51 protein-coding genes, 2 tRNA genes, 1 CRISPR repeat array and 1 riboswitch (2 of these 55 only partly in view) are annotated in these 57,160 nt (G+C 62.5%); of the genes, 33 read left to right on the plus strand and 20 right to left on the minus strand.

Annotation, left to right across the window (positions count from 1 at the left end; translation table 11 throughout):
* The 5 genes from J2R99_RS14060 to J2R99_RS14080 all read left to right on the plus strand — a co-directional run.
* On the plus strand, window positions 1–15 hold the final stretch of the coding sequence (locus J2R99_RS14060) for a DegQ family serine endoprotease (RefSeq protein ID WP_307155046.1). 1,434 nt of this gene lie to the left of the window's left edge; the window shows 15 of its 1,449 coding nt (coding positions 1,435–1,449); its start codon lies off the left edge, out of view; the stop codon is at window positions 13–15.
* 7 nt (window positions 16–22) lie between these two features.
* Window positions 23–1,348, plus strand: a complete 1,326-nt coding sequence (locus J2R99_RS14065; RefSeq protein ID WP_307155047.1) for a replication-associated recombination protein A — start codon at window positions 23–25, stop codon at window positions 1,346–1,348.
* Window positions 1,349–1,740: 392 nt separating this feature from the next.
* On the plus strand, window positions 1,741–3,375 hold the full coding sequence (locus J2R99_RS14070; RefSeq protein ID WP_307155048.1) for a BCCT family transporter: 1,635 nt from the start codon (window positions 1,741–1,743) through the stop codon (window positions 3,373–3,375).
* A gap of 242 nt (window positions 3,376–3,617) precedes the next feature.
* The gene (locus tag J2R99_RS14075) at window positions 3,618–4,613 is read left to right on the plus strand and encodes an RluA family pseudouridine synthase (RefSeq protein ID WP_307155049.1); all 996 of its coding nucleotides are present in this window, start codon (window positions 3,618–3,620) and stop codon (window positions 4,611–4,613) included.
* A 77-nt stretch (window positions 4,614–4,690) separates the two neighbouring features.
* Window positions 4,691–5,479, plus strand: a complete 789-nt coding sequence (locus J2R99_RS14080) for an ATP12 family chaperone protein (RefSeq protein WP_307155050.1) — start codon at window positions 4,691–4,693, stop codon at window positions 5,477–5,479.
* 30 nt (window positions 5,480–5,509) lie between these two features.
* Here J2R99_RS14080 and J2R99_RS14085 read toward each other — a convergent pair whose 3' ends face one another.
* Together J2R99_RS14085 and J2R99_RS14090 are read right to left on the minus strand one after the other, a co-directional pair.
* Entirely contained in the window at window positions 5,510–6,271 is a 762-nt protein-coding gene (locus tag J2R99_RS14085) for a molybdopterin-binding protein (protein ID WP_307155051.1), read from the minus strand.
* Entirely contained in the window at window positions 6,268–7,098 is an 831-nt protein-coding gene (locus tag J2R99_RS14090) for a cytochrome b/b6 domain-containing protein (protein ID WP_307155052.1), read from the minus strand. Before J2R99_RS14090 ends, J2R99_RS14085 begins: the two co-directional genes overlap by 4 nt.
* 203 nt (window positions 7,099–7,301) lie before the next feature.
* On the opposite strand from J2R99_RS14090, the gene J2R99_RS14095 reads away from it, so the two are divergent.
* Entirely contained in the window at window positions 7,302–8,834 is a 1,533-nt protein-coding gene (locus tag J2R99_RS14095; RefSeq protein ID WP_307155053.1) for an acyl-CoA carboxylase subunit beta, read from the plus strand.
* Between the two features lie 38 nt (window positions 8,835–8,872).
* Here the strand turns inward: J2R99_RS14095 and J2R99_RS14100 are convergent, their stop codons facing one another.
* A complete protein-coding gene (locus J2R99_RS14100; RefSeq protein WP_307155054.1) occupies window positions 8,873–9,826 on the minus strand; it encodes a DMT family transporter in 954 nt (317 codons plus the stop codon).
* A 115-nt stretch (window positions 9,827–9,941) separates the two neighbouring features.
* Window positions 9,942–10,877, minus strand: a complete 936-nt coding sequence (locus J2R99_RS14105) for an EamA family transporter (protein WP_307155055.1) — start codon at window positions 10,875–10,877, stop codon at window positions 9,942–9,944.
* Window positions 10,878–10,954: 77 nt separating this feature from the next.
* On the opposite strand from J2R99_RS14105, the gene J2R99_RS14110 reads away from it, so the two are divergent.
* From J2R99_RS14110 to J2R99_RS14120, 3 genes are all read left to right on the plus strand, one after another.
* A complete protein-coding gene (locus tag J2R99_RS14110; RefSeq protein WP_307155056.1) occupies window positions 10,955–12,358 on the plus strand; it encodes an aminotransferase-like domain-containing protein in 1,404 nt (467 codons plus the stop codon).
* 169 nt (window positions 12,359–12,527) lie between these two features.
* The gene (locus J2R99_RS14115; RefSeq protein ID WP_307155057.1) at window positions 12,528–13,529 is read left to right on the plus strand and encodes an autoinducer 2 ABC transporter substrate-binding protein; all 1,002 of its coding nucleotides are present in this window, start codon (window positions 12,528–12,530) and stop codon (window positions 13,527–13,529) included.
* 21 nt (window positions 13,530–13,550) lie between these two features.
* Window positions 13,551–15,041: a sugar ABC transporter ATP-binding protein gene (locus tag J2R99_RS14120; protein WP_307155058.1), complete on the plus strand. Its 1,491-nt coding sequence runs from the start codon at window positions 13,551–13,553 to the stop codon at window positions 15,039–15,041.
* A gap of 57 nt (window positions 15,042–15,098) precedes the next feature.
* Here the strand turns inward: J2R99_RS14120 and hxlB are convergent, their stop codons facing one another.
* From hxlB to J2R99_RS14135, 3 genes are read right to left on the minus strand one after another with little or no spacing between them, the layout of a single operon-like run.
* Window positions 15,099–15,659 (minus strand): 6-phospho-3-hexuloisomerase, encoded by a 561-nt coding sequence (gene hxlB / locus J2R99_RS14125; protein ID WP_307155059.1) that lies wholly within the window; start codon window positions 15,657–15,659, stop codon window positions 15,099–15,101.
* A 13-nt stretch (window positions 15,660–15,672) separates the two neighbouring features.
* Window positions 15,673–16,731, minus strand: coding sequence for an ABC transporter permease (locus J2R99_RS14130; protein WP_307155060.1), 1,059 nt, complete (start codon window positions 16,729–16,731; stop codon window positions 15,673–15,675).
* 8 nt (window positions 16,732–16,739) lie between these two features.
* Window positions 16,740–17,822: an ABC transporter permease gene (locus J2R99_RS14135; RefSeq protein WP_307155061.1), complete on the minus strand. Its 1,083-nt coding sequence runs from the start codon at window positions 17,820–17,822 to the stop codon at window positions 16,740–16,742.
* Between the two features lie 426 nt (window positions 17,823–18,248).
* Between J2R99_RS14135 and fabF the strand changes: the two genes are divergently transcribed.
* Both fabF and J2R99_RS14145 read left to right on the plus strand, forming a co-directional pair.
* Entirely contained in the window at window positions 18,249–19,520 is a 1,272-nt protein-coding gene (gene fabF / locus J2R99_RS14140) for a beta-ketoacyl-ACP synthase II (RefSeq protein WP_307155062.1), read from the plus strand.
* Window positions 19,521–19,832: 312 nt separating this feature from the next.
* Window positions 19,833–21,371: an acetolactate synthase large subunit gene (locus J2R99_RS14145; RefSeq protein WP_307155063.1), complete on the plus strand. Its 1,539-nt coding sequence runs from the start codon at window positions 19,833–19,835 to the stop codon at window positions 21,369–21,371.
* Between the two features lie 188 nt (window positions 21,372–21,559).
* Here the strand turns inward: J2R99_RS14145 and J2R99_RS14150 are convergent.
* Window positions 21,560–21,635 (minus strand) — tRNA-Glu (locus tag J2R99_RS14150).
* A gap of 137 nt (window positions 21,636–21,772) precedes the next feature.
* Window positions 21,773–22,213 (minus strand): lactoylglutathione lyase, encoded by a 441-nt coding sequence (gene gloA, locus J2R99_RS14155; protein WP_128294239.1) that lies wholly within the window; start codon window positions 22,211–22,213, stop codon window positions 21,773–21,775.
* Window positions 22,214–22,247: 34 nt separating this feature from the next.
* Between gloA and J2R99_RS14160 the strand changes: the two genes are divergently transcribed.
* From J2R99_RS14160 to J2R99_RS14170, 3 genes are all read left to right on the plus strand, one after another.
* Window positions 22,248–23,051 (plus strand): SIR2 family NAD-dependent protein deacylase, encoded by an 804-nt coding sequence (locus J2R99_RS14160; protein WP_307155064.1) that lies wholly within the window; start codon window positions 22,248–22,250, stop codon window positions 23,049–23,051.
* A gap of 125 nt (window positions 23,052–23,176) precedes the next feature.
* Window positions 23,177–23,752 carry a cold-shock protein gene (locus J2R99_RS14165; RefSeq protein ID WP_307155721.1) on the plus strand — a complete coding sequence of 192 codons (576 nt, stop codon included), beginning with the start codon at window positions 23,177–23,179 and terminating at the stop codon, window positions 23,750–23,752.
* Between the two features lie 61 nt (window positions 23,753–23,813).
* On the plus strand, window positions 23,814–24,263 hold the full coding sequence (locus J2R99_RS14170) for a DUF192 domain-containing protein (protein WP_307155065.1): 450 nt from the start codon (window positions 23,814–23,816) through the stop codon (window positions 24,261–24,263).
* Window positions 24,264–24,334: 71 nt separating this feature from the next.
* Here J2R99_RS14170 and J2R99_RS14175 read toward each other — a convergent pair whose 3' ends face one another.
* Window positions 24,335–24,700 carry a hypothetical protein gene (locus tag J2R99_RS14175; RefSeq protein WP_307155066.1) on the minus strand — a complete coding sequence of 122 codons (366 nt, stop codon included), beginning with the start codon at window positions 24,698–24,700 and terminating at the stop codon, window positions 24,335–24,337.
* Window positions 24,701–24,918: 218 nt separating this feature from the next.
* Between J2R99_RS14175 and J2R99_RS14180 the strand changes: the two genes are divergently transcribed.
* Window positions 24,919–24,995, plus strand: a tRNA-Pro gene (locus J2R99_RS14180).
* A gap of 124 nt (window positions 24,996–25,119) precedes the next feature.
* A CRISPR array of direct repeats spans window positions 25,120–25,614; the repeat unit is 32 nt; unit sequence GTTTCGATCCACGCCCCTGCGTGAGGGGCGAC.
* Window positions 25,615–25,828: 214 nt separating this feature from the next.
* On the opposite strand, the gene cas2 is transcribed toward J2R99_RS14180, so the two are convergent.
* The 9 genes from cas2 to J2R99_RS14225 all read right to left on the minus strand — a co-directional run bounded on the left by cas2 (window position 25,829) and on the right by J2R99_RS14225 (window position 37,130).
* On the minus strand, window positions 25,829–26,119 hold the full coding sequence (gene cas2, locus J2R99_RS14185) for a CRISPR-associated endonuclease Cas2 (protein ID WP_307155067.1): 291 nt from the start codon (window positions 26,117–26,119) through the stop codon (window positions 25,829–25,831).
* Window positions 26,120–26,122: 3 nt separating this feature from the next.
* Complete coding sequence (gene cas1c, locus J2R99_RS14190) at window positions 26,123–27,157, minus strand: type I-C CRISPR-associated endonuclease Cas1c (protein WP_307155068.1); 1,035 nt, start codon at window positions 27,155–27,157, stop codon at window positions 26,123–26,125.
* On the minus strand, window positions 27,154–27,843 hold the full coding sequence (gene cas4 / locus J2R99_RS14195; protein WP_307155722.1) for a CRISPR-associated protein Cas4: 690 nt from the start codon (window positions 27,841–27,843) through the stop codon (window positions 27,154–27,156). Before cas4 ends, cas1c begins: the two co-directional genes overlap by 4 nt.
* A gap of 5 nt (window positions 27,844–27,848) precedes the next feature.
* Window positions 27,849–28,802: a type I-C CRISPR-associated protein Cas7/Csd2 gene (gene cas7c / locus J2R99_RS14200; protein ID WP_307155069.1), complete on the minus strand. Its 954-nt coding sequence runs from the start codon at window positions 28,800–28,802 to the stop codon at window positions 27,849–27,851.
* On the minus strand, window positions 28,795–30,558 hold the full coding sequence (gene cas8c / locus J2R99_RS14205) for a type I-C CRISPR-associated protein Cas8c/Csd1 (protein WP_307155070.1): 1,764 nt from the start codon (window positions 30,556–30,558) through the stop codon (window positions 28,795–28,797). The genes cas7c and cas8c overlap by 8 nt, the downstream gene beginning before the upstream one ends.
* Window positions 30,555–31,253, minus strand: a complete 699-nt coding sequence (cas5c, locus tag J2R99_RS14210; RefSeq protein ID WP_307155071.1) for a type I-C CRISPR-associated protein Cas5c — start codon at window positions 31,251–31,253, stop codon at window positions 30,555–30,557. Before cas5c ends, cas8c begins: the two co-directional genes overlap by 4 nt.
* Window positions 31,254–31,390: 137 nt before the next feature.
* Window positions 31,391–33,640: a CRISPR-associated helicase Cas3' gene (cas3, locus tag J2R99_RS14215; protein WP_307155072.1), complete on the minus strand. Its 2,250-nt coding sequence runs from the start codon at window positions 33,638–33,640 to the stop codon at window positions 31,391–31,393.
* 1,523 nt (window positions 33,641–35,163) lie between these two features.
* Entirely contained in the window at window positions 35,164–36,099 is a 936-nt protein-coding gene (locus tag J2R99_RS14220; RefSeq protein WP_307155073.1) for a threonine ammonia-lyase, read from the minus strand.
* On the minus strand, window positions 36,096–37,130 hold the full coding sequence (locus J2R99_RS14225; protein WP_307155074.1) for a succinylglutamate desuccinylase/aspartoacylase family protein: 1,035 nt from the start codon (window positions 37,128–37,130) through the stop codon (window positions 36,096–36,098). The genes J2R99_RS14220 and J2R99_RS14225 overlap by 4 nt, the downstream gene beginning before the upstream one ends.
* Before the next feature lie 127 nt (window positions 37,131–37,257).
* Here J2R99_RS14225 and J2R99_RS14230 point away from each other — a divergent pair, with 127 nt between their 5' ends.
* The 8 genes from J2R99_RS14230 to J2R99_RS14265 all read left to right on the plus strand — a co-directional run bounded on the left by J2R99_RS14230 (window position 37,258) and on the right by J2R99_RS14265 (window position 44,022).
* Window positions 37,258–38,613, plus strand: coding sequence for an alanine racemase (locus tag J2R99_RS14230; protein WP_307155075.1), 1,356 nt, complete (start codon window positions 37,258–37,260; stop codon window positions 38,611–38,613).
* Between the two features lie 6 nt (window positions 38,614–38,619).
* Entirely contained in the window at window positions 38,620–39,288 is a 669-nt protein-coding gene (locus tag J2R99_RS14235; RefSeq protein WP_307155076.1) for an amino acid ABC transporter permease, read from the plus strand.
* A 22-nt stretch (window positions 39,289–39,310) separates the two neighbouring features.
* Entirely contained in the window at window positions 39,311–39,961 is a 651-nt protein-coding gene (locus J2R99_RS14240) for an amino acid ABC transporter permease (protein ID WP_307155077.1), read from the plus strand.
* On the plus strand, window positions 39,948–40,679 hold the full coding sequence (locus tag J2R99_RS14245; protein ID WP_307155078.1) for an amino acid ABC transporter ATP-binding protein: 732 nt from the start codon (window positions 39,948–39,950) through the stop codon (window positions 40,677–40,679). The genes J2R99_RS14240 and J2R99_RS14245 overlap by 14 nt, the downstream gene beginning before the upstream one ends.
* Window positions 40,680–40,691: 12 nt before the next feature.
* The gene (locus J2R99_RS14250; protein WP_128294230.1) at window positions 40,692–41,477 is read left to right on the plus strand and encodes a transporter substrate-binding domain-containing protein; all 786 of its coding nucleotides are present in this window, start codon (window positions 40,692–40,694) and stop codon (window positions 41,475–41,477) included.
* A gap of 27 nt (window positions 41,478–41,504) precedes the next feature.
* Window positions 41,505–41,852: a RidA family protein gene (locus tag J2R99_RS14255; RefSeq protein WP_234628209.1), complete on the plus strand. Its 348-nt coding sequence runs from the start codon at window positions 41,505–41,507 to the stop codon at window positions 41,850–41,852.
* A gap of 61 nt (window positions 41,853–41,913) precedes the next feature.
* Entirely contained in the window at window positions 41,914–42,921 is a 1,008-nt protein-coding gene (locus J2R99_RS14260) for a succinylglutamate desuccinylase/aspartoacylase family protein (RefSeq protein WP_307155079.1), read from the plus strand.
* Window positions 42,922–42,951: 30 nt separating this feature from the next.
* Window positions 42,952–44,022, plus strand: a complete 1,071-nt coding sequence (locus J2R99_RS14265) for a LacI family DNA-binding transcriptional regulator (RefSeq protein WP_307155080.1) — start codon at window positions 42,952–42,954, stop codon at window positions 44,020–44,022.
* Between the two features lie 24 nt (window positions 44,023–44,046).
* On the opposite strand, the gene J2R99_RS14270 is transcribed toward J2R99_RS14265, so the two are convergent.
* A complete protein-coding gene (locus tag J2R99_RS14270; RefSeq protein WP_307155081.1) occupies window positions 44,047–45,354 on the minus strand; it encodes a glycosyl hydrolase family 28-related protein in 1,308 nt (435 codons plus the stop codon).
* Window positions 45,355–45,592: 238 nt separating this feature from the next.
* On the opposite strand from J2R99_RS14270, the gene J2R99_RS14275 reads away from it, so the two are divergent.
* The 10 genes from J2R99_RS14275 to J2R99_RS14320 all read left to right on the plus strand — a co-directional run.
* On the plus strand, window positions 45,593–46,519 hold the full coding sequence (locus J2R99_RS14275) for a LysR family transcriptional regulator (protein WP_307155082.1): 927 nt from the start codon (window positions 45,593–45,595) through the stop codon (window positions 46,517–46,519).
* Between the two features lie 180 nt (window positions 46,520–46,699).
* Window positions 46,700–47,848, plus strand: a complete 1,149-nt coding sequence (locus J2R99_RS14280; protein WP_307155724.1) for an ABC transporter substrate-binding protein — start codon at window positions 46,700–46,702, stop codon at window positions 47,846–47,848.
* Window positions 47,849–47,931: 83 nt separating this feature from the next.
* On the plus strand, window positions 47,932–48,933 hold the full coding sequence (locus J2R99_RS14285) for an ABC transporter ATP-binding protein (RefSeq protein ID WP_307155083.1): 1,002 nt from the start codon (window positions 47,932–47,934) through the stop codon (window positions 48,931–48,933).
* Window positions 48,930–49,910 (plus strand): ABC transporter permease, encoded by a 981-nt coding sequence (locus J2R99_RS14290; protein ID WP_307155084.1) that lies wholly within the window; start codon window positions 48,930–48,932, stop codon window positions 49,908–49,910. The genes J2R99_RS14285 and J2R99_RS14290 overlap by 4 nt, the downstream gene beginning before the upstream one ends.
* On the plus strand, window positions 49,900–50,727 hold the full coding sequence (locus tag J2R99_RS14295) for an ABC transporter permease (RefSeq protein ID WP_307155085.1): 828 nt from the start codon (window positions 49,900–49,902) through the stop codon (window positions 50,725–50,727). The genes J2R99_RS14290 and J2R99_RS14295 overlap by 11 nt, the downstream gene beginning before the upstream one ends.
* 46 nt (window positions 50,728–50,773) lie before the next feature.
* The gene (locus J2R99_RS14300) at window positions 50,774–52,198 is read left to right on the plus strand and encodes a gamma-aminobutyraldehyde dehydrogenase (RefSeq protein WP_307155725.1); all 1,425 of its coding nucleotides are present in this window, start codon (window positions 50,774–50,776) and stop codon (window positions 52,196–52,198) included.
* Window positions 52,199–52,450: 252 nt separating this feature from the next.
* Window positions 52,451–53,968, plus strand: coding sequence for a class I adenylate-forming enzyme family protein (locus J2R99_RS14305; protein ID WP_307155086.1), 1,518 nt, complete (start codon window positions 52,451–52,453; stop codon window positions 53,966–53,968).
* A gap of 164 nt (window positions 53,969–54,132) precedes the next feature.
* Window positions 54,133–54,365: riboswitch (cobalamin riboswitch) on the plus strand.
* 130 nt (window positions 54,366–54,495) lie between these two features.
* Window positions 54,496–55,503 (plus strand): ABC transporter substrate-binding protein, encoded by a 1,008-nt coding sequence (locus J2R99_RS14310; protein ID WP_307155087.1) that lies wholly within the window; start codon window positions 54,496–54,498, stop codon window positions 55,501–55,503.
* 12 nt (window positions 55,504–55,515) lie between these two features.
* On the plus strand, window positions 55,516–56,565 hold the full coding sequence (locus tag J2R99_RS14315) for a FecCD family ABC transporter permease (protein ID WP_307155088.1): 1,050 nt from the start codon (window positions 55,516–55,518) through the stop codon (window positions 56,563–56,565).
* On the plus strand, window positions 56,562–57,160 hold the 5' portion of the coding sequence (locus tag J2R99_RS14320; RefSeq protein WP_307155089.1) for an ABC transporter ATP-binding protein. The gene runs 187 nt beyond the window's last position; 599 of the gene's 786 nt are visible here — the first part of the coding sequence; its start codon is at window positions 56,562–56,564; the stop codon falls past the right edge of the window. Before J2R99_RS14315 ends, J2R99_RS14320 begins: the two co-directional genes overlap by 4 nt.

The following is a 57,160-nucleotide window of genomic DNA, read 5'->3' on the forward strand; positions in this document are numbered from 1 at the left end:
GTTATCGGCGGATGAGGGTCGTTTGTCGGACAATCTCTTTACAGCAGCCGGATTGGAAAAAAGCGCGCCGCAGCCATTGCCCGATCGGCTGCGGCCCAAGAAGCTCGCCGATGTCGTGGGTCAGCCGCATCTGACGGGTGAAGACGGCACGCTCACGCGAATGCTCCGCACTCGTTCGCTCGGCTCTCTGGTCTTCTGGGGGCCGCCAGGTACGGGAAAGACCACGGTCGCGCGGCTTCTGGCTCGCGAAACGGACCTTTATTTCCAGCAGCTTTCAGCGATCTTTTCGGGCGTTGCCGACCTCAAGAAGCATTTCGAGGCGGCGCGAGCCCGCCGGCAGACGGGGCAGGGGACGCTCCTCTTCGTCGACGAAATTCACCGCTTCAATCGCGCCCAGCAGGACAGTTTTCTTCCCGTCATGGAGGACGGGACAGTCACGCTCGTCGGTGCGACCACCGAAAATCCGTCCTTTGAGCTCAATGCGGCGCTCCTCTCTCGGGCTGCTGTTCTGGTGTTTCGTCCGCTCGATGCGGCCGCGCTGGCCAAGCTGGTGGAGCGCGCAGAAAAAGAGGAAGGGCGGAAGTTGCCGCTCGACGAGGAGGCGCGCGGCGTTCTCCTGCGTATGGCCGACGGTGACGGACGGGCGGTCCTCGCGCTGGCGGAAGAGGTCTGGCGCGCAGCGGGAAAGGACGAAACGTTCGATGCAAAGCGCCTGCAGGAGGTTCTGCAGCGGCGGGCGCCGATCTACGACAAGAGCCAGGACGGCCATTACAATCTGATTTCGGCGCTGCATAAATCCGTGCGCGGTTCCGACCCGCAGGCGGCTCTCTACTATCTCGGGCGCATGCTCGATGCGGGCGAAGACCCGATGTATCTGGCCCGGCGCGTCATCCGCATGGCGGTGGAGGATATCGGCCTTGCCGATCCACAGGGGCTCGTGCAGGCGAACGCCGCGAAAGAGGCGTACCACATGCTGGGCACGCCGGAAGGCGAGCTCGCGCTTGCTCAGGCTGTCGTCTATCTGGCGACGGCGCCCAAATCGAATGCTCTCTACAAGGCCTATGGAGCTGCGCGCCGAACGGCCAAGGAGGCCGGCTCGCTTCCTCCTCCAAAGCACATCCTCAACGCCCCGACGAAGCTGATGCAGTCGGAAGGCTATGGGGCCGGCTACGCCTACGATCATGCTCAGGAAGAGGCGTTTTCGGGGCAGGATTATTTTCCCGACGAGCTTGATCGGCAGGAATTTTACGTGCCGACCGGACGGGGTTTCGAAGCGGAGCTCAAACGACGCCTCGATCATTGGGATCGCCTGCGCCGCGAGCGTGCCAAAGACCAAGACGAGACCTGATCGATCGACGGCGAGACGCCAAACGGCGTCGCTTTCGTACCCGAAGTGCTTTTTTTGGGTTTGGGTGGGCATTCGATCGAAGGAATCGACAGGATAATTCGAGAAGGCTGAGAGAGGCGCAGCCGCGCCCATCCGCAAACGCTGCCTCTCCCGTCAAGTGTCTGAGACTGCGAAGAGATCTGTCTGAAACATTGCGCTATCTCGGAGTGCCGTGACGGCAGGTCGGATGCGATTGTCACCAGAAAACGGTCCTGAGGTGGCAAAAATCTGACGTGCCCTTCCTTGACCCTGCGGTGCCGCTTTCTACCTGCTTTTGGGCTTCATAAAGATGTGCGACGGATCCCGCCTTAGAGCGGTGCTTTCGTTCGTCCAACAGACAAACGAGGAGCCATATGAGCGAACAGACGGTGGATCAAACAGGCGATGCGACCGAGGACATACCGACCGACTACGAGGTTGGTCAGGACAACATCCAGGTCTTCGGCCTCGATTTTCACAACCCCGTATTCATCGTGTCAGGGCTGACGATCATTCTGTTCGTTGCTCTCTCCCTTATCTTTCAGGAGGGGGCGGAGAGCTTCTTCACCTGGCTGCGCCCGTTCCTGACGTCGAACCTCGACTGGCTCTTTTTGATAGCCGGAAACGTCTTCGTCCTCTTTTCCCTGTTTTTGATCGTCTCGCCTTTCGGGAAAATTCGGCTGGGCGGTCCTGATGCCAGACCGGAGTACAATTACGCGGGCTGGTTCGCCATGCTCTTCGCTGCGGGCATGGGTATCGGCCTCATGTTCTACGGCGTTTCGGAGCCGCTGACCCATTATAACGCTTCCGTCGCAGCGGATGCCGCGCAAGCCGGGAGCGATGCGCCTTTGATGGGCGCGCCTGGCGATCCCGAAGGCGCGAGGCGGCTCGCGATGGCGGCCACGATCTTCCACTGGGGTCTGCATCCCTGGGCGATCTATGCCGTTGTCGCGCTTGCCCTTGCGCTTTTCAGCTACAACAAGGGCCTGCCTTTAACGATCCGCTCCGCCTTTTATCCGATCTTCGGTGAAGCCGTGTGGGGTTGGCTCGGCCATGTCATCGATACGCTCGCGGTCTTTGCGACGCTCTTCGGACTGGCGACATCGCTCGGTTTCGGTGCGGAACAGGCGCTTGCGGGTCTCAACCACATCTTCGGCATTCCGGACACAGATCCGTGGAAGGTGGGCCTGATCGTCGCCATCACCGGCTGCGCACTCACCTCGGTTGTGGCTGGTCTCGATGCGGGCGTGAAACGGCTGAGCGAGATCAATATGGTCCTCGCCTTCCTTCTCCTCGTTTTCGTGGTGGCCGTGGGTCCGACGCTTGCGATCGTCTCAGGCTTTTTTGAGAACATCGTCGCCTATGCGCGCGACATCATTCCGCTGTCGAACCCGATCGGCCGCAGCGATGACAGTTTCCGCAATGGCTGGACGACTTTCTACTGGGCCTGGTGGATTTCCTGGTCGCCCTTCGTCGGCATGTTCATTGCACGCGTTTCGTATGGGCGGACGGTGCGTGAGTTCATGATCTGCGTCCTCATCATCCCGACGGTCGTCAGCATCTTCTGGATGACGGCCTTTGGCGGAACCGCGATTTCGCAGCTGATGAATGGCTATGAAGGGGCCGTCAGCGCCGAGCTGCCTGTGAAGCTCTTCCTGATGCTGGAGCATCTGCCTCTCGCTTCGATCACGTCGTTCATCGGCATCGTTCTGGTGATTGTCTTCTTCGTGACGTCGTCGGATTCCGGCTCGCTGGTGATCGATACGATCACGGCTGGAGGCAAGGTCGATGCGCCGGTCGCCCAGCGTGTCTTCTGGGCGACCTTCGAGGGACTTGTCGCGATTGCGCTCCTTCTCGGGGGCGGGCTCAAGGCCTTGCAATCGGCAGCTGTCGCCACGGGTTTCCCCTTCGCGCTCATTCTGCTCCTCATGATCTGGTGCATTTATCAGGGATTGAAGGGCGAGCAGCGCGCGCTGATAGAAGCGGAGGAAGCTGAGGTGACGGCCTGACCGGGGAATTTCGAAGTTCCTGGAGAGGGCGCGGTGATCCCGCGCCCTTTTTTGTTGAGGTTCGGGACGCAAAAACGCGTGGTCACTGCGAGGCGGGCTTCATTCGGCCGGCAAAACGCTCTAAGCGCTGCGGTTATGAAGCAGATCCCTATTTCCGCCCGTGACCAGTATTTCGGCCTTCGCGTCAGGCCGACGGCCTTCGTGTCGCGTTCGTCAGGCGCCCCAGTTTTCGGGAGAATATCATGAGCGCGCCGGCTTCCGTCGTCATGCGCCGCGTCGACCGGGACGAATCCGGCATGCGCGTCGATCGTTGGTTCAAGGAGCATTATCCGGGCCTGGGTTTCGGCCATCTGCAGAAGCTTCTTCGCTCCGGCCAGGTGCGTGTGGATGGGGGCCGGGTGAAGACTTCGACCCGCCTGATCGCTGGTCAGGAGGTGCGTGTGCCTCCGCTTGCAACAGGCGATGTGCGCCCGCAGACGAAAGCGACCATCCGTGACCGGCGCGATGTCGATGTGCTCAACGAAGCGCTCCTTTACGAGGACAGTCAGGTCTACGTCTTCAACAAGCCCGCCGGGCTTGCGGTTCAGGGCGGATCTGGCGTCAATCGTCACGTCGACGGGATGCTGGAGGCGCTTCGCGATCGCCAAGGCCGCAAGCCGCGTCTCGTCCATCGTCTCGATCGCGATACGGCAGGCGTGCTTGTCGTGGCCCGCACGCGAAGTGCGGCGGCCTTTTTCGGCAAGGCCTTCAAGGAGCGCGAGAGCCGCAAGTTTTACTGGGCGCTGGTGAAGGGCGTTCCAAAGCCGCCGCAGGGCAAGATTTCGACGTTCCTCGTGCGCGGAGAGGGTGACGACGCTGAGCGTATGCGGGTCGCCCGTCACGGCGAGCGGGGCGCGGATCACGCGCTGTCGCACTATGCCGTTGCCGACCAGGCCGGTTCGCGTTTGTCATGGCTCGTCATGCGGCCGGTGACGGGACGCACGCATCAGCTGAGAGCCCATGCCGCTCATATCGGAAACCCGATTATCGGTGATTCGAAATATTTCGACGTGGAGAACTGGGAGTTGCCGGGCGGCATTCAAAACCGGCTGCATCTCCTTGCGCGGAGAATCATTTTGCCACATCCCACCGGCGGCACTCTCGACGTGACGGCGCCCCTGCCACCGCATATGGCGCAGAGCTGGGCCGTGCTCGGTTTCGACGAGACGGGCGCGGAGGCTGCGGCTGAGGCCGTTTGATTGCGTCGCCGGATTTCGTAGCCCGGATTCGTTCCGGGCACCTTTCATCTGAGGCAGGTTGCGACTATCTCCGCGGCATGAACGGTGATGAAAACTCTATTTTCCCTCTCTCGCGCGAGGGTGACGGCCCGGCCGATGCCCAGGCTAAGGCACGTCAGCACGCGGCAAGAAGCCTGCCAAAGAGATTCTATAAACAGGCCGAAGCTATTGAAACGGAATCAGGTTTTGAGCTTCGGCTAGATGGGCGCCCAGCCCGCACGCCGGGCAAGAAGCCGCTTGCCGTCGCACGCGCGGATCTTGGGCGAAGCCTCGCCGACGAGTGGGAGTCCCAGGGCGAATTCATCGATCCGTTGACGATGCCGCTCACCCGGCTTGCCAATGTGGCGATCGACGGTGTGGCCGACGAAATGCCTGCGGTGCGCGAAGAAGTGGCGGCTTATGCGGGCACCGACCTTCTCTTTTACCGCGCCGGCGAGCCGGAAGCCCTCGTGGCACGGCAGCGCGATGTCTGGGACCCGCTGCTTGCCTGGGCGGAAAGTCGCTTTTCGGTTCGCTTCCGTCTGGTCGAAGGGGTCATGCCGGTCGATCAACCGGAAGAGGGGCTTCAGGCGGTGCGCCAGGCTCTCGAGGCATTTGACGAGCCACTTTCGCTCGCGGCCTTGCACACGGCGACGACGCTGACCGGATCGGCACTCATTGCGCTCGCCCTGGCGGAAGGCGTGATCGACGCCGAGGCTGCCTGGGCGGCCGCGCATGTCGACGAGGATTTCAACATCTCGCAATGGGGTGAGGATTTCGAGGCGAAGGAGCGGCGTGAACGCCGCGGCTCGGAATTTTTCGTGGCTGCGACGGTGCTGCGCGCCTGAGCCGTTCTTCGGCTTCGGCGGCGGAGGCCCTCAGATGCCGGCATACCATTCGTAGCCGCGATCTTCCCAATAGCCGCCTTTGCCACCGCGAATGGAGGCTAGGCTTGTCACGACCTCTATCCCCATGAGGTACTTCGCCATCTTGTAGCCGAGCTGTCGTTCGACGCGCACACGCAGCGGCGCGCCGTTTGCCACCGGCAGCGTTTCATCGTTCAGGCCGTAAGCGAGGATCGTTTGCGGGTGACGTGCATCGATCATGTCGATCGATTCGTAGTATTTTTCGCGACCGAGCGTGTCCGCGCAACGGAACACGACATAGCTGCCGCCGGGTTTGACTCCGGCCTCGTCGAGCACGGCGGCGAGCGGCACACCCGTCCATTTGGCAATGCAGCTCCATCCCTCGACGCAGTCATGCCGCGTGATTTGCGTGCGCGCCGGCATGGCGCGCAGCTCATCGAGAGACAATGATTGCGGCCGCTCGACGAGACCGGTGACGGAAAGACGCCAATCGGCAAAGCCATTTGCGGCCATTCTCCGATAGTCCGGATCGCGCGGGCTGATCGACCCATTCGGACGCTGCGGCTGGATGATCTCGCTTTCGGAATATTCGCGCGCCAGGGCCTCGCGATCGAGCAGGCTACGCTGGGCGGCCATGGTGAGTTCTTCGGCGCGCTCAAGGAAGGCGCGTGCGGAGGAATTCTGGACGATGCGATCGCAACCGGAAAGAAGCGCTGCACCACCGCCGATGGCGGCGGCTCGGATGAGGCGGCGACGCGTCAAGGTGATGGTCATGCGGTCTCCTTGCTCGCCGGGCGCCGCACGCGGTACCGCCCGGTGATGATGGCACGCATTTCGTTGACCGGGCCCGCCGCCAAGACCATGGCGATGTGAACGACAAAGAAGAGGACGAGCAGGCTCATCGTTACGAAATGCAGCGTGCGCGCCGACTGCCGTCCGCCGAAAAGATCGAGAAGCCAGGGCATTGCAGCATCCATCCCCGGCGACATGGCGAGACCGGTGGCGACCATCGCGGGAATGAGCCCGAGGATGACGATGAGGTATGTGAGCTTCTGCAGGATGTTGTAATGCGCCTCTCGTCCGAAGCGGAAGCGGAGGTGATCGCCGATCGTGCGCGGCGCGGTGCGCAGTTCACCCCATTCTGGAATCAGATCGCGGCGGAAATGGCCATTGAAAAGGCTCGCGCAGACATAAGCGAGGCCGCTTGCGACCAGTACCCAGGCGAAAAAGAAATGCACGACCCGACCGGTCGCAAGGTCGCGGTAACTCGGGATGGTTGCCCAGGCGGGAAAGCCACGGGCGACAAGCGCTTCGCTGCCTTCGCGGGAGGCCCCCAGAAAGCCCGTCGTGTCGAAATCCATGCTGCCGATTTCCGTCAGTCCTCTTAGGCTGCCATCACCCGTCCGCTCGGCGGTCATGGACAGGAGAGGGGCGGAGAAGTTCGACTGGGCGCCAAGATAGAGCGCGGGATGGGCGTTGAAGATCTGCAGGCCGCTCGCGAGAAGGAAGAAGAGGCAGAAAGCGTTGAGCCAGTGCCAGATTCGCGTTGCCCACCTGTGCCGATAGACGACTTCCGTTTGCGTCTCGGCCTGGTCGGACATCGGTGCATTCCCTCCTTGGTGGCCGTCAATATAGCGTGCGTCGTCGCCCGAAATGTCACGAAGCGGTCATGCCACTTCACATCAACGCTAGATTCGCATTCGTTCGCTCTCAACAAACGGCGTCGATTGGCGTAGGCGGTTATGTGAAGACAACACTTTAGACCTGCTGGCACCCATGTTGGCGAATATGATTGGGAGGTAGAATGCGTGACGTTCTGGTGGAGCTGGAGAAACGGCGTGCGAATGCGCGTGCGGGCGGCGGCGAGAAACGTATTGAGGGGCAGCATGACAAGGGCAAGCTGACCGCGCGCGAGCGCCTGGTGGTGCTCCTCGATGACAGCTCGTTCGAAGAGTTCGACATGTTCGTCGAGCATCGTTCTTCGGCTTTTGGCATGGAGGAGCAGAAGATCGCCGGCGACGGCGTCGTCACGGGCTGGGGCACCATCAACGGGCGGCCGGTCTATGTTTTTGCCAAGGACTTCACCGTCTTCGGCGGTTCGCTTTCCGAGGCGCATGCGGAGAAGATCTGCAAAGTCCAGGACATGGCGCTCAGGAACGGCACGCCGATCATCGGGCTTTTCGATGCCGGTGGCGCGCGCATCCAGGAGGGCGTGGCGGCTCTTGGCGGCTACGCCGAGATTTTTCAGCGCAACGTGCTTGCCTCCGGCGTCATTCCGCAGATCTCGGTGATCATGGGGCCCTGCGCGGGCGGCGATGTCTATTCGCCGGCAATGACCGATTTCATCTTCATGGTGCGCGGCACGTCCTACATGTTCGTGACCGGCCCGGATGTCGTGAAGACGGTGACCAACGAGACGGTCACGGCCGAAGAGCTCGGTGGCGCGTCGGTGCATTGTGTGAAGTCGTCCGTGGCAGACGGCGGCTTTGAAAACGACGTCGAGGCGCTTCTGGAGATCCGTCGTCTCTACGACTACCTGCCTCTCAACAACAAAGCCGAGGTGCCGGAGATCCCGGTCCACGATCCTTGGGATCGGCAGGAGAAGTCGCTCGATACGCTGGTGCCCGATTCGGCGACCACGCCGTACGACATCAAGGAAGCGATCTTGAAGACGGTCGATGAGGGGGCTTTCTTCGAAATCCAGGCCGATCATGCCAAGAACATTCTCACCGGTTTCGGTCGCATCGAGGGACGTACGGTCGGTGTCGTGGCGAACCAGCCGATGGTTTTGGCCGGCGTCCTTGATTCGGATGCCTCGCGGAAGGCCGCACGCTTCGTACGCTTCTGCGATTGTTTCGGCATTCCGATCCTGACCTTCGTCGATGTTCCGGGTTTCCTGCCTGGCACGTCGCAGGAATATGGCGGCCTCATCAAACACGGCGCCAAGCTGCTCTTTGCCTATGCCGAGGCGACGGTGCCGAAGGTGACCGTGATCACGCGCAAAGCCTTCGGCGGCGCCTATGACGTCATGGCCTCAAAGCATTTGCGCGGCGATATCAACTACGCCTGGCCGACGGCACAAATTGCCGTCATGGGCGCGAAGGGTGCGGTGGAGATCATCTTCCGCAAGGATATCAACAACCCCGAGAAAATTGCCGAGCATGCCAAGACCTATGAGGATCACTTCCTCAATCCGTTCGTGGCGGCGGAGCGGGGCTATATCGACGATGTGATCATGCCGCAATCGACCAGACGGCGGGTGGCCCGAGCCTTTCGGCTCTTGCGCCGCAAGGAACTCGCCAATCCCTGGAAGAAGCACGACAACATCCCGCTCTGAGCATCTCACCGCTTGAGCCTTTTAAACCGCCGGTTGCCTCAGTGGGTGACCGGCGGCTTTGCCGTCGTGCGGGCGATGCGGTGTTCGCGCAGATAGATGAAAATGCCGGAGCCGACGACGATTGCCATGCCCACCCATTTCGGGGCGTCCGGGAGGTCGCCGAAGACTAGGAGGCCGAGAGCGACTGCGGAAACGATCTCGGTATAGCCGAAAGGGGCGAGGACCGAGGCCGGCGCAAGCTGGTATGCCCGGTTGAAGAGAAGATGGGCGAACGTTCCAATGACGCCTGTTGCCAGCAACAGAACCCAGGCGAGGGTGCTGGCCGGCCATGAGAAGGTAAGATCGTCGATGCCGAATGGACGGCAGACGATCATCGCGGCGACGATGACCGCAAAGCCGCCGAGAGCTGCATAAAACTGCATCGCGAAGGCGCTTGCACCCCGCGCAACGTGGCGGCTCAAGATGAAATAGATCCCCACGAGAAAGGCTGTCAGCGCCGGCAGGAGGGCGGGCAGTCCGAAGACCGCGTAGCTCGGCCGGATGATGATGAGCGCTCCGGCAAATCCGACAAGAACCGCGACGATCCTCCGCCAGCCCACCTTTTCGCCGAGGAAGAGGCCGGACATCAGCGTGACGATCATCGGCTCGACCATGAAGATCGCAATCGCGTCGGCGAGCGGAAGAAAGCGCAGCGCGGCGAAGAAGGCGAGGCTGCCGAAGCCGAGGCAGGCGCCGCGCAGGAGGTTGAGCCCGAGATGCGGAATGCGCAGAGCTGCGGTCCCTTCCCAATGAAGGAGCAGCGGCAAGATCAGCACGCCCTGAAGAAAGAGACGAACGGCCCCGACTTCGCCGGCCGACAGGCCGTGCTCCGTGATGAGGAGCTTACTCAAGGCATCCATCGTCGGAATGATCATGCCGCCGGCGACGAAGATCATGATGCCGCGCACCATCTCGGCGGGTGTGTTGGTCAAGGAGGAGGGGAGCGTTGCCATTCATCGTCCTTGCCATAAAGCCGCAAGGCGAGCCACCAATGCGTGATGGCATGGCCAGCGCCACGCTGGGATCAGGCGTTGGCTCTCACGGTGGTGCTGTTGCTATCGGGGACGGTCATCCGGGCGAGGGCGCGCGCCGCGCATGACGGCCGGCGAAGAGGAGCCCATAGAGCGCCACGCAGATCACCACCATCGCCAGGATCTGGAACGTTTCCACCTGCCCGCCGAGCACGACCACCGTGATCAGCATGGTGACGGCCGGGGTCGGTACGGTGATCGAGCTCGCGACGGAGACGTCGATGTGGCGTATGGCGTTGAACCACAAGACGAGCTCCAGATAGTAGGCGACTCCAAGAAGGATCGCAGCTTTTTGGAAGGTCGGGTCGGTGAACCCCTGCAAGAGGGCGCCCGGTTCGCCAATGACCGCCTGAAGGGCGAGAAGCACGACGCCGGAGACGACAAGGCGGGTGACGGTCACCTGGTTTGGCGTGATCGACGTCGTCGTCAGGATCTGGCGCAGCAGCACATGCGCGACGGCCCATAGGGCCGGGATGCCGAGTGCGTAGGCTGACCACCAGGAGATGTCCGCCATGCGGAACGTGCCGCCGGTGGTGAGGTAGACCAGGGCTGCAAGGAGGAGCGCGGTGAAGCCGAGTTCGGTCGCGCTCTTGCGCTTGCCGAGAAGAATCGCCTCCAGGAGGATGGCGAAGAGGGGATAGGCCTGCAGCGCGATCACCATGCTGACCGGCCCGGCTTTCTTGGCTGCCACCACATACATGTAGGTCGCCACCGCGAACATTGCTCCGGTCAAGAGCGCGACAGCGATCGTTCGGGCGGAAGGTCGCTGCGCCACCCCTCCCGCGGAGGTGCCGCGCCGTGCCTCAACGACAAAGAGCGGAAGGCCCGCAACGAGCTGCCAGAAAGTGAGCCAGATGGCGAAAGCGAGGCCGCTCGACCCGTCCGGGCGTGCATCGGCGATGAGTGGCATCGCCGAGAGGATGAGGAGGCAAAGAAGCGCGTACAGAATGCCGCTGCGCGGGGATGAAGACATCGCCGTTTCCCAGGATAAGATCGCGATTGCATTGGTATGTCTCGCGCAATAATGAAGGCAATCGGATTATTGTATTGATGGCAATGTGGACTCCCGATCTTTCACGCTTTTCCGGCCCTGCCTATACGGCGCTCGCGGAGGCGATCGGCACGGCGATTTCCGAGGGTGAATTGCGCGCCGGCGAGCGGTTGCCACCGCAACGAGATCTTTCCTGGCGGTTGGGTCTGTCGCTGTCGACGGTGACGCGCGGCTACGGGGAGGCGGTGCGTCGGGGCTTCCTGGAAGGCAGTGTCGGGCGCGGCACCTATGTGCGCGATGCGAGAGCGGTCACGGCGGCAGCAAGCGGCGCATGGAATGCAGGTCTGGCACGGCCCACCGGCGAGACGATCGATTTCGCCAACAATCTGCCGCCGCTCGGTGGGGCCGAGAGGGAGTTTGCCGAGGCGTTGCGGGCACTTTCGGGCGAGCCGGGGCTCTCGGCCTTTCTCGATCACTGGCCGGGACGAACGGCGGAGCGGCATGCAGAGGCCGCGGGCGCATGGATCGAAACGCTCGGGCTTTCTCGCCAGGGGCGGTCAATCGTGCTCACCAACGGCTCGCAGCAGGGGCTCTTCGTAGCGCTCCTGGCGCTGGCGCGGCCTGGCGACGCGATCCTCGCCGAGGCGCTCTCTTATGCACCTGTCCTGGCGGCGGCCGAGCGTCTCGGTCTCAGGGTTTTTCCCGTCGCCATGGACGGGGAGGGCCTCTTGCCTGAATCTCTCGACGAGCAATGCAAGGCGACGGCGGCGCGGCTCCTCTACACCATGCCGACGCTGCATACTCCGACGACGGCGACGATGAGTGAGGCGCGCCGACGGGCTGTCGCTGCGGTTGCTGAGCGGCACGGTATCGACATTCTGGAAGATGACGTCTTCGGCTTTCTGCCGCGCTTACGAGCGGCGCCCCTCGGCGCCTATTTGCCCGAGCAGACAATCTACGTCGCAAGCACTTCAAAGAGCCTCGCGCCGGGGTTGCGCGTTGGCTATCTGAGCGCGCCTCTGCGTCATGAGAGGGCTTTGCGGGCGGGCGTCGCTCTCTCCTCGTGGATGCCACCGCCGCTGATGGCGGAGATTGCGACGCGGTGGATCGAGGACGGGACGGCGGCGCGCCTCAATGAGGAGAAGCGCCAGGCCGCAGAGGAACGGCAAGCCTTGGCGTGTGAGACGTTGAAAGGGAGCCGCTTTGCCGCCGACCCGGCGGGCTTTCATATCTGGCTGCAGCTGCCCGAGGGCTGGCGGCCGGATGCGTTCGAAGCTGCGGCGCAGCGTGAGCGTGTCGCCCTGCGCTCGGCGCGCTCCTTTTGTGTCAATCCCGCCTCGGCGCCTGCCGCGGTTCGTATCTGCCTCAGCCATGAGGCGTCTCGGTCACGGGTGGAAGAGGGGCTTTTGCGCCTCAAACGGCTTCTCGGCGAAAGCCCCGGCGAGGCGGCCTTCATCGTCTGAGCGGGCTCTTGTGTGCTTGGGAGACGGCCGCATCGAGGCTTATTCCTTGCCGCCAGGCTGGAGCTTCCGCGCGACGATCGGGCACAAAATTGTCCTTGATGCAAATCAAGGTGCAATTAAAAGGGCGGGAGCAGCGTGCCCTCCTCCTCGGAGACAAAGGAGACCCATAGTGATTACAAGAAGAACATTGCTCGGTTCCGCCGCCCTTCTGACGGCTGGTGCCGCGCTTCCGGGAGCGTCGAAAGTCTGGGCTCAGCCCAAGAAATTCGAAATCGTCATGTGTGCCAAGCAGGAGGGTATCTCCTGGTTCGACGATATGCGCACGGGCGTGGAGGATTTCGCCAAGGATTTCGGCGTCAACGCCTATCAGATCGCGCCCGAGACCGGAGATCCTGCCAAGCAGGCGCAGATGGTCGAAAGCCTGATCGCCAAGAATGTCGACGCCATCCTCGTCGTCCCCAACGATCCGAAGTCCATGGAGCCGGTGCTGCAGAAGGCCAAGGACGCTGGTATCGTCATCGTCAGCCATGAGGCGAAGAGCCTTGCGGGCACGGCCGATTACGATGTCGAAGCCTTCAAGAACGAGGATTTCGGCGCCCTCATGTTCGACAAGCTCGCCAAGGCCATGAATGGGGAAGGCAAGTTCGTCGCGATCGTCGGGGCGCTGACGATGGAAACGCACATGCAGTGGTTCAATGCCGGCATGGAGCACATCAAGGCCGATTACCCGGACATGGAATTCGTCCTGTCTGAGCCCATCGAAGACAACAACGACGAGAAGACCGCGCTCGACAAGGTCAACGAGGTGCTGAAGCGTTATCCGGACCTCAAGGGCATCGTCGGCTGCTCGGTGTCGGGCACGTCGATGGCGGCCCTCGCTGTCGAGAAGCTGCGGCGCAAGGACATCGCTGTGGTCGGCCTCGGCCTCCCGAGCATCAATGGCCCCTATCTCGAAGACGGCTATCAGAATGTGGCGCTGTGCTGGCGTCCTGCCGACGCCGGCTATGCTTCCGCCTTTGTCGCCTACAAGCTTCTGAACGGCGAAACTGTCGAGGCGGGCATGGATCTGAAGCGGCCGGGCTACGACAGCGTCACCATCGAGGACGGCGTCGTGTATGGCGATGCGACGCTCATCCTGACCGCAGAGAACTGGAAGAACTACAAGTTCTGACCCAGGGGATGCTCAGCGATCATGGCTGAACTGATCCGCTTGGAGGGCCTGAGCAAGCGATATATCGCGACCCAGGCCCTCGATCATGTCGACCTGTCGATCGCCGCCGGCGAGGTGTTGTGCATCGCCGGCACGAACGGTTCCGGCAAGTCGACACTCATGAAGTGCATCTGCGGTGCCGAGGAACCGGATTCGGGCAACATCGTCTTCGATGGCCATGCCTATAAGCGCTTGAGCCCGTCGCAGGCGATGCGCCTCGGCATTCAGATCATCTACCAGGATCTGGCGATCTTTCCCGATCTGACGGTTGCCGAGAACATCGCGTTTCACGAGATCCAGCACCGCAAGGGTTTGTGGGTCGATTGGAAAGCCTGCCGGAAGACAGCGGAAGAGGCTCTTGCCTCTCTCGGGGCCAAGCTGCCGCTCGATGCAAGGCTCGGCGATCTGTCCTTCGGCGCGAAGCAAACGACGGCTATTGCACGCGCGCTGACGCAGGAGTGTCGGCTGCTCATCATGGACGAGCCGACAAGCGCGCTGCCGGCGCGCGACGTCGAGCAATTGCTCGCCATGGTGCGGCGCCTCAAGGAACGCGGCATCTCGGTCATCTTCGTCAGCCACAAGCTCGACGAGGTCTTCGAGATTGCAGACCGCATCTATGTGCTGCGTGACGGTAAGGAAGTGGGTGAATACGCGCCCGCCGATATCGACGTCAGCGAGCTCGGTTTCCTGATGACCGGTGTGCGGGTCGTCGCCGGCAAGAGTGACGAGGTGAGGGCGGATGCTCCGGTCCTCCTCGAAGTCCAGGATCTCCAGCGCGACGGCCAGTATCGCGATTTGTCTTTCGCGTTGCGGGCGGGCGAGGTTTTGGGCTTTGCCGGCCTGACCGGCTCCGGCCGCACAGAGACCGCTCTTTCTCTCTTCGGTCTCAATCCGGCGAAGTCCGGCCGTGTGCTCGTCGACGGCAAAGAATTGCGTATCACCTCGCCGCAGGATGCGGTGCGCGCGGGGATCGTGCTCGTCTCCGAGGATCGGGCGAGCCAAGGTCTTTTCGGCCGCAAGCCGATCCGTATGAACATCGCCTCGTCGATCTATGAGCGCATCAAGGGCTCGCTGTCGCTCATCTCGAGCGACAAGGAAGCGACGATCGGCGACGAATGGGTGACGAAGGTGCGGGTGAAGACCCCGTCGGCCGCAGAGGCCGTACAGAGCCTCTCAGGCGGCAACCAGCAGAAGGTCGTGCTCGCCAAATGGCTGGCGACCGAGCCGAAGATCCTGATCCTCGACAATCCGACGGCCGGCATCGATGTCGGCTCCAAGGCGGAGATTCACGAAATCGTGCAGACGCTGGCGCGCGAGGGCTGCGGCGTCATCATGATTTCCGACGATATCGACGAGCTCGCCATGAGCTGCAACCGCGTCCTCGTCTTCCGCACGGGGCGGATCGTCGAGGAATTTTCGGGTCCGGAGATCACGTCGGGTCGCATTGCTGCAACCATCCGACAGGACGACTGAGCGCCCTGTCGGCCCCGATCTCAATGTGAGCTTAAGCGCTTGGTGGACGCCGCAACGTCATTCGACGTTGCGGTGACGCCCGACCATGGTTTCGCGGTCGATCTGCATGCGCTCGGCGAGCGCGATCACGATCTGGTCGAAGAGAATGAGAAGGGCCTGCTCGAAGAGGTTGCCCATCGGCTGGCTGGAAGGCACTACGTCGGCCTTGCCCTTGAAGACGGCGGCCGGCAGGAACAGGCGTTGTTTCGCCTTCTGCGCCGTCGTGCCGCTCGGATCGCCGGTGACGACGATGGTGGCGGCGCCGGCCGCGACCGCCTGATCATGAATATAGTCGATATGGCCGATCGAGCCGCTGCCGGATGTGGCGATCAGCAGGTCGCCCGGGCCGATCGAGGGCGTCGTGTCGTCCCAGATCCAATGCGCTTCCTTGCCGAGATGCATGAGGCGCATGGTGAAGGCACGTGTCGACAGACCTTCGCGCCCGACACCGATCAGAAAGACCCGTTTGGCCCCGACGATCGCATCCATGAAGGCGCTGATTTCGGCTTCATCCAGGCGCTTCGCCACCTGGCTCAGCTCTTCGACGGCCCGTTTGAAGCCGCTTGTGATCGTATCCATTGTCATCTCCTGATCAGCCAGCACGGAGCGCGGCACGCGTCAGCGAGCGCCTCACGATCCTGCGCACGAAGAAGTTCAACGCCATGAAGATGAGGAGAAGCCCGCCCCAAATCATCTTCTTGGCGTAGGGCGAAAGCCCTTCGATGGTGAAGGCGTTCTCCACGCATTGCAAAAGCAGGACGGCGGCAAGCACGTTGAGAAGCCGTCCACGGCCGCCATAGGGGTCCATGCCGGCAAGCACCGCCACCAGGATCGCCTGCAGCAGAAACGTGTCGCCGAAGCCGACCTTCATGGAATTGAAGCGCGCCAGCATGATGAGGCCGGCGGCGCCGGCGAGGAGGCCGGAAAGCGCATAGGAAATCAAGATGGCGCGATTGATCGGCAGGCCCGTGAAAAGGGCCGCGACCTTGTTGTCGCCGTAGAGATAGAGGGTTTTTCCGAAGAGCGAGTTGCGGATGTAGAAGGATGCCAGGACGAAGAGCACCGCCAATGCGCAGAAAGAAACGGGGATCGGCCCGAGCTTCAGCATCAAAATGTCGGTGAATGTGGAAGGCATGCCGGTGATGCCGACGCCGCCCGTCAGCCCCGATGCGAGGCCGAAATAAAGCAGCATCGTGCCGAGCGTCGTTACCAGCGCCGGGACGCCGAAACGGGCGATGATGATGCCGTTGAAGAGCCCCATCAGCACCGACGATCCGAGCGCCACGAAGGTGGCGAGCGCGATCGCGCCGCCGGGGCCAAGCGCGTCGACGATGCTCGGATTGGTCATGATGTAGGCGGCGAAGATTGCCGAGAGGTCGGCCACGGCAATGACGGAAAGATCGATGCCGCCGGTGATCATGGCAATCGCCATGGCGAGCGAGAAAAGAGCAAATTCCGGCACCTGCTCGAGAACCGAGACAAGGTTGGTGGAATTGAAGAAAGCACCGCCAAGGCGCATGGCGATCAGGGCCAGCACGATCGCCGCGATGCCGTAGAGAACGACTTCGGCCAGGAATTCTTCGTTGAGGCGGGCCTGCAATCCTGGCCGTTTGCGCGGCGGTGCGACGTGAGAAGGCGTTGTATCAGCCATGGCCGTGCTCACACATCCTGGAAGTTGAGGAGCTTCAGATTGCGCTGCTTCGCCCGGTAGTGAGAGATCGCAGCGATGGCCACCATGGCCGCGCCAATGAAGAAGCGATTCCACGAGGCGGACAGCCCAAGCGTCACCAGCGTGTTGCTCAAGAGCGTGATCAGCGCCATGCCGAGAACGACGCCACCGACGGAGCCTGTGCCGCCTGTCAGCTTCGCGCCTCCGATGACGACCGCCGCAAGCACGATGAGCTCGTTGCCGACGAGCGAGACCGGGTTCACGAGGCGGATTTCCGACACCATCATCAAGCCGGTGAGGCCTGCGAGCGCGCCGGCATAGCCGTAGACGACGAGGTTGATCTTCAAGACTTCGACGCCGGAGCGCACGGCGCCGAGAGGGTTGGAGCCGAGCGCATAACTCGCCCGTCCGATCGGCGTCCGGTTGAGAAGATACCAGGTCAGGGCGATCACGATCACGAGGGGAATTGCGAAGACCGAAAGCCCGGTGAAGCCGGGGCCGGCCGGGATTTCAAACAGGACGGCGGTGCCGAAATCGCGCAGCGAGGAGGGCATGAAGCCCGCCGTGATCGGCCGTGCACCGAGAAAGACCATGAGCACGCCTTGCAGAACCCCCTGCATCGCAAGGGTCGTGATCAAGGTGGGCAGCGAGAATAGATAGATGATCAGGCCGTTGACGAGGCCGACGAAGGTGCCGATGCCAATCGCGACCGTGAGGGCGAAGGCGAGGCTGTCGATCCCGAGCGCATTCGATAACGCCGTGGCGATCCAGGCCGACAAAATAGCGTTTGCCAGGAACGACACATCGATGCCGCCGGTGACCATGACGACGAGGACCCCGAGCGCGACGATGGTGAGCGCGGAGCCTGTGCGGATCAGATCGAACAGAGATGCGAGCGACAGGAAATCCGGTGACTGAATCGTCACGATGACGATGTAGGCAAGGATAATCAGGGCCAGGAGCCGCAGGTTTTCACCAGCTCCGCTCCCGCCGCGAGGCCATAGCCGCTCGCGCCAGGATGCGCCTGCACCTGGCGTTGGCGCATTTGGCTCAAAGGCGGACCTCGTCGTCATCCACTTCCCCAGAACTCGTTCTCATCGTTGGCGTCAGGCAGGGCCAGCGCTCAGCGTCCGATTGCATGGCTCGCTGATCACGGTCAAGTTTGTACGACTATGTAACAGAAGAACCATGTGGCCCGTTGCCCACGTGCCGGCTGATGCGCCCGTTCTCTGGCGAGAGACATGTGTGTCTCTTCGTGGCGCTTGTAGGCTCTGGTGAATGACATCAGATTAGGGCGGTCGACGGCGCTGGGTCAGGCTATTCAACCTGCGCATGACCGAGAGCGATCGAGGCCGGCAACGGCGCGCGGCGGCTTGCCGGAAGGGTTGAGTTGATCCGCGCAATGTCGCAATGCGCGTCATGCCGCCTTGCACATGCGGCTTCGGAGTGCAGGTTGCGCCGAATCGTCTTTCTGAGAATGTGAACGTCAGGATCTTTCCATGAACCCGAACAAGCGTGTGGTCGTGACTGGACTCGGCGTCGTCTCGCCGCTCGGCTGCGGTGTGGACCTCGTCTGGAGCCGGTTGATCGAAGCCCGCTCCGGCATCCGCGCACTCCCCGACGATGTCGTCCCCGATATCCCGTCCAAGATCGGCGGTGTCGTTCCCTCCCTTTCCGATGATGCGGAAGGCGGCTTCGAGCCCACGCGCGTGGTGCCGGAGAAAGACCTCAAGAAGATGGACCGCTTCATCCAGATGGCGATGGTGGCGGCGGAAGAGGCCCTCGGGCAGGCCGACTGGCATCCCGAGGATGAAGGAGAGCGCGAGCGCACCGGTACGGTGATCGGTTCGGGCGTCGGCGGCTTTCCGGCAATGCGGGCGGCCGCAGACCTGACCACGGCCCGCGGTGCGCGGCGTCTGTCGCCTTTTCTCGTTCCGTCGTTCCTGGTCAACTTGGCTGCGGGTCAGGTCTCTATCCGGCACCATTTTCGCGGGCCGATCGGCGCGCCCGTCACGGCCTGCGCGGCCAGCGTGCAGGCGATCGGCGATGCGGCGCGGCTGATCCGGGACGGCGAGGCGGATGTGATTCTGGCGGGCGGCGCGGAGGCCTGCATCGACCGCGTCAGCCTTGGCGGGTTTGCGGCGGCACGGGCGCTTTCCACGCATTTCAACGAGACGCCCGAAAAGGCCTCACGGCCGTTCGATCGCGATCACGACGGCTTCGTGATGGGCGAGGGCGCGGCCATGCTGGTGCTGGAGACCCTGGAACATGCCGAAGCGCGCGGCGCGACGCCGATCGCGGAAGTCCTCGGATATGGGACCACTGCCGACGCCTATCATCTGACGGCTGGCCCGGAAGATGGGGCCGGTAACCGCCGCGCCATGGCCATCGCGCTTCGGCAGGCCGGTATTGAACCTTCTGCCGTCGGCTATCTCAACGCGCACGCGACGTCGACGCCTGTTGGCGACGCCGGTGAGCTTGCCGGTGTCAGGTCCGTCTTCGGCGACCACAAGGTTGCGATTTCGTCGACCAAATCGGCGACAGGCCATCTTCTCGGCGCGGCCGGCGGATTGGAGGCGGTCTTTACCATTCTGGCGTTGCGCGACGGCATTCTGCCGCCGACCCTCAACCTGGAAAATCCGATGGAAGGCGCAGAGGGCCTCGATCTCATCGGGCCTGAAGCCCGCGAGCAGAAGGTCGATGTCGCCATGTCGAACGGCTTCGGCTTTGGCGGCGTGAACGCCAGCGTCGTTCTGAAGCGCTGGAACTGACGGCGCAGATCAATTTTTCAGGAAGGGCGGCTCATGTTGTGAGCCGCCCTTCGTCGGTATCAGCGTCATTGGCCGGGCGGCGGATAAGCAGCCCGGCCGGCGCGACTCGCGGATTTTTCAGCCGCGGCTTTTTCATCTCGTAAAACTCATTGTCGCCACACGTGCCGTCCCATAGGACGGGGCGGGTGGGAGGCGTCCGTCGCCGCTTTAAGCGACCGACCGCGGCGGAGCACGGCCCCATTCTGCCCTGTGACCTGGAACGTCGTTTCTTGGTCGGGGCAGAAAAGGAAAGTCTCCAAGAAGGACAATGCGATGAACGGCGCACATAGCCTCGTCAGAACCCTCCTCAATCAAGGCGTCGACACCTGTTTCGCCAATCCCGGGACGAGCGAGATGCACTTCGTCGCGGCGCTCGACCAGATCGACGGCATGCGCTGTGTCCTCGGGCTGCAGGAGAACGTCGTCACGGGGATGGCCGATGGCTATGCGCGGATCGCTGGCAGGCCGGCCTGCACGCTTCTGCATTGCGGGCCTGGCCTCGCGAACGGCCTCGCCAATCTCCACAACGCGCGCCGGGCAAGAGCCGCGATCGTCAACATCGTCGGTGACCAGGCGACGTATCATCGCCCGCACGACGCGCCACTGACGATGGATACGAGCAGCCTCGCCCATACGGTTTCCGGCTTCGTGCGTTCTTCAAGCTCTGCTGCCGATGTCGGGCGGGATGCCGCGGCCGCGACGCAGGCCGCGCGTGCGCTGCCTGGGCAGGTCGCGACCCTGATCCTGCCGTCCGATACGTGCTGGAGCGAGGGCGGGATCGTGGCCGAGGCTCTGCCGGCGCTGCCCGCGGCACCGCTCGATCCCCATTCCATCGAGACGGCCGCGCGGATGCTGCAGAGCGGCCGCGAGACCCTCATCCTCCTCGGTGGGGCCGGGCTGCTCCAGCCGGCCCAGGAGCTCGCCTGGCGCGTGGCGCAAGCGACGGGTGCCACACTCATGGCGGATTTCGTCTGCGGGCAGGTGGCGCGAGGGCAGGGCCGCGTGCCGCTCGCCCGGGTTCCTTATGTGGCCGAAGCGGCGCGGGCCGCGCTTGAGCGATTCGAGCAGATTATTCTCGTCGCGGCAAAGCCGCCGGTCTCCTTCTTCGGGTATCCCGGTCAGCCCTCGATCGAATATCGCGCGGAGGCAGAGCTGCAGACATTGGCGCGCGGCGACCAGGATGTTGTGGTCGCGCTCCAGGCGCTCATCGATGAGCTTGGAGCTCCTCCTGCGGCAATGCCGGATCCGGGACCGCGGCCGGAGGTGGCACACGGCGCGCCGACGTCTGAAGGTCTGGCCCGCACCGTCGCGGCCCTGATGCCGGAGAATGCCATCCTCTGCGAGGAGGCTATCTCCTATAGCCGTGGCTTGTACGATGAGACCTATGCCGCGCCGGCGCACGACATGCTGCACCTCGCCGGCGGAGCGATTGGCGATGGCATGCCCGTCGCGACGGGAGCTGCTGTTGCAGGCGCGGGGCGTCGGGTGATCAATCTCCAGGCCGACGGTTCGGCCATGTACACGATCCAATCGCTGTGGACGCAGGCGCGCGAGCGACTGCCGGTCACGACCGTCATCTTGAACAACCGCCAATATGCGATCCTGCTCGGCGAGTACGCCAATGTCGGTGCGACGCCGGGAGCGACGGCGATGCAGATGCTCGACCTCGGCAATCCCGATCTCGGCTGGATCCAGCTTGCCGAAGGCATGGGTGTCGAGGCCGCACGCGCAAAAACGCTGGAGGAGCTTGCAGACCTGATGCGGGCAAGCTTCGGGCGCGAGGGGCCGTTCCTGATCGAATTGATGATCTGAGGCTCTCGGCTCGCCTGATTCGTCCGGCGGGCCGAGATCATTCTGCCGCAGCACGTGAAATGCAGCTTGGCTGCGAGCCCAAACGCGGGCTCACGGTCACGGGAAGCTGTCTGACGGTTCTGTTCTCGGGAAAGGCGGCGCCTCGCGCCGTATTCTCGGGGCGAATCGCATGTGCGAAGCCGGGAGAATGGTACGCCCAAGGGGAATCGAACCCCTGTTTCCGCCGTGAAAGGGCGGCGTCCTAGACCGCTAGACGATGGGCGCTTCGCGGCGCCTTATAGTCGGGCACGGCGCCGCAAACAAGTCATGCAAGGAAAATCATATGTGGGAAATTTGATTGGCCTTGCCAGGCCTCTCGCTCAGACGGTCGGCGAGGGCCGCGCGCCTGGGCGAAAGCGCTCTTACCAGGAGCCGGTGTTCTGCATCGAGGCCCAGGGCTCGGCCGGCGGCAACGCGTCGCCTTTTTGCAGAAGCTCGATCGAGATCCCGTCCGGCGAGCGCACGAACGCCATATGGCCGTCGCGCGGGGGGCGGTTGATCGTCACACCGCCATCCATCAACTTCTGGCAGGTGTCGTAGATGTTGTCCGTAGCGAAGGCGAGATGGCCGAAATTCCGGCCGCCGTCGTATTCTTCCGGGTCCCAGTTGTAAGTGAGCTCCAGGAGCGGTGCGCGTTCCGTCTCCGCACGGGCCTTGTCATCCGGCGCTGCGAGGAAGATCAGCGTGAAGCGGCCTTTCTCGCTCTCGCTGCGGCGGACCTCTTCCATCCCGAGCTTGTTGCAGTAGAAGTCGAGCGACTGGTCGACGTCTTTGATGCGCACCATAGTGTGCAGATATTTCATTGCATGCCTCCGTGAGTGGTTGGCGGGAAAGCTTATGGCACAGATCCAAACTGACAATGACACGCTCTCGGGTGAGGTCGCGCATCTCCAGCGTCTGGTCGATGAGGCGAAGGCGATCGTCGCCTTCTGCGGGGCCGGTATTTCGACCGAATCAGGAATTCCAGATTTTCGTTCGCCCGGTGGTATCTGGTCGAAGATGGAGCCGATCACCTACCAGGAATTCATGGCGAGCGAGGAGGTGCGGCTTGAGGATTGGCGGCGGCGTTTCATGCTCGACGAAATCTATTCGAAGGCCGAGCCGAACATCGCGCACCGTGTCCTTGCCCATCTCGTTGCGGAAGGGCGCTCGCCGGGGGTGGTCACCCAAAATGTCGACGGATTGCACCAACGGGCCGGCCTGCCGCCCGAATATCTCGTCGAGCTTCACGGCAATGCCACCTATGCGCATTGTCTCGACTGCCGCGAGCCCTTCACGCTCGGCGAAGTCCATAAAATGATCGAAGCGAAAGGTGAAAGCCCGCGCTGCCCCGATTGCGGTGGTTTCATCAAGAGCGCGATCATTTCCTTCGGCGAGGCGATGCCCGAACATGAGATGCGGCGGGCATTCGAGCTTGCCAAGGAATGCGATTTGATGATCGTCCTCGGCTCGTCGCTGGTGGTCCATCCGGCAGCTACAATACCGCTCGTTGCCAAGCAGTCTGGAGCACGACTGGTGATTTTGAATCGGGAGGAGACGCCTCTCGACGACGTCGCGGACAGCTGTTTTTCGGGCGAGATCGGTGCGCTTCTTAGTGCTTTATTTCCCGAGCTCCGCGGTGGTGCACAAGGAAAGCCGTGAAAACTTCTTAAAGGTCTTGTGGCCTCTGGCCGCACCGATGTTATGCTTTTTTGCACGAATCAATGGACCGATTTTGGAAGCGCTGCCGTTCGCAGGCTCGAAGGTCCTCGATGGAGTGGTCTCGTATGGGCTTCAAGCCGCAAGCGGATGTCCGCGAAGACGCTGTTCGCGACGAGGCCGCGTCTGAGGTGATCGAAGTTTCGGGCCATATCAAATGGTTCGATGTCGCCAAGGGGTACGGCTTCATCGTGCCCGACAACGGCATGCCGGACGTCTTGTTGCATGTCACATGTCTCAGGCGGGACGGTTTTCAGGCCGCCTATGAAGGCGCCCGCGTGGTGTGCGAGGTGCTGCCGGGCGCAAAGGGACTGCAGGCGATGCGCGTCCTTGCGATGGACGAAAGCGAGGCGCCACACCCGTCCACATTGCCACCGACGAGCCAGCGCAGCACGGTCACGCCGACGAGCCCGCTCGTGACGGCAACGGTCAAATGGTTCAACCGTCTGAAGGGTTACGGCTTCGTCACGGAAGGCGATGACGCTCCCGACATTTTCGTCCACATGGAAACCTTGCGGCGCTTCGGAATGGCCGAGCTTCGCCCGGGTCAGCTTGTGCTCGTGCGCTACGGCGAGGGCGAAAAGGGCCTGATGGCCGCCGAGATCCGGCCACATTCGGGCGGCCATATTCCCGTGTCCCACTGATTTCCCAATGTCTCGGGCGGTCGGGACCGTATCTCTCATCTTGAACTGAAGGCTTGGTGTGATGGCAGTCCGGCTGCTCTCTTTCTTCGTCAGTCTCGTTCTGTTGGCGGCAGGCGCCGCGGCCCAAGGGGCGACCGAGCCGCTCACCATCGAGAGCGCCAAGGGTTCGCATACCTTCAATGTGGAGCTTGCTCTCACCCAACAGGAGCGGTCGCGCGGTCTCATGTACCGCCGTGAGGTGCCGCGCGGGACCGGCATGCTCTTCGATTTCGGCTCCGACCGCCCGATCACCATGTGGATGAAAAACACCTACGTGCCTCTCGACATGGTGTTCATCGGCTCCGACCATAAAGTGCAGAGCATCGCCAAGGAGACGACGCCCCTGTCTGAAACGACGATCGCCTCTGAGCGGCCGGTGCGTTTCGTGCTCGAAGTGGCCGGTGGGACGGCGGACCGGCTTCATATCCGGCCGGGCGATCGGGTTTCGGGACAAGCGATCGAGCGAAACTGACGGGCTGCCCGTTTCGCCCTCGAAAGATGTCAAGCAGATAGGCGCGTCAGATCAGCTGTTGCGAGCTGCCCTCAGGCTGATCGGGCACGCTTTCGTTCCGCCTTCTCAAAATCCTCCAGAACTTTGGCGCCCGGCAGGTTGGTGACGAAGCCGTGGAGGACGAGCGCGACCATGAAAGCGGTGGTGAAATCGTCGAGATCGACATCGGGCCTGTCGCCCATGCGGCGAATCCAGGAATAGACGGAGATGTCTTCAAACAATCGGTCTGTCGGGACGGATTGTCCGCCGCCCAGCCGTTCCAGTCCGAAATCGGTCACCGCCCATTGACGGCCCTGCCACAAGACCCCGTCTTGTGGGCCGATCACGGAGGAGGGGGACTTCTCCCCAGACGTTGAAACGGCGGGTGGTTGGTCGGTTGCAGGCTCGTCGTTCATCATTCATTTCTCCAGAATTGCGGCGGGCTTAGCAAAGTGCCGGCATTTTGGACAATGGTTGGAGGACAGTCCGGAGGCCGCGAGCTGGCTCGTGAGGACGACACAGGACGGCGGCGAAGGTGACGGTGCCGTTTTCCGGAATTCTGGGCTTTCGCCTTCATCCTCACTTTCCCGCTTGCGCCGGCGGCGTCAGCCCCCTAGTTTCCGCGCAATTGTGGCGTCGGGGCATAGCGCAGTCTGGTAGCGCACCTGCTTTGGGAGCAGGGGGTCGCAGGTTCGAATCCTGCTGCCCCGACCATTAAGCCTCTGATAATCAAGATATTTTGGGTCGGTCATTTCGTCTGACGATGTGCCGCCAACGATCATTGGCGGCCCTGCGTGAGGGCGACATCCGCAGCCCCGTTCCCCTCTCAGATTGAAGCGTTTCGATCCACGCCCCTGCGTGAGGGGCGACTGCCGATCGACGCGGACGACACGGCCTTTCAGGAGTTTCGATCCACGCCCCTGCGTGAGGGGCGACGCTATCTCGACGCTTTCGCGCAGGTGCAGGCGAAGTTTCGATCCACGCCCCTGCGTGAGGGGCGACATCACTGCCGCAGCCGGGGTCAGCTGAGGCTGAGTTTCGATCCACGCCCCTGCGTGAGGGGCGACCACGCCGGCGGCCGAGATGTTTCTCGCAGACCAGTTTCGATCCACGCCCCTGCGTGAGGGGCGACCTGGCGACCTAATTTGCAACATCAATGGGTCAGCCGTTTCGATCCACGCCCCTGCGTGAGGGGCGACCAGCCGCTGTCAACGGCGCGCCAGCGCTTGTTTCCGTTTCGATCCACGCCCCTGCGTGAGGGGCGACATGCGGTCAAGAACGTCGGCTCCGGGCTGGCAGCCGTTTCGATCCACGCCCCTGCGTGAGGGGCGACCGCCTCAAGATAAAGCGAGACCAGGTCAGAGAAAACGACGATGTTTGCGCGAACCGTGCCTCGGCGTGCGTCTGGAGGACGGCGCGCCGGGAAGTGCGTCCGTTTCAGTGCAGTGTTTTCAGGAGGTTGAGACTTGCGCGAACCTGCCGGGAAAACGCGGCACGCTTGCGGTTCGCGACAGCTCTTCAGCGTTGCCACCGCTTTCGGTGGAGGATCATACGATCAGGGGGCCTTCTAGATCGGATGCTGGCTTGGCGCCAACATGCTCGACGCGGCGTTGCCCTTTTGCGCCGAGATAATAATAGCGCAAGCTGTCGGCTGCCGGATCGATAATGCCTTCCAGCCGCGCCTTCAGTTTCGTCCATTGGGCCGGGTCGACCTCAATCTCGAAGACCGAGAATTGCACGCGCTGGCCGAAATCGCGGCAAGCCTTGGCGATGCGTCGGAGCCGCCTGGCACCGCCCGGGTCACTCGTTCTCACGTCATAGGTTACGAGAACCAGCATCGTCTATTTCCAGAACCAGGGCGGGTAGGCGTCGAGGTCGCCGCGAAGATGCCGCGAGAGCATCTGCGCCTGGATGTACGGGACGAGGCCGAGCGGTGCTTTTTCGCCCAGGAAGGGGTGGAGAAGCTCTTCACGCTTGCGTTCCTGCCAGGCCGTCAGAACGGTGCGGCGAGCCTCGTCACGCATGATCACCGCGCCGCCCTCGCGTGTCTCGAAATCGTCGGCAGCAAGCTGCCTGCGATTGATCAACGACAACGCCAGCCGGTCGGCCAGTACGGGGCGCAACTCCTCCATCAGGTCGAGCGCAAGGCTCGGACGTCCAGGGCGGTCGCGGTGCAAGAAGCCCACGGCTGGATCGAGTCCGACGGCTTCCGCCGCACCACGGCAATCATGCGTCAAAAGCGTGTAGAGGAAGGAGAGGAGCGCGTTGACGGGATCGAGCGGCGGGCGACGCGAACGGCCGCGAAAACGCATGTTACCGTCTTCAACGCGGATCAGATGGTCGAAGACGGTGAAATAGAGCGCTGCGGCCTCGCCTTCGGCGCCGCGCAGCGCTTCTGCGTCACCTCCGCCAAGTTCGACCCGTCGCAAGATCTGAGCAAGTCGCGCGACCGCGCTTTCAAGTGCCTGACGCGCTTCTTCGTTCAGTCCGGTGCTATGGTCGCGCAAACCTCGCATCAAGACAGTGCGTTGGTTCGCGATCTTGCCCAAAAGGAGGGCGCGGACGATGTCGGCAGGCGTCTCGGAGGCGGCGTATTGGGCGCGCCGCAAGAGCACGTTACCGCTCACGGGCCCTTCGATGCGCGCCTGAAAACGGCCGACGCGGTCGAGAAGCACGATCGTCATGCCCTGCGCCGCCGCCGCCCCGATCATCGCGGGCGAGACGGCGATCGGGCCGAAGAGAACGATCGAGGCGAGCATGTGGAAGGGAACGCGCGCCCGCTCAATACCATCGACGGAGACGACAGCGTTCTCTCCGTCCTTGCGCAGCACAGCTCCCTCGGTAGTGACGTACAAGGTGTTGAGGAGCTTCTTCACCCGGTGTCCCCCGGCGTCTCCGCAAGGAGGTCAGCGAGCCTCTGCTGTGTCCAGGCGCCGGCGGAGCGGGCCACCGCCTTCGGACGGCAGAGCTCGGAGAGCGAGCACGCCCGACACCGGCTCTTGTGAGGCGTGGGAGCGGGGGTCACGTGCTTCGAAAAGACGGCGCGGAGTTTGGCGGCGGTCTCTTCGGTCAAAGCGCGCAGGCCGGTGTCGAAAGTGACGGCGACACGTCGACGCGTCTCGCCGTAGAAGAGCGCGCCTTCCGGCACGGGCCGTCCGAACATCTCTTCCAGGCACAAGCCCTGGGCGCAGAGCTGCACCTCGTCGGCACGATGCGGTTTCGGCTTGCCGCGCTTGTATTCGACGGGAAGCGGGATCTCCCGCCCGTCCTCCGTCTTCAGGAATTCCACCATGTCGGCGACGCCAGCGAGGCCGAGACGCGTGCTCGCGATGGGGAGGGAAGAGACCCGGCGCACGCCGCGCACTCGCCGCTGGCCGGGCCGGTCGGTGGCGATGTGGAGGATGTCGCCCTCGACCGTGAAGCGGTTTTCCGCCCACATCCGCTCCAGATGGATGAGCGCCGCCTGGCGCAGGCAGTAGACGGCGTGCTGAAGGGCGGAGAGGGGAATGGGCTCGGCGCCCTCTGCAGGGGCTTCTCTACCGAGAAGATCCGCCGCCGCCATCGCCGTCACAGCCGCTCGATGATCTCCACCCCGTCCGGCAGGTTCTCCCGGTCGATCGTCACGGCATAGTCAGAAAAGGCGCGGGCGGGAGGCGCGTTGTCGAGGCGTTCGCTGCCCGGCTCGTACGTCTCGCCCTTGAAGGCGCGCCAGATCTTGACGCGATCGAAGAGGCTATGGGCGGGCGCATTGCCGAGCGCGGTCGCATGGCGGAAGACGATGAGCTTCCTGGTCGCCATCTCGCCGCGTGCGGCTGAATGGTCATGCTCGAACATGGCTTCCAGCGCTTCCATGAGGAGTGCCAGGTCATCGTCCGAGAAGCCGGTGCGCTCCGCAAGTTTTGCAGAGATGAAGCCATGAGCGCGATAAACGCCATAGGGGACAATGTGCTTGCGGCCCATGGTGCGGTTTTCCGTGCGGGCATTGTCGTCATCGGCCTCGCCTTCGCGGCGTTCTTCTTTTTCTCTGGCGGTGGTCGCGGCCATGCGGGTGATGGAAATCTCCTGCGGAACGATTGGCTCGGCCGATTGGGCAAAGGTCATCTGCACAGGGCCACGCACCTGACCGCAATTGATGCCTGTCGACATGACGGCCCCGAAGGTGCGGACATCGAAGAAATTGTCGCACATGAAGCGGCGCAGCTTGTCGGCTTCCTCGTCACCGTGGGGGTTGAGCTTCGCGCCATCGACCTTTTCGCCCGGCCGAATGGCCTTGTAGGCCTCGCGGTGCTTCTCGTTCAGGATTGCGCCTTCTTGCACGTAGATGGCCCGGCCGCTTTCTCCTCCATGTGCGATCTCTACGTAATTGCGGATCTTGCGCTTCAGGCTGACGTCAGAGACGAGGCCGTGACCCGTTTCCGGATCGAGTCGGGGCAGGTTTCCCGCATCGGGATCGCCGTTCGGATTGCCGTTCTTGACGTCGAAGATCAGAACGAAGTCGTGGCGTTGCGTAAGATCAGGCATCGGTCGAGGTCTCCTCAGAGGGAATTTCTTTGGTCGCGAAAAAGGCGTTGCGTTGATGGTAATAACCGAGACCGAAAAGAGCCTGCTCGGTGGCGGATAGGGTGGCGGGGAAGGGGTCCGAATTCGGATCCATCAGGTCCATGATCCCGCCGATCGTGCGCTCCATATGGATGCGCTGGCCCGGTCGGACCTTGCCAATCTTCGAGAGATGGTTGGCCGAACCTGCCTCCAGGAGTGCGAAGACTTTTCTCGGCTGGGCGGAGGCCGCACCGTAGAATTTGTCCTTGATGGTGGCGTTGACGCCGCGGCCGAGTGCGCCGGTCTGGGCGTGCTCGTAGGCCGCGAAGAGGCGGCCGAGCAGATAGCCTTTGTTGCGATTGTCCGGGTCAAGCGCCACAGGGGCCTCCTTTTCCATGCGAAAGTTGCGAACGAGAACGGCTTTCAGCATCGACGCGCGGCGGGCGTTGATGATCCCGTCGGAGCGAATGCGCATGAGAACCGTATTGAGAAGCGTGAGCGGGTAGGGCGTTCCCGTCAGAATTGAACGCGTCCACTCGCCGGCGAGGTTCGGCGGAACGTTTTCGCGCTTGCCGAGGACCGCCGTTTCGGAAAGATACTGCCAGAGCGCCGGCGTGCCGTGTGGGTCAGGCGGCGCGATGTGCATGTCCGCGCTGTAGCGGCCGTAGTTTTTCGCAAGCTCGCCGAAACTCTCCGCCAGCCAGAAGCGGACAGAAATGCGCGCAGCGTTCGGCGCCAGGCCCAGCACGTAAAAGCGAACGCCATCGCCGAGCTTCGGTTCGACGTCTTTCAGCGCCTGGCCGGCGCGGATTTTCTCAAGCACGATGCCGACCCGCTTTGCCGCGGCTTCCTCCTCCGCGGCCGACGCCTTAGTGTCCGCTCCGCCGACCATCGCTCCGAAGATTTTCTCCGACAGAGCGGCCATTTGCGTGTCGTCTGCTTCCGCCCAGAACACGGTCGACGCGTCACCGATCTGCACGCGGTGTCCGGAATCCTTTTGGAGGAAATGGTTGAGTGCGCCGGCATAAGCTTCGGCGGCGCTTTCCGAGACCGGCGCGTTCTCACCTTGCTCATGGCCGTAGGATTCGAAGGCGTCGAGATTGAAAGACACGATCGAGCCGCCAGAGGATTGTCCGCCCCAAACGCCCTTGATCGCCGGGTGCAACCGCGCGAACGGCGCACGTTTTCCCGAGATGAGGCAGATCTGTCCGCCACCCTCTGTGTCGGCTGTATTCAGAATCTTAAGGGCCGCAGGGCGGTCATGCAGATGAATGTTTTGCAGCCGCTCGTCTTCCAGCGCGAAGACGACGTTCTCGTCCCTTAGATCCTCCGAAAAATGCGCCTCGTACATTTCAGGCTGCCACAGGTCGAGAAAGCGGAGAAAGGCAAGCAAGCCCGGATCGTCTGTCGCGCCAATCAGTTTGCGGTGATGATCGACGAAGGCCTGATGCTCCTGCACCGTGCGCTTGCCAGATCCGGCGGTTACCCCCAGCGCGTAAGACGTCTTGTCCCAGAACGTGTTCGGAAGGATCGCGACCGTCCGCTTCACCGGGGCCGGCACCGACATCTGCCGCGCGACCTTTTTCTTGCCTTGCGCTTCCCTCAGGTCTGAGACGGTCGCGATTGTCCCGTCGGCGTTCAATCCGATAACGAGCCCGATCTTCTGCGTGGCGAAACCAGGCGGTGGTGCGTCGGGAATCCGCTCATAGGCGCGCGCCAGGGATTGAAGGATGGTCATCGCAGGATCTCCGGCGAGCCGAGGGGAGGCACCTTCACGACGCCGTTTTGAAGCATGGCGCGAAAAAACAGCGACGGCCGCCCCTTCGCCTGGTGGTCAATGTCGAAGAGCATGAAACCGAGATCGCGAGGGGTGCCGTAGCCGAGCTCGGCCGTATGTGCGGAGGTGTCGGGTTCGGGGATCGGTTCATCCAGGTCGATCAACCGGAAACGGGCGTCGAACTCCCGCGTGCCGAGGCAGGGCTGGTGGAAACACTGTCCATTGCGCGCCCGGCGATTGAACATGTCGAGATGCTTGCCTTCGTTGTCCTGCGGCCCGGCCTTTTCCGTCATCTCGAAATGCGCGGCGATGACGTAGGCGACGTCGACGAGGATGGTGGAGGCGCGCTGCTGACGGTCTTCGTCGACGAGGAGGGCGAGGCCGGAGAGATCGCCGCGATTCATTGCCGTCTTGGCATTGCGGGCGGAGGCTTTGTGACCCACCTCGTTGCGGCGGATGGAGCGGAAGCGGATCGGCTTCAGCACATGGATCTCGTCGATCACCCAACGGATCGCGGGCTTCCAGTGGATTGCCTCCAGAATGCCGCGCGCTGCCGACGGCGTCATCACGTCATAGGAGACGCGCTCCACCTTCATTTCCGGCCGAGTGAAGCAGGCGAAGGGGCCTGAGACCAAAAGACGGATGCCGTAGGTCATGGTGAATCGCCCCCACCTTTGTTTTCTCGGTTACTGATTATCCCGTCTCTTATGGAGATCGTGCAACTGGGCCGTGTAGCCGCAGAGAAGGTCGTTTTCTAAGCGATGGTGTTTTCGAGCGCCAAGTACTCCGCATTCTACCAGAGCAGACCAACGTCTTCCTCGTAGAGCGTGTCCGTCTTCAGGATCGCGAACTGATCTCCCCGTAAATCCGGATGTGCAAAGGCGATATGTCCGTTTTTCTTGAGGAGTGCCCGCGCCCGGGGTGGGACCGAAACTATGTAGGGCTGCAGCTCACGGGCGATAGCGCCCGAGGGGATGGTCGGAACTCCGAGCTTTGCGATCGCCTGTTGCGCGCGTTTTTCGCCCGCGACGATCACCGGCGCCATGCCGTCTTCGATCATCCTGTAGTGTTCGGCGATGGTGCGATAGGCAATGTCCGGACCGTAGCTCTGCGAGCATTGTGAAAGATCTAGGATCGGCTTGCCGAGGCGTTCCTCGCCGGCCTGCCAGTAGACCTCGTGAAAATAGCGCTCTATGGCCTCCGGCGCGAAATGGTTCTCGAAGAGATCCTTCATCCGCTCCATGCTGCCGATGAGGCTTTTGATTTCGGCGGGCGGCGCATGGTCCGGGTCGGATGGCCTGAAAACTGTGACGACGCTTTCGTCTACTGGTCGCCGCATCTCACGGTTCACCCGCCCCGCGGCCTGGGCGATCTGATCAAGCCCCGCTTCGGCCCGCCAGGCGACGGGAAAATCGACATCGACGCCCGCTTCGATCAGTGACGTGGCGATCAGACGGCAGGGGCGTCCGTCTTTGAGGCGCTTTTTCACGTTAGTGAGGATGCGGCGCCGGTGCGCCGCGTATTGCCGGGTCGTCAGGTGCACGAGCCCGTCCACCTCTTCTGCCTGCGCCGCCCGATAGAGATCGAGGGCATGGCGGCGACTGTTGACGATGACGAGCGCCTGCGGATGCTCCTTGAGAGCTTCCACGAGAGCCTCGTCGCTCATCTCGTCGGCGAAGACGAGACGTCCGCGCTCAAAGGCTTTGTGAAGTCGTGGCGGGTCGGGTGCGAGCTCGCGGCCGTCGAGATCGAGCGCCAGGAGATGATTCGGCTTCAGCGCGTTCAGCTTGCGTGCATCGAAGGCAGGCTGGGTCGCTGTGCACAGAACGATCGAGCAGCCGTAATTGCGGCAGAGCTCGTCGATCGCCCAGACTGTCGGCGCCAAGAGCTTCTTCGGTAAGACTTGTGCTTCGTCGAGCACAACGACGCTGCCGGCGATGTTGTGGAGCTTACGGCAGCGCGAGGTGCGGGCGGCGAACAGGCTCTCGAACAGCTGCACATGCGTTGTGACGATAATGGGTGCGGCCCAGTCTTCCATAGCGAACCGCATCTTGGCCTTCATCGATCGGGTGCTGTCCGCTGCGCCGACGTGACCGGTCTCTTCATCCTCGACGGCAGAATGATGCTCCAGCACAAGATCGTCGCCCAGGATCGCCCGGAAGATCGCGGCCGTCTGGTCGATGATTGAGGTGAAAGGTATGCCGAAGATGATCCGGCGATGACCGTGGTGTTTCGCATGATCGAGCGCAAAGCCGAGCGAAGCGAGCGTCTTGCCGCCGCCGGTCGGCACGTTGAGCGTGAAGAGGCCGGGGGGCATCGCGGCGCGTGCCCGCGCAGTGGCAAGAATTTCGGCCCGCAATCGCCCGATCTCGCTCTGCGGCTCGCCGAAGGCGGCGATCCGTTCCTCGAAGGCCGCCAAAAAGGTGGGCAGGCATTCCGCAAGGCTCGGCCAGTCGCGGTCCTTCGCGACGTCTCCGGTTTTTTGGTAGAAGAGCTCGGTCTCCTTGAAATCGGCGTCGACGAGGCAGGAGAAGAGCATGCGCCCGAGCATGGCGAAGCGAAAGGCGCGGCGAGGCCAGTCGGGGGCCCTCCAGTCGAAGGGCGGCATGAGTTCGGACGGCGTGTCGGGGAGGAGGTCGGCCCAGCCCGGCGCCAAAGCTTCCATGGCAAAACCGTCCAGCCGCTCCTCCAGGGAGCCGGGCTGATGGCTGGCCCGGTCCGGCAGGCCGGCATGGTGGCCGGCGATCGCCTGCGCCATGAGCCACGCGATCCAGTGGTTCGGCGCATGCGCAAAGAGATCGAGAATGGCCTTGGCGCCGGCCGTAGAATGATCGACCTGTTCGCCCGAGCCTTGCAGCCGCGCCTGAAAGATCGGCGAGAATTTCCCCACGTCATGCGCTGCGGCGCTGAAAGCGGCAGCCTCTGCGATCTTCAAGGGCGCGGCGAATTCGCGTGCTCGCCGCTCCACGGCGCTGAGGTGATCGCAGAGAGGCTCCCAGTCGCTGCAATCGGTTGTCTGGGTGGAATGGGCGTAGAATATCATCGTCCGTTACTATCACGGGTTTGCGAAGCAGAAGTAAGTTATGGTCATGCGCCCCGGAGATCTCGGGCACATTGCTTATTCAAGCTAATCTAAAAAATCCAACCTGAAATCGAATATCAAGAGAATTCTCAAATGTTATCGCGATTCACGTGACGTGTGGAAAAGAATAGAGTCGCATGCAGGCGCTTGTTGCCAGAAGCGCAAAGTGTGCCTTCGCCCGCCTGGTTGGAGAGCGCCATGTGGAGGCCGTCCCAGTGGAGACACGTTCATCGGCGAAAACAGCTCTCGTCTTGACTCCCTGACGATCTCTGTCTTGCGTTTTTCCGTCGGCGCATCGGCGACCTGTTTGCCCCAGGTGGGAAAGCGCGGCAGCCTCGGAGAGTGGGCGGGGTGCCACGAAAGAAGAAAAGCGCCAGGCTCTGGCTCCGGCCGGAGCGAGACGACAAGAACGGTGCCCTCACACACGAGAGCGCCTGGGTCATCCTCGACAGTGGCCGACAAATCCGTGCTGGATGCCGCGCTGAGGAGAGTGATCGAGCTCACATCATCCTCGCCGGGTACATCAAAGGGCGAGACGCGGAGAAATTTGTCCCCGGCTCGTCCCGGCGCCCGGCACATCTTGTCACCGTAGCGGAGGTTGTCGCCCGTTACTTCGAAGCGAAGCATGACGCCGTCGCGCGTCCGGCGGAACTGGGCAGTAGGCACGGCGCTTCCTCAAATGGTGGGGAGAGCGCACATGCGAAGACATCACCTCGATCACGTGCCAGCAGTATGTCCGCTCGCGGGCCGGGAAGCCGTGGCGCTCGTGCAAGCCCGAGGCGATGGGCAACCCCGTCCGCCTGACAAGCACCGTCGGCGCACGACGGGAGTTGGAGATGCTCCGCGCAGCGCTCCGGCTGGCGGTCAAAGACCAGATCCTGACTGAACATGTGACGGTTTATCTGCCCCCGAGGAGGGGCAGCGAGAGGACTGGCTGACGGAAGAGGAGGTTGAACTCCTGTGCCGTATCGCCAGAGAAACCCCCGAACGCCAGCGTGGACATCGTGGTGCCCAGACCGGAGAGATCCTCGAAACCGATGAACGCCCGTTGGCACATCGCAGGTTCGAATCCTGCTGCCCCGATCATTAAGTCTCTGATAATCAAGATATTTTGGGTCGGTCACTTCGTCTGACAACGGCGTGCGGAAGGCCTTTATGTTCTACATGTTCTACGCAGTTGGCGTTGAAGCAGCCTACATTGGAACCTTCGCGCAAATCTCCGTCCGTCAGCCCTCAAGCTCAAGGGCCAAGCGCAGTGCCGCACTGCCGCAAGCGATACAGAAGGAGTGCCGCGGCGCATCCGTGAAACGGCGCTCGAGCGCGTTTACGTCGCCGATCTCATCAGCCGGTTCCCGACGGCCTCATCTTTCCATCCGCAGGGCAAGCCAGGAGCTTTTCGCAAAGCGTAAGGCGTGTCCGCCAGATGCGATTCGGAGACCAGCTCGGCCAGAGCATGTGGCCACGCCGGTGGCGAATCGCTCCGGTCAGAGAGGCGGCAGGCCAGCGCCACAGACCGGCGCACAGACAATCTCGTTGTCTCGCGTCGAAATGGAGCCGGTCGCAAGCGCCGCCATCGCCGCCGCACCGCTCGAATCCGCAGCGAGACCGAACTCGAACCAGAGCTGCTTTGCCGCCGCTTCCATGGCGGCATCTTCGATCAACACGACTTCGTCGACGACTTGCCGCGTCAGCGCAAACAGCCGCTCGTCGGTCCGCTGGCATGCCATCGTCGGCACGTTGCTGGTGACTTGATCCAGGGTGACGACATGCCCGGCCTTGAGCGAGGCATGGAGCGTCGGCGATCCGACCGGCTCCACTCCGATGATCCGGATCGAGGGTTTCAGCGCCTTGAGCGCCACGGCGGCCCCGGTGATGAACCCGCCGCCGCCGACGGCAATGACCACCGTCTCGACATCCGGAAGGTCGTCGAAAATCTCCAGGCCGACGGTTCCCTGGCCGGCAACGATCAGGGGGTCGGCGAAGGAGTGGAAGTAAAGCGCGCCGGTCTTCTCGACATAGGCGTGTGCGCCGGCATTGGCCTCGTCGAAATTGGCGCCGCCAATCACCGTCTCGGCGCCCCAGCGGCGCATCTTGTCGACTTTCTCGGCCTGAACGTTTTCCGGCAGGAAGATGGTGGCCGGGACGTTCTTGAGGCTCGCGCTGCGGGCAACGGCGAGGCCGTGATTGCCGCCCGAAGCCGCCACCAGGCCGCGCTCGACATCCTTCGGATCGGAGGCGAGGAGCTTGTTGGCGGCCCCGCGCGCTTTGAACGAGCCGGAAGGCTGAAGACATTCGAGCTTCAGATGGAGGCTGCCCGCGCAGACGGGATTGCGGAACTGCGTGGCAGGCAGAAGCGGCGTGCGCCGGACATAGCCGTCGATCCGTCGGGCTGCGGCGCGAACGTCGTCGAGATCGATCATATGAGATCCTTCTGGTAGGGGGCGGCGACGACAAGACAGCAATTGCCGGGATTGACCCGCCCAGGATGCCGCCGTCCATAGAGAATGCCGTCCTGGCCGTAGGCAAGATCGAGCGGGGTGCGTGTCGGATTGTCGACGAAATGAATGCGTCCCGCCGCCTGGTTCTTTTTCACCCAGGTTCCATTGGCATGGAAGGGCTCGAAGACACCGGCCTCCGGCGCGAAGACGTAACCGCGCTCGCCAGGTATCTCCAGGACGTTCCGTTCTTCCTGCGCTTTGTTTGGCTCTCCGGCGATGACGCCGAGATGGTGTAGCACATTGTGCACGCCGCGTCTGGCAATCGACAGCGCTTCGAGCGAGACGGTGCCCGCGCCGGCCATCTCCGTGCCGACCGTGGTCAGTCCCGCATGGACGGCGGCCGCGGTCGAGGTGCGCTCCTCGCCGAGATTGCTGATGACGACCGTTAGCGGCGCGTCGAAGGCGAGCACGGCCTCGATGTTGCGCTTCAGATGCTCGGGATCCTTTGTGGGCTCGACGATGGCGCTCGGCAGAATGTCGAGCGAAGAACCGCCGGAATGCAGATCGATGAAGGCATCGGCGATCGGATAGAGGCGGTCGCAGACAAAGGCCGAAATCTGCTGCGAGATGGTGCCGGCCGGATCGCCCGGATAGGTGCGGTTGAGGTTGAGCCCATCGACGGGCGAGGTGCGATGCGCAGCCTGTACGGCCGGCAGGTTGAGCGCCGGGACGATGATGACGCGGCCCGAAATGTCCTCCGGCTTCAACTCGCGGAAGAGCTCGCCAAGCACGATCGGTCCCTCGTGCTCGTCACCGTGATTGCCGCCGGTGAGGAGCACCGTTGGGCCATTGCCGTTCTTGATGACCGCGATGGGGATTCGTACCGCCCCCCAGGCGTCGTCATGCGGCGAATGCGGAATGTGAATATGGCCGGTCTGGCGGCCTTCACGCTCGAAATCGATCGTCGCAAAAGCCGTGCTCTTGCGGGGTCTTTTCTCATTGAAATCGGTCAATTGCACTGCCTGCAGCCGAGGGGTTGTCATCCATAACAAAAATGATAACGTTGTCATTACTCCGTGTCCACAACGTCAGACTCGTCATTTGGGGCACGAAGCGTCAGCAGGGGGCGAGCGGGATTTCATGGTTATGGATGCATCGGCAGCTGCGTCTGGCGGCACGAGCGTTGGCAGTTGCGACGGATCTCTGGCCGCCGAGATGGCGCATGATTTTATTGTCGACGACACGCTTCGCGGCATTCCGGCGGGGACGGATCCCTTCCCGGGTGCGGAGATTGCCGCGCGTGCCTGGTCCCCGACGGCGGGCGACCTTGCCTGTCCCGTGCTCACGGTGCAGGAAAGTGCCTATCGCTCGAACCGGGACGCAATTTTCGCCTATGTCCGGGAGGCGGGCGCACTTCTTGCCCCGCATGCCAAGACGCCAATGTCGCCGGCGCTCGCACGCGATCTCGTCGCCCATGGCGCATGGGGGCTTTCCGCCGCCAATCTCCAGCAGGCGAGCGTGCTTCTCAAGGCGGGCGTGACGCGTCTGCTTCTCGCCAACCAGATCGGCGGTGAGGTGAACGGCGAACGTCTTGGGCGCCTGCTTGCACGCTATCCGGAGGCGGAGATCGTGCTTTTTGTCGATTCCCCAACCGCATTGGCAGCGGCCGCGCGCGCAGGCGAGGCGGCCGGACGGTCGCAGCCTGTGATGATCGAGGTGGGGCTCGCGCGTGCCGGCTGCCGGACGGCGGAGGTAGCTCAATGCCTCATCGATATCGCTTGCGATACACCGCAGATCGCGCTTGCCGGTGTGGCCGCCTATGAAGGTGCTGTTGCGAGCGAGGACGAAGCCGTGACGCAGAAGGCTATCGCGGCGCTGAACCGTCTGGCGGCCGATGTGTTTGCCAGCGTGCGCAAGGCCGAACCGAAACGTCGCCTCATCCTCTCGGCCGGTGGCTCGCAGTTCTTCGACCTCGTCGTCGAGAAACTGAAGGCGGTCGCCGACGCCGACGGCAATGCGGATCTGATGCTGCGGAGCGGCGCGATCTTCTTTCACGATCACGGCGTCTACGCCCGCGCTTTTAAGCGGATGGATACCCGTCGCGGCTTTGTGCGCGACGGCGAAATCGTGGCGGCGTCCGACATTTTCAAGCCGGCGATGCGGCTATGGGCCGAAGTGCTTTCGCGGCCTGAGCCCAGTCTCGCGATCTGCGGCCTCGGCATGCGCGATGTGTCTTTCGATCAGGGTTTCCCGATCGCGCTTGCCGCATGGCGGGGAGGGGAGAAGGGCGAGAACCTTCGAGGCGTCGCGGCGATCGAGAAGCTCAACGATCAGCACGGTTTTCTGCGTATCGACGAAGAGGTTTCGCTGTCGGTGGGCGACATCGTCGAATTCGGCATTTCGCATCCCTGCACCTGCTTCGATCGCTGGCGTGCCTTCTTCGTGATCAATGACGCGCATCGCGTCACGTCGGTCCATCAAACCTTCTTCGGCTGAGGTTTCATGCAGAATCTCAATTTTCAGCAGGTCTTGCGATATCGCGAGGAGTTCATCGACGGCCTGCTGGCAACATTGCAGATGACTGGCATTTCCGCCTTTTTCGGGCTTATCATTGGTGTCGTGGGTGCACTCCTCCTCACCCGCGGGCCGAAGCCGCTTCGCATCCTCCTGAAGAGCTACATCGAGATCATCCGCAATACGCCGCCGCTGATCCAGCTCTTCATCATCTTCTTCATCTTTCCGAGCATTGGCGTGCGCCTGTCGCCGTTCCCGGCCGCCTGCGTCGCGCTCAGCATCTACTTCGGCGCTTACGCCATCGAGATCATCCGCTCGGGCCTCAATTCGATCCCGAAGAGCCAGATTGAGGCGGGCGAATGCCTCGGCCTGACGTCCTTTGAGGTGTTCCGCTTCGTCATTCTTCCGCCGGCGCTGCGCAACATCTATCCCTCGCTCACCAGCCAGCTCGTGCTGCTGCTTCTCGGCACGTCGGTTGCCTCGCAGATCGCGGCGACGGAGCTCTTCCACACGGCGACCTTCGTGGAATCGCGCACCTTCCGTTCTTTTGAGGTCTATGCGCTGATTTCCGCAATCTACGTCGTCGTCGTCGTCGCAAGCCGGGTCATGTTCGCCGCCATCGGAGCGTTTGCGTTCCGCTGGCCCGTGCGCCGCTAGGCCTTCCGGAGATACGCCCAAGATGCGCAGCCTTTCGACTGTCGACCTCATTGCCTTTTTGTACGGCTTCCAGTGGACGCTGGTGCTGGTCGTGCTCTCCTTCTTTTTCGGAGGTCTGCTCGGTCTCGTTCTGGCGCTTCTGCGCACGAGCCCGTTCCTGCCGCTCCGGCTGTTTGCCGCGCTCATCCTGCAGGTTGTGCAGGGTGTGCCGCTGCTGGCGCTCCTGATGTTCTTTTACTTCGGCATGCCGGTGTTCCTGGGCGTCGAAGTGCCGTCGCTGGCGGCGGTGACGGTCGCCTTCTCCATCTATTCCGGCGTCTTCCTGGGCGAAATCTGGCGGGGCGGCATCCAGGCGGTCAAATTCACCCAATGGGAGGCGGGCGCCTCGCTCGGGCTCAGCCGCTACGAGCAGTTCCGCTTCATCATCGCGCCGCAGGCTCTGAAGATCTCGCTGCCGGCGACGGTCGGCTTCCTCGTCCAGCTCATCAAGGGCACATCGCTTGCGGCGGTCGTCGGCTTCGTGGAGCTGACGCGGGCCGGCCAGATCGCCGCTGCGGCGACGTTCCAGCAGATCCTCGTCTACTCCATCGTCGCGGCGGTCTATTTCGCGATCTGCTTCCCGCTCACCACCTGGTCCCGTTCACTCGAGGCGCGTCTCAATGGCACTGGTTGAAATCAAGAACGTCCGCAAATCCTTCGGAGATCTGGAGGTACTGAAGGACGTCTCGCTCAATATCGAGGAAGGCGAGATCGTCACGATCATCGGGCGCAGTGGCTCGGGCAAGAGCACCCTCTTGCGTTGCATTAACGCGCTCGAAGCCATTCAGGCCGGCGAGATCCAGGTCGAGGGGCAGAGCGTCTTTCCGAAGATGAATGGCCTCCGCGAACTGCGCCAGAAGGTTGGCATCGTTTTCCAGGCCTTCAATCTGTTTCCGCATCTGACGGTAGAGCGCAATATCACGCTGGCGCCGGTCCGCACGAAAAGGGTCGACAAGGCGGGGGCGCGCGCGCTTGCCGAGAAGGTGCTCACGCAAGTCGGGCTAGCGGAGAAGATCGACGCCTACCCCGAACAGCTTTCGGGCGGCCAGCAGCAGCGCGTGGCGATTGCGCGCTGTCTCGCCATGTCGCCCAATCTCATGCTCTTCGATGAGGTCACGTCGGCGCTCGATCCCGAACTCGTCGGGGAAGTTCTCAAGGTCATGGAGGACATGGCCAGGAGGGGCATGACGATGATCCTGGTCACCCACGAAATGGGCTTTGCCCGCAACGTGGCGACCAAGCTCGTCTTCATGCATCAGGGCAAGGTCTGGGAAGAAGGACCACCCGCGGAATTGTTCGCAAATCCCAAGACGCCGGAGCTCCAGAGCTTCATAGGCTCACACCGTCACTAGAGGAAGACAGCCATGTTCAAGCTTAAAGCGTTTGCGATCGCCGTCGGCATCGCGATTGCTTCAACCATCCCCGCCAAGGCCGACAAGCTTCAGGACATCCTGTCCGCTGGCGAAATCCGCGTTGGCGTGCTGCTCGATGTCGCCCCCTGGGGCTTCAAGGACGAAAACGGCGACCCCGCCGGGCTCGACGTCGATGTTGCCAATCTCCTGGCGGACGATCTCGGCGTTGACCTAAAGCTCGTTCAGGTGACCGGCCCCAACCGCATTCCGAGCCTGCTCGCCGACAAGGTCGACGTTCTCGTGGCGGCGCTCGGTGCCACGCCGGAACGCGCCCAGCAGGTTGCCTTCTCGCAGCCCTATGCCGCCGTCCAGCTTGGTGTCTACGGCCCGGCCGATATGGAAAAGGCCGAAACGCCCGACCAGCTCGCCGGCCAGAGCATCGCCGTTGCCAAGGGCACGACGCTCGATCTGTGGCTGAGCGATAATGCGCCGGACGCCAATCTCATCCGCTTCGAAGACGTTCCCTCGGTGCTCTCCGCCTATATGGCCGGTCAGGCAAGCTCGTTTGCCGAAAACAGCGCCATCGTCGCCGAAGCGGCCAAGAACAATCCGGACGTAGAGATGGACCTCAAGTTCCTCATCCGCCAGTCGCCGGCGCATATCGGCATCCGTCATGGCGAGCCGGACTTGCTGCGCTGGCTGGACACCTTCCTTTTCTCCAATCGCATGAACGGCAAGCTGCCGGAGCTGCAGGAGAAGTGGTTCAACGTGAAGCAGGATAACCTGCCTCACATCTGATCGAAAAAAGAGAGTAGACGGAAAGACATGACCATCACGCGTTACGAAAGCGGTCCGCGCATGAGCCAGGCCGTTGCGGCCAACGGCTTCGTCCATGTCGCCGGCCAGGTGGCCGACAACCGCAAGGCTTCCATCGAGCAACAGACGGAGGAAGTCCTTGCAAAAATCCTGGCCCTCGTCGAGGGCGCTGGATCAGACAAGTCGAAGATCGTGGCGGTCAATGTGTTCCTGCCGCACATCATCGATTTCGACGCGATGAACAGCGTTTACGACAAATGGATCGACCCTGCCAATCCGCCTGCGCGCGCCTGTGTCGAGGCCCGCCTGGCAGATCCCGATCTGCGTGTGGAGATGACGGCGGTCGCGGCTCTCTGAGCCCTTGAGAACAGGGCGGGGCCAGTTGCGGTCCCGTCCGATAACATTCGGAAAAACTCACGTGCACACCGGTATTCTGACGGATCTCGACCTCGATGCCGACGGTCGCTCCTCGACCTATCTCAGCATTCCTTATTCCATCGACCGCTCGCCTTATTTTCAGGTCAAGATTCCAATCTACCGCTTCAAAAATGGCGACGGCCCGCGGCTCCTATTGATGGCCGGAAACCATGGTGACGAGTATGAAGGTGTCTTCGCACTCGGCCATCTCCTGCATACGCTCGACCCCGAACGCATCCACGGCACCGTCACCGTCCTGCCGATGAGCAACGTTCTCGCCGTCATGGCCGGGCGCCGCCGATCTCCCCTCGACAACGGCAATCTGAACCGTGCTTTCCCCGGCAACCCGACCGGCACGCCAACGGAGCGTCTGGCGTACTATCTTGAACACCAGCTGTTTCCTCAGCATGACGTGGTTTTCGACATCCATTCCGGCGGCACGTCGATGGAGCATCTGACCACGGCGCTGATCGAACGGCAGCCGACGCCGGAAATGATGGCAAAGGCGCGCGATCTCTTGGAGCATCTCGGCCAAGACTACGCTTTTGTCGCGCAAAATGGCTACGATTCCCCGACCTCAATGGGTGCTGTCGCCCGCGCCGGCGCGATCGGTGTCAGCGGCGAATTTGGTGGTGGCGCCACCGTCACGCCAAAGACCATGCAGAACACCAAGCGCGCGATCGACAATCTGCTTCTGCGGCTTGGCATCACCGAAACCCCGCTGATCAGCGAGGCTAGGGCGCCGTCGGCGACGACCGTGCTGGCACTGGAAAGCCATGAACAGGCGATTTACGCCACGCGCCGCGGCTGGTTCGAGCCGGTCGTCATCCTCGGGCAATCCGTCGAAGCCCGCGATGTCGCTGGCTATTATCACGACCTGGAGCGCCTTGATCGCGCCCCGGAAATCCTGCGGTTCCGCCGTGGCGGGATCGTCATCTCGCGACGCTTGCACGCCGATTGCCAGGCTGGCGATTGCCTTGTGCAGGCGGCTGCCGAAATCGAAGGCTAGGTGCATGCTGACGGGCCGGAACAGGAAGCGATGAGCGACGCGACATTCGACGATGTCTTGAGGATCGCTTCCCCCGAGGCAGACAGCCAGGCCGAACACGGGCCGGTCCGCATCGAGGAGGTGGCGCGCCTCGCCCAGGTCTCTCCGATTACGGTGTCGCGTGCTCTGCGTCGGCCGCAGATGGTGTCTGCAGTGCGCCGCGAACGCATCATGAAGGCGGTGGAGGAGACCGGATATTCCTCCAATCCCCACGCCAAGGCGCTGAAGAGTGGCCGGTCCGACATCGTCGCCGCCTTTGTCTCCAATATCCTGAGCGAGCAATTCAGCCTCGCCATCGAAGGCCTGTCCGACGTCTTGGAGGCGGCCGGTTTTCAGGTCGCGCTCGGCCGCACCTCCTACTCTTACGGACGAGAGACGACGTTGATCCGTTCGCTCACAGCGATCCGCCCGGCTGCCGTCTTCATCACCGGCGTGATGGAGCTGGAATCAAACCGCACCTTCCTCCGCAACATGGGCATTCCCATCGTCGAGAGTTGGGCGTTGGCACGCGATCCGATCGATATGCTGGTCGGGTTCTCCAACGCCGATGGTGCGCGCATGGTGGCGGAGCACTTCGCCGCCAAAGGCTATCGTAAGGTCGCCTTCATTGGCCGGAGCGGCGGGCGTGGCATGCTCCGTCTCAACAGCTTCACGAAAAGCTGTGAGCAGCTCGGCCTTAAGCTTTGTCGACGCATCAGCCGCGACACGGTTTCCGGCATTCCCGAAGGGCGTCAGGCCATGCAGGATCTGATCGGCGAAGGCTCCGACGTCGATGCCGTCTTCTGCGCCAGCGATCTCCTCGCGATCGGCGCCCTGCTCGAGGCCCGCGGGAGAGGTCTGGACGTCCCTGGTGACATCGCCATTGCCGGTTTCGGCGATTCGACGTTGGCGGAAGAAATCATGCCCGGCCTGACGACCATCGCCGCGGATACGCGGAAGCTCGGCGCGGTGGCCGGGCAGATGCTTCTCGACCGGCTGCAGGAAACGCAGCCGGAGGAAACGCAGGCAGGACATGCGATCCGGAATATCCCGCTGCGTCTGATCGAGCGCGGGTCGACGTGAGGCGCAGGGGCGCGTGAAGCTGCGTCAGGGATGTTGGTGGAGGTTCGATCCTTCGACGCCGGTGACGATGAGGTCGATGTCGTCCGACGGGTGTGGTCTTCCCAGATATTTCGGGCCTGACGATTGGTAACCCACGATTCTGATCATATTGCCGCCGGCGTCATTCGAGAAGTCGATGGAGCCGCCATTGTTGCTCTCCTGCTGGAGAGAAATCATGTTATTGCTGACATTCTCTCCACGCGTATGGTCACCGAGCTGAATGCCGACGCTGCTCGGCAACGTTCCCGGATCGTTGTTCATCGCGGATCCGCATATGTAGTTCGACGGGCCTCTGATAAGAATGAGAGGGCCGGGTGAAAATCTGTTGTAATAGGCATTGTCACAAGCAAACTGGTTTATGGATGCGCCCGTGCCCACCAGGACGGGTGGTCCGAAACTTCCTTCGAAATTGGATGAGGTGAACGTCGACCCCCATCCTTCGACATGCAGCGCGTTGCGGACCCTGTTTGTTGCCGTCGACGTATGCCAAGCGTGAAATCCCTTGGCGCGGACGTTGGTATGTCTGCCGAGATACATTCCGGCATAGGTGTCGTGGGCGCCCTGTCCGGCATCGACGATGATGACATTGTCGAAGTTGGAATCGTGCGGGCCGTTATTGAATATGCCGGTAGCGTTCACGGTATCTACGAGAAGGTTGTTCACGTACGATTCCATCGGGCCGCGCGTGGCATTACCTCCTTCTGTGTGCCAGCCATTGCGCCCGCACTCAGTCAATTCGACTTGATCAACTGTAAATCGATATCCGTAGGTGCCGAGGCAATCGACATGGCTGTGCGACAGGTTTCCTTTGATCGTGATGTCTTTCAACGCCCAATCAAAGATCCCGGCTGAAGCCTTTGTTTTGAAGAGTGAATAAGCATTCGACGGGCCGTAAACGATGGCGTCGGCCGAATGGCACGAGCTGCCGTCCAATATTGTGACGTTTCGGCCAGCGCCCGTTATGTGGATTTTCGATGTGAGGATCAGGCCGCAGACCGGATAGGTGCCCGGTGGTATGTAAAGTGTGCCGCCGCCCTTTGACGAGAGGGCCTCGATGGCATTCTGCGCCGCGGACGTGTTCTGCGCCTGGGTGCCGCCGGTTGATGCGCCGAAGTCCGTCAGGGTCACAAACTGACCGGCGTTTGCTGCCTGTGCCCGGCTGGTCGGCGCTCCCGTTCCGATCTGTGCGGGTGAGGACGTGTCGAAAGGAATGACGTCGGCGGCTCTCGCGGCGGACATAAAGCCTGTGCAAACAAGGAGAATTGTACCGAGATATCTGCGGATGTTGCGCATTTTGATCCGTCCATGGCGAGCTCGCCATCCCGATCGGGGGAGGGCGTCATCTCCGAGGTGAGCGTTCCCCGAGTTTTCTAGGAGCTGACCGGCTTTGCTGTCAGCGGCCGCAAATCGGCGGAAGACGTCACGGTCTTCAGGAATGGCGGCGGCGCCCATCTCGCTTTTGCCGCGCCTCGCTTTCGTTTCGCGAATTGCGCTAGTCTTCTATCCCCGCCTTCGAGCATGGCAAACTCGCATGAACATCACGCTGAAGCAGGTGCGCTATTTCATAGCCGTCGCCAGCAGCCAGTCGGTGTCGCTTGCGGCGCGCGATCTGCATATCTCACAATCGGCCATCACCGTCGCATTGAAGCAGCTGGAGCAGGAAGTGGGGGCGGCGCTCTTCCTGCGCACCCCGCGGGGCATGGTGCTGACCCAGGAGGGTCACCAATTCCTGCGCCACTCGGAGCGCATCATGGCGGTCGTGGCCGATGCCGGGCGCGCGCTCAAGGTTCGCGAGCCAACCGGCGGCGGAACCTTGACGATCGGCGTGACGGCGCTCGTCGCAGGCTATTATCTCGCCGACCTTCTGGCGCGCTATCAGCGCGTTTATCCGGAGGTCGACGTCAAGGTCGTGGAAGACCAGCAGCGCTTCCTCGAGCATCTCTTGATCGGCGGCGAAATCGATGTCGGCCTTCTCATCTCCTCGGCGCTTGCAAATCGGGACGCTCTTGCCAGCGACACCTTGCTGCGGTCGCCCTATCTTGTCTGGCTGCCGGCCAATCATCGGCTGTTGGCGCTCGACGAGCCGTCGCTCAGCGATCTCGCGGACCAGCCGCTGGTGCAGCTCACCACCGACGACATGCACGCGATCACGCAGCGGCATTGGCGCGAGGCCGGCATCAAGCCGCGGACCGTCCTGCGAACGAGTTCGGTGGAGGCGATCCGCTCGCTCGTCGGAACCGGCATCGGCCTCGCAGTTCTCCCCGACATGACCTACCGCCCGTGGTCGCTCGAGGGCGATCGCGTCGAGGTTCGCCCCTTGAAAGAGGTTTTTCCGACGATCGATATCGGCCTCACCTGGCGGAAGGGAAGCCTTCTCCCGGAGCCGGCGCGGGCCTTCATCGAGCTTGCCCGTGAGCAGGCGAAGCTGCGCGCCCGCCAGTCGCGGCCGGGCCGATAAGACCTCGGTCGCACTGCCTGAAAAATAAGCGCGATGCGCATATCGACAGGCCGTTCGATTTTTTTCATAGGCGCGCTTAGTTTTTCATATTTCTCACCGCGAAAGATTTCCGATTAGCTTCCTCTCGCCGATTGCGGCGCGGCTCAAAGAGGGGAGAGCAACGTCATGCGCGAGAAGAGAATCCGCCGGGTGGTGGCAGCAACCACCGCACTTGTTCTGGCCGCAGGTCCGGCCCTTGCCGAACCACTTCAAAAGCTCGGTGAGGCAGAGGGCGAGGTCGATATCGTCGCCTGGCCGGGCTACATTGAGCGTGGCGAAAGCGATGCCGCCTATGACTGGGTGACCGCCTTCGAGAAGGAGACGGGCTGCAAGGTCAACCTGAAGACTGCCGGCACCTCCGATGAAATGGTGGCGCTGATGAACGAGGGCGGCTTCGACCTCGTCACCGCCTCGGGCGATGCCTCGCTTCGCCTGATCGCCGGTGGGCGCGTCCAGGAGATCAACACCGCACTCATTCCCTCCTGGGACAGCCTCGACGATCGGCTGAAGGACGCACCCTGGCACACCGTCGACGGCAAGCATTACGGGGTGCCCTATCAATGGGGTCCGAACGTGCTCGCCTACAACACGGATGTCTTCAAGGATTCACCGCCCGATTCCTGGAATGTCGTCTTCGATGAGCAGGACCTGCCGGACGGCAAAACCAACAAGGGGCGCGTCCAGGCATTCGACGGGCCGATCTATATCGCCGATGCCGCGCTCTATCTGATGAGCGCCAAGCCCGACCTCGGCATCAAGGACCCGTACGAGCTCAACGAGGACCAGTACAAGGCGGCGCTCGAGCTTCTGCGCGAGCAGCGCAAGCTGGTGAACCGCTACTGGCACGACGCCTTCGTGCAAATCGACGATTTCACCAATGAAGGCGTGGCCGCGTCCAGTTCCTGGCCGTTCCAGGTCAACCTCTTGAAGTCGGAGAACCAGCCGATCGAGAGTGTCATCCCGAAAGAGGGGGCGACCGGCTGGGCCGATACGACGATGATGCATTCGGAGGCCGCGCATCCGACCTGCGCCTATAAGTGGATGGAGCATTCCATCGATAAGAAGGTGCAGGGGGACGTCTCCGCCTGGTTCGGCGCCAACCCTTCCGTTCCCGCGGCCTGTGAGGGCAACGAGCTCCTCGGCGACGAAGGCTGCGAGACGAACGGTTTCGGCAAGTTCGACGAGATCCATTTCTGGCGGACTCCCAGGGCCGAATGCGACAGCCAGGAGAGCTGCGTTCCCTATTATCGTTGGGTCTCCGATTACATTGCCGTTCTCGGCGGCCGTTGAACGACCCGCATCGCCGGCGCGCCGCTCCGCCCATTGAGGCGGCGCGCCAGTCGTCCTCCGTCATTTCGCGCCAGGGATAGAAGATGCAAGCCGAGGTGCGCTTCGATCACGTGACCTGCATGTTCGGCTCCGTGATAGCCGTCGACGACGTGACCTTCGACATTGCCGAGGGAGAGTTCTTCACTCTTCTGGGGCCGTCCGGCTCCGGCAAGACGACCTGCCTCAGGATGGTCGCCGGCTTTCAATATCCGACGTCGGGTCACGTTTACATTCATGGGAAGGACGACACCCGGTTGCCGCCGTTCGAGCGCGACGTCAACACGGTGTTTCAGGACTATGCCCTGTTCCCGCATATGAGCGTCTCCGACAACGTCGCCTATGGGCTGATGGTGCGTGGCGTCGGCAAGAAAGTGCGGCGCAAACAGGCGGAAGAGATGCTCGAACTCGTCCGCCTCGGAGGCTACGGGCACCGCCGTCCGATCGAACTTTCAGGCGGCCAGCGCCAGCGTGTGGCGCTCGCCCGCGCCCTCATCAACCGTCCGCGTGTTCTGCTTCTCGATGAGCCTCTCGGTGCGCTTGACCAGAAACTGCGCGAAGAGATGCAGGTGGAATTGAAGGAGCTGCAGCGCGAGGTCGGCATCACCTTCGTCTTCGTCACGCACGACCAGACGGAGGCGCTGTCGATGTCGGATCGTCTCGCCGTCTTCAACAAGGGCCGCGTGGAGCAGATCGGAACTCCGCAGGAGGTCTATGACCGACCGCTGACCCGCTTCGTCGCCTCGTTTGTCGGTGCGTCCAACATCGTCGAAGGGCGTCTCGCCGAGCGGCTTTTCGGCAGTTCTGAGCCAGTTTCGATCCGTCCGGAAAAGATCGTTCTGTCGCGCGACGGGGAGGGCGTTCCCGCCACCATTCGAGAGGTCAACTTCATCGGAGCCGCTACGCGCTACCGCATCGCCGTCGAAGGTGTGGAGGAGGCCGCGCTTCTCGTCACCTCGCCCAATGTTCTCACCGGAGACAACGCCTTTGCTGTCGGCACGCCAGTCCGCCTCGCCTGGGCGGAGGGCACGACGCAGGCGCTGAAATGACCGGCCCGTCCGTCTCTCCGGCTGAGACGCTGACGCCACCGTCCGGTGATGCCGGCGGGTCCGCTCCTGGGATCGGCCGTCGCATCTCACGCTGGTTCTACGGCCGCCCGGGCGTCTTTCTTCTGCTTCTCCTGCTGCCGCCGCTTCTCTGGCTCGGTATCGTCTATGTCGGCTCGCTGTTTGCTCTTCTGCTGAACTCTTTCTTCGCCGTCGACCCGTTCACCGGGATGGTGAAATACGAGCTGACCCTGGCGACCTGGAAGCAGCTCTTCACCCTCGCCAATCTCGACATCATCATGCGCACGGTGACGATGGCCGCCTGCGTGACGATTGGCGCGGCGATCATCGGCTTTCCGCTGGCGCATTACATGGCGCGCTATGCCGGCCCCCGCATCAAGGGGCTTCTCTATCTCGCGGTGATGCTGCCGCTGTGGTCGAGCTATCTCGTCCGCCTCTATGCCTGGAAGCTGATCCTCGCCAAGGAAGGCATCATCAGCTGGATCGCGGCCCATACCGGCCTGAGCTGGCTTCTTGACGCTCTCCTGGCGCTGCCGGTCATCGGCGGTCCGAGCCTCTCCGTCAGCTATATCGGCATGTTCCTGGTGTTTCTCTACATCTGGCTGCCGTTCATGATCCTGCCGATCGAGGCGGCGCTCGAACGTGTGCCGCGCACGGTGACGGATGCCTCGGCCGATCTCGGGGCGCACCCCGGGATGACCTTTCGCAAGGTGGTTCTGCCGCTCGCCTTCCCGGGCGTCGTTGCAGGCTCGATCTTCACCTTCTCGCTGACGCTTGGCGATTACATCATCCCGGGCGTCGTCGGCTCGTCGCGGCTTTTCATCGGCCAGGCGGTCTATCTGCATCAGGGAACGGCCGGCAACCTGCCTCTGGCGGCGGCTTTCTCCACCGTGCCGATCGTCATCATGGCGGCCTATCTGATGATCGCCAAACGTCTGGGGGCTTTCAATGCGCTCTAGACATCGTGCCAGCGCAAGGCCGCGGGCAAGCCTCCTGTTGAAGCTCGGGACTGTCTTCTGCGTCCTGTTCCTGCATGTGCCGATGGCCTTTATCATCCTCTACGCCTTCACGACGGAGGACAAATCCTATGTCTTTCCGCCGCCGGGCCTGACGCTCAAATGGTTTGCCGTCGCCTGGGAACGGCAGGATGTGTGGGATGCGCTGACGCTGTCCGTCCAGGTCGCGCTGACCGCGACGGCGATGGCGCTCATTCTGGGGACGCTCGCGGCAGCCGCGGTCAGTCGGGCCCGTTTCTTCGGCCGCGAGGCGGTGAGCCTTCTCGTCATTTTGCCGATTGCTCTGCCGGGTGTCGTCACCGGTATCGCCTTGCGCTCCGCTTTCGGTCTCGCCGACATACCCTTCTCGTTCTGGACGATCGTTGTCGGCCACGCGACCTTCTGCGTCGTCGTTGTCTACAACAACGCCGTCGCCCGCCTGCGGCGCACCTCAGGCAGCCTCATCGAAGTGTCGATGGACCTTGGTGCCAACGGTTTTCAGACGTTCCGCTATGTCGTTCTGCCGAACCTCGCGACGGCGCTTCTTGCTGGTGGCATGCTCGCCTTCGCGCTGTCCTTCGACGAGGTCATCGTCACCACCTTCACCGCCGGCCAACAAACGACCCTGCCGATCTGGATGCTGTCGGAGCTCGTGCGGCCGCGTCAGCGCCCCGTCACCAATGTCGTCGCCGTTTTCGTCATTGCCGTCACTTTCATTCCGATCCTGACCGCGTATTGGGCGACGCGCTCAAGCGCCTTTGCGGAAGGGGGAGGCAAGTGAGTTTGCATTCCAAGGGAGGAGTGAGACCATGAAGTTACCGTCGAGACTGCCTGCGAAGCTCCTCATTGGGGGTGAGTTCGTTGCCGGCGCGGGCGCCGATGAGACGATCCTCAACCCAGCCACCGGCGAGGCGATCTGTGTCATCCCGGAAGCTTCCGCCGAACAGGTCGATGCTGCGGTCGCCGCGGCCGAAGAAGCCTTCCCGGCCTGGTCGCGTACGACGCCGGCCGAGCGTTCGGCTCTCCTTTTGGAATTGGCGAACCGGATCGAGAAGGAGGCAGAGGCGATCGCGAGCCTTGAAAGCCTCAATTGCGGCAAGCCCTATGCCTCGGCGCTTGCTGACGAAGTGCCGGCGATCGTCGATTGCTTCCGCTTTTTTGCCGGTGCGGCACGCTGCCTGCCGGGCATGGCAGCCGGCGAATACCTGCCGGGCTACACCAGCATGATCCGCCGCGACCCTGTCGGCGTCGTGGGCTCAATCGCGCCCTGGAACTATCCTCTGATGATGGCGGCCTGGAAGCTCGCCCCGGCGCTCGCGGCCGGTAACACCGCTGTTTTGAAGCCATCGGAGCAGACGCCTCTGACGACGTTGTTCCTTGCCGAGCTCGTCGCCGACCTCTTCCCGAAAGGTGTCCTCAACATTGTCACCGGACGGGGAGAGACGGTGGGTGCGCCGCTCGTCGAACATCCGCGGGTGCGGATGGTGTCTTTGACGGGCGATGTGGCAACCGGCCAGAAGGTGCTGCAGGCGGCAAGCCGGGCCATGAAGCGCACACATCTGGAGCTCGGCGGCAAGGCGCCGGTCATCGTCTTCGACGATGCCGATCTCGAAGCAGTGATCGAAGGCATACGAACCTTCGGCTATTTCAACGCCGGCCAGGATTGCACGGCGGCATGCCGCGTCTACGCCGGTGCGAAGATCCATGACCGGCTCGTGGCCGATCTCGCCGATGCGGTTTCGACCCTCAAATTCGGCGCTCCGGAAGATGAGGGCGTCGAAATCGGCCCGCTGATTTCCGAAAGGCAGCGTTCGCGTGTGGCGAGTTTCGTCGAAAGAGCATTGTCGCACGGGCATATGGAGGCGGTCACCGGCGGCAGCGCAGCCGAAGGGCCGGGGTTCTTCTACAGGCCGACGGTGATCGCCGGCGCCTTGCAGACGGACGAGATCGTGCAGCGCGAGGTCTTTGGTCCGGTCGTTTCCGTGACGCGTTTCTCGGAGGTCGATGAGGCGGTCGCCTGGGCCAACGACAGCGAATACGGTCTGGCATCCTCCGTCTGGACGAAGGATGTCGGCCGCGCCATGGCGGCGGCTGCGCAGCTTCAATATGGCTGCACCTGGATCAACACGCATTTCATGCTGTGTAATGAAATGCCCCATGGCGGCATGAAGAGCTCCGGCTACGGCAAGGATATGAGCCTTTATGCGCTCGAAGATTACACGGTCGTCCGCCACGTCATGGCGAAGTGGTAGGTATCTCCGATAAGTACAGGGCCGGTGTCGCTTGAAGCGGCGCCCGTCCTCACGCCGGGACAAATTTACCTCCGCGCAACGCGCTGCCCAATGAGGTGGCCGGCGTTTCCATGCACGTCATCGTCGCGCCAGCTCACGGGAGAGACCGGCGACATACAGCTTGCTGGTCCGGATCTAGACCTCTGCTTCGATATGGGCGGCGGCACCGTCGTACGTTACGTTTCGATCGTCGAGCCCCTGGAGGTCTGATCCATGAATCTCGCGGACTGGCTTCTTCGCATGGCGCGAAGGATGCCCGAGGCACCGGCGCTTATGCGTGGCGATGACCTCGTCGCAACCTACGAAGAATTTGCCGTGCGGGCCGCACGGCTCGGGCGTGCGCTCAAAGAGGTGCACGGCGTTTCGCCCGGAGACCGGGTCGCGATCTTCATGGCCAATTCGACCGAGTATCTGGAGATCATGTATGGGATCTGGTGGGCCGGCGCGGTCGCCGTGCCGATCAACCACAAGCTCCATCCGCGCGAGGCGGCCTACATCGTCAAAGATTCGGGAGCGGGTCTCGTTTTCATTTCTGAGGGAGACGAGGTGCTGGCGCAGCGACTCGATGAGGGCGTGCGTCTGATCACGGCGCCGGGCGAGGCGTACCAGGAGCTTCTTGCCGCCGAACCGCTTGCCGCGCCACATGCGATGTCGTCGGATGCGCTCGCCTGGCTTTTCTACACCTCCGGCACGACCGGCAATCCGAAAGGCGTCATGCTCTCGGTCGCCAATCTACAGGCGATGAGCTTTGCCTATTTTGTCGATGTCGACGAGGTGCACACCGAGAATGCCGCGCTCTATGCCGCGCCGATGTCGCATGGGGCGGGGCTCTACAACTTCATGCATGTTCTTCGAGGTTCCCGCCATGTCGTTCCAAAATCGGGCGGATTCGACGTAGCTGAAATCGTGTCGCTCGCCGGTTCTCTCGGCAGTCTGTCGTTCTTCGCTGCGCCGACCATGGTCCGCCGCCTTGTGAAGCATGCGAAAGCGACCGGCTACGACGGGGAGGGAATTCGCACCATCGTCTACGGTGGTGGCCCGATGTATGTGGCGGATATCGAGGAAGCCGTTTCCCTCTTCGGACCGCGCTTCGTTCAGATCTACGGTCAGGGCGAAAGCCCGATGACGATCACGGCGCTCTCTCGTGAGCTCGTCGCAGATAGAAGCCATCCGCGCTGGCGCGAAAGGCTCGGCTCCGTCGGCACGGCGCAGTCATGCGTCGATGTGCGGGTGGCGGACGGCGATGGTCATACGCTCGCCCCGGGCGAGAGCGGTGAGATTCTGGTGCGCGGTCCGAGCGTCATGGCCGGCTATTGGCGAAACGAGAAGGCGAGTGCCGAATCTCTGCGCCACGGCTGGCTCTGGACCGGTGATATCGGCGCCATGGACGAGGATGGCTTCCTGACGCTGATGGATCGCTCCAAGGACGTCATCATCTCGGGCGGCACCAACATCTATCCGCGCGAGGTGGAGGAGGTCCTCTTGCGCCATCCCGCCGTTCAGGAGGTGTCTGTCGTCGGCCGGCCGAGCCCCGAATGGGGTGAGGACGTCGTCGCCTTCGTCGTCGCGCCGGAGAACACGCCGAATGTCGAAGAACTCGATGCGCTCTGCCGCGAGGAGATCGCCCGCTTCAAGCGCCCGAAGGACTATGTCTTTCTGGATGAGCTTCCGAAGAACAATTACGGCAAGGTGCTCAAAATCGAGCTTCGCCGGCTGCTCAGCCAAGCATAAGCGAATCGGACGGGGCCGCGAACGCGGTGCGTTTGGCTCCACATGACCGAAGTCCGACGTATGCGTGTCTGAAAGATCGCGGGCGTGGCGCGCCGACTTGTTTGTGCCTGCGCAACCGGGACGGAATGTGGCGCGCATCCGGCTTGACACTTCGACACCATCCAGCCTTTATCGCTGTCGATGGTTTCCAGCGAAACGAAGACTTCGCTGGATGAAAAGGGAATACGGTGCGGTGTAGCCAGTAGGCGCCAAATCCGTGACTGCCCCCGCAATTGTGAGCGGAGAGCGACCCCGAACGATGCCACTGGGCGTATGACGGACACCGTCTGGCGCCTGGGAAGGCTCGGGGAAGCAGAGACCCGCAAGTCAAGAGACCTGCCATCATCATGCAACCAGACCCGGCGGGGATGTCGGGGGAAGGATCGAGATGACATTCCTGTCGTCGACGACAATGCGCGAGTCTCTTTTCGGGCAATCCATTCCGCCTGCCCCCGCGGTTCTCTCTCGGAACCAGGATAGCAGACACAATGCACCGAAACGTCGCGATCGGCCTCGCAGCACTGGCCAGTCTTTCGCTCATTGATGCCGCGCATGCGAACGAAACCAACTACCCGCTGAGCATCGACAATTGCGGACAAACGATCACCTTCGAGGCAGCGCCTGAACGCGATGTCACGGTCGGCCAGTCTGCGACTGAGATTCTCTATTCTCTCGGCCTTGGCGATAAGGTCGTCGGGACCTCTGTTTGGTTCAGCGATGTGCTGCCTGAATTTGCCGAGCTCAACAGCTCGGTTGAAAGGCTTGCAGACAACGATCCGAGCTTCGAAAGCGTCGTCGCCAAGAAGCCCGGCCTCGTCTCGGTCTCTTACGAATGGCATATCGGGCCGCAGGGCATCGTCGGAACCCGCGAGCAATTCCACGATGTCGGCATCCCGACTTACATTCTTCAGACCGACTGCGTGAAAGACAATTCCACCGGCGTCGATGGGACCCGGCTGGAGATGTACAGCACCGACGCCCTCTATCGTGCGATCCGTGAGCTTGCCGAGATCCACGACGTGAAGGAGGCCGGCGAGGCGCTTGTCGCCGATCTTTCGAGGCGCGAGGCAGCTGCGGTGGAGAAGGCGAAAGAGGCCAATGCGGGTGACGTATCGGCCGTCTTCTGGTTTTCCTCCGCCGAAATGGACGTCGATCCCTATGTCGCCGGGCGCAAAGGCGTTCCCGGCTGGATGATGGAGAAGCTCGGCGTCCGCAACGTCGTGGAAAGCGACGAAGAATGGCCGATTGTCGGCTGGGAAACCATCGCCAAGGCCAATCCGGACATCATCGTCGTCGCTGAGATGACGCGCCGCCGCTTTCCTGCCGACGATGTCGAAAAGAAGCTGGAATTTCTGAAGACGGATCCGGTCGCCAAAGAGATGGACGCCGTCAAGTCGGGGCGGATTGTCATCATGGATGCCCATTCCATGGATCCCTCCATCCGCAACATCTCAGCGCTCGAGGTGCTTGCCGATGAACTTCCCAAGCTGAAATAGCAGAGCCCGATTATGGCCACTTACCGACCCGGCCGCTGGCCGGGTCTTCTGACGTCGATCTCGTCCAAACTCGCAATTCTGGCCGCAGCTCTGATCCTCGGGGCTGCGATCGGAGAGACGCGCATCCCACCGGAGACGGTCGGTCAGGTGCTTGCGATGAAGATGTTCGGGGGGAGCTATCCTGTCGATCCGATCGATCAGGGGATTATCTGGAATTATCGCTTCAGCCGGGCAATCGTGGCGGCCTCCTGTGGTGCTGGCCTCGCCGTGTCTGGGCTGGTGCTCCAGACCCTGCTGCGCAATGTGCTCGCCGATCCTTATATCCTGGGTATCTCGGCAGGCGCGTCGACAGGAGCTGTGGCTGTCACAATCGCCGGGATCGGCGGCGGCCTCGTGTCTCTTTCGGCCGGCGCTTTCGTCGGCGCCCTCGTGGCGTTTGCTCTCGTCATCGCCCTGGCGCGGGCCGCGGGGGGATTTGCGGCAACGTCGACCGGTCAGGTCATCCTTGCGGGTGTTGCCGGAGCCCAGCTTTTCAATGCGCTCACCTCACTCATCATCGCGCATTCGGCGAACGCCGAACAGGCGCGCGGCATCATCTTCTGGCTGCTCGGCAACCTGTCGGGCGTGCGCTGGCCAGATGTGTGGCTCGCCGCCCCCGTCGCGATCCTCGTGCTCGTGATCATCGTCGTGCATGCGCGGGCGCTCGACGCGTTCGCCTTCGGATCGGATGCGGCTGCCTCCCTCGGCATCAATGTCTTGAAGACGCAGGCGATCCTGATCGGGGCTGCCGCCTTGGTAACTGCCGTTATGGTCAGCATCGTCGGCGCAATCGGTTTTGTCGGACTTGTCGTCCCGCATGCAGCAAGGCTTCTGGTCGGTCCGCGTCACGGCCGGCTCATTCCGATGACAGCAATCACGGGTGCGGTTTTTCTGATCTTTGCCGACATCGTGTCGCGAATCATCATTCCCGGACAGGTTCTGCCGATCGGCGTTGTGACGGCTCTCGTCGGCGCGCCCGCCTTCGCGTTGATCCTGGTGCGCGGTCGCGGAGGGGCGCGATGACGCTTGCAGCGCATGCTCTCGGTTGGTCCGCCGGCCGTACACCCATCGTGGCGGACGTCGATCTCAAGATTGAGCCCGGCGAGCTCTTCGGTCTTGTCGGACCGAACGGCTCCGGCAAGTCGACGTTGTTGCTGCTGCTTTCGGGATTGCGGCGACCTTCGTGCGGCCGGGTAACGGTCGGCGACGTCGATATCCAAAAAATCAAACGCTGCGAGGTCGCTCGGCGGATCGCCATCGTCGCCCAACAACTCGACACCTCCGACCGGCTCAGCGTCCGCGAGACGGTCGAGCTCGGGCGCACGCCATGGCTGGGACCGCTCACGCCCTTTGGAGCCGCCGATGAGGAGATCGTGGAAAAGGCTCTCGCCGAGACCGGCATTTCGCATCTCGCCGAGCGCCGATGGCAGACGCTCTCAGGCGGTGAACGCCAACGCGCGCATATCGCCCGCGCTCTGGCCCAAAAAGCCGAGATCCTGATCCTGGATGAGCCCACGAACCATCTCGATATTCACCACCAGCTTTCGATCCTCGCGCTTGTTCGCCGTCTGTCGATCACCGTCGTCGTCGCTCTGCACGATCTCAATCAGGCGATGGT

The organism is Rhodopseudomonas julia (assembly GCF_030813515.1).
GTDB lineage: Bacteria > Pseudomonadota > Alphaproteobacteria > Rhizobiales > Afifellaceae > Afifella > Afifella julia.

Coding starts and splice junctions, on each gene's coding strand:
- J2R99_RS14070 (WP_307155048.1), top strand. CDS start 1,741: ATGAGCGAACAGACGGTGGATCAAACAGGCGATGCGACCGAGGACATA.
- J2R99_RS14075 (WP_307155049.1), top strand. CDS start 3,618: ATGAGCGCGCCGGCTTCCGTCGTCATGCGCCGCGTCGACCGGGACGAA.
- J2R99_RS14080 (WP_307155050.1), top strand. CDS start 4,691: ATGAACGGTGATGAAAACTCTATTTTCCCTCTCTCGCGCGAGGGTGAC.
- J2R99_RS14085 (WP_307155051.1), bottom strand. CDS start 6,271: ATGACCATCACCTTGACGCGTCGCCGCCTCATCCGAGCCGCCGCCATC.
- J2R99_RS14090 (WP_307155052.1), bottom strand. CDS start 7,098: ATGTCCGACCAGGCCGAGACGCAAACGGAAGTCGTCTATCGGCACAGG.
- J2R99_RS14095 (WP_307155053.1), top strand. CDS start 7,302: ATGCGTGACGTTCTGGTGGAGCTGGAGAAACGGCGTGCGAATGCGCGT.
- J2R99_RS14100 (WP_307155054.1), bottom strand. CDS start 9,826: ATGGCAACGCTCCCCTCCTCCTTGACCAACACACCCGCCGAGATGGTG.
- J2R99_RS14105 (WP_307155055.1), bottom strand. CDS start 10,877: ATGTCTTCATCCCCGCGCAGCGGCATTCTGTACGCGCTTCTTTGCCTC.
- J2R99_RS14110 (WP_307155056.1), top strand. CDS start 10,955: ATGGCAATGTGGACTCCCGATCTTTCACGCTTTTCCGGCCCTGCCTAT.
- J2R99_RS14120 (WP_307155058.1), top strand. CDS start 13,551: ATGGCTGAACTGATCCGCTTGGAGGGCCTGAGCAAGCGATATATCGCG.
- hxlB (WP_307155059.1), bottom strand. CDS start 15,659: ATGGATACGATCACAAGCGGCTTCAAACGGGCCGTCGAAGAGCTGAGC.
- J2R99_RS14130 (WP_307155060.1), bottom strand. CDS start 16,731: ATGGCTGATACAACGCCTTCTCACGTCGCACCGCCGCGCAAACGGCCA.
- J2R99_RS14135 (WP_307155061.1), bottom strand. CDS start 17,822: ATGACGACGAGGTCCGCCTTTGAGCCAAATGCGCCAACGCCAGGTGCA.
- fabF (WP_307155062.1), top strand. CDS start 18,249: ATGAACCCGAACAAGCGTGTGGTCGTGACTGGACTCGGCGTCGTCTCG.
- J2R99_RS14145 (WP_307155063.1), top strand. CDS start 19,833: ATGAACGGCGCACATAGCCTCGTCAGAACCCTCCTCAATCAAGGCGTC.
- gloA (WP_128294239.1), bottom strand. CDS start 22,213: ATGAAATATCTGCACACTATGGTGCGCATCAAAGACGTCGACCAGTCG.
- J2R99_RS14160 (WP_307155064.1), top strand. CDS start 22,248: ATGGCACAGATCCAAACTGACAATGACACGCTCTCGGGTGAGGTCGCG.
- J2R99_RS14165 (WP_307155721.1), top strand. CDS start 23,177: ATGGGCTTCAAGCCGCAAGCGGATGTCCGCGAAGACGCTGTTCGCGAC.
- J2R99_RS14170 (WP_307155065.1), top strand. CDS start 23,814: ATGGCAGTCCGGCTGCTCTCTTTCTTCGTCAGTCTCGTTCTGTTGGCG.
- J2R99_RS14175 (WP_307155066.1), bottom strand. CDS start 24,700: ATGATGAACGACGAGCCTGCAACCGACCAACCACCCGCCGTTTCAACG.
- cas2 (WP_307155067.1), bottom strand. CDS start 26,119: ATGCTGGTTCTCGTAACCTATGACGTGAGAACGAGTGACCCGGGCGGT.
- cas4 (WP_307155722.1), bottom strand. CDS start 27,843: ATGGCGGCGGCGGATCTTCTCGGTAGAGAAGCCCCTGCAGAGGGCGCC.
- cas7c (WP_307155069.1), bottom strand. CDS start 28,802: ATGCCTGATCTTACGCAACGCCACGACTTCGTTCTGATCTTCGACGTC.
- cas8c (WP_307155070.1), bottom strand. CDS start 30,558: ATGACCATCCTTCAATCCCTGGCGCGCGCCTATGAGCGGATTCCCGAC.
- cas5c (WP_307155071.1), bottom strand. CDS start 31,253: ATGACCTACGGCATCCGTCTTTTGGTCTCAGGCCCCTTCGCCTGCTTC.
- cas3 (WP_307155072.1), bottom strand. CDS start 33,640: ATGATATTCTACGCCCATTCCACCCAGACAACCGATTGCAGCGACTGG.
- J2R99_RS14220 (WP_307155073.1), bottom strand. CDS start 36,099: ATGATCGATCTCGACGACGTTCGCGCCGCAGCCCGACGGATCGACGGC.
- J2R99_RS14230 (WP_307155075.1), top strand. CDS start 37,258: ATGGTTATGGATGCATCGGCAGCTGCGTCTGGCGGCACGAGCGTTGGC.
- J2R99_RS14235 (WP_307155076.1), top strand. CDS start 38,620: ATGCAGAATCTCAATTTTCAGCAGGTCTTGCGATATCGCGAGGAGTTC.
- J2R99_RS14240 (WP_307155077.1), top strand. CDS start 39,311: ATGCGCAGCCTTTCGACTGTCGACCTCATTGCCTTTTTGTACGGCTTC.
- J2R99_RS14245 (WP_307155078.1), top strand. CDS start 39,948: ATGGCACTGGTTGAAATCAAGAACGTCCGCAAATCCTTCGGAGATCTG.
- J2R99_RS14250 (WP_128294230.1), top strand. CDS start 40,692: ATGTTCAAGCTTAAAGCGTTTGCGATCGCCGTCGGCATCGCGATTGCT.
- J2R99_RS14255 (WP_234628209.1), top strand. CDS start 41,505: ATGACCATCACGCGTTACGAAAGCGGTCCGCGCATGAGCCAGGCCGTT.
- J2R99_RS14265 (WP_307155080.1), top strand. CDS start 42,952: ATGAGCGACGCGACATTCGACGATGTCTTGAGGATCGCTTCCCCCGAG.
- J2R99_RS14270 (WP_307155081.1), bottom strand. CDS start 45,354: ATGCGCAACATCCGCAGATATCTCGGTACAATTCTCCTTGTTTGCACA.
- J2R99_RS14275 (WP_307155082.1), top strand. CDS start 45,593: ATGAACATCACGCTGAAGCAGGTGCGCTATTTCATAGCCGTCGCCAGC.
- J2R99_RS14285 (WP_307155083.1), top strand. CDS start 47,932: ATGCAAGCCGAGGTGCGCTTCGATCACGTGACCTGCATGTTCGGCTCC.
- J2R99_RS14290 (WP_307155084.1), top strand. CDS start 48,930: ATGACCGGCCCGTCCGTCTCTCCGGCTGAGACGCTGACGCCACCGTCC.
- J2R99_RS14295 (WP_307155085.1), top strand. CDS start 49,900: ATGCGCTCTAGACATCGTGCCAGCGCAAGGCCGCGGGCAAGCCTCCTG.
- J2R99_RS14305 (WP_307155086.1), top strand. CDS start 52,451: ATGAATCTCGCGGACTGGCTTCTTCGCATGGCGCGAAGGATGCCCGAG.
- J2R99_RS14310 (WP_307155087.1), top strand. CDS start 54,496: ATGCACCGAAACGTCGCGATCGGCCTCGCAGCACTGGCCAGTCTTTCG.
- J2R99_RS14315 (WP_307155088.1), top strand. CDS start 55,516: ATGGCCACTTACCGACCCGGCCGCTGGCCGGGTCTTCTGACGTCGATC.